52 protein-coding genes and 1 tRNA gene (2 of these 53 only partly in view) are annotated in these 57,671 nt (G+C 43.4%); 23 read left to right on the forward strand and 30 right to left on the reverse strand.

Annotated elements, in window-relative coordinates; genetic code table 11:
* Both FO440_RS05720 and FO440_RS05725 read right to left on the reverse strand, forming a co-directional pair.
* A protein-coding gene (locus FO440_RS05720; protein WP_144247252.1) for a YeiH family protein crosses the window boundary here: on the reverse strand, nt 1-735 show its 5' portion. Its footprint begins 243 nt before the window's first position; 735 of the gene's 978 nt are visible here — the first part of the coding sequence; it begins with the start codon at nt 733-735; its stop codon lies off the left edge, out of view.
* Between the two features lie 98 nt (nt 736-833).
* Nucleotides 834-1,724 (reverse strand): LysR family transcriptional regulator, encoded by an 891-nt coding sequence (locus FO440_RS05725; protein ID WP_144247253.1) that lies wholly within the window; start codon nt 1,722-1,724, stop codon nt 834-836.
* 190 nt (nt 1,725-1,914) lie between these two features.
* Between FO440_RS05725 and FO440_RS05730 the strand changes: the two genes are divergently transcribed.
* Nucleotides 1,915-2,580, forward strand: a complete 666-nt coding sequence (locus FO440_RS05730; RefSeq protein WP_144247254.1) for a FadR/GntR family transcriptional regulator — start codon at nt 1,915-1,917, stop codon at nt 2,578-2,580.
* 46 nt (nt 2,581-2,626) lie between these two features.
* Nucleotides 2,627-3,856 (forward strand): MFS transporter, encoded by a 1,230-nt coding sequence (locus FO440_RS05735; RefSeq protein WP_144247255.1) that lies wholly within the window; start codon nt 2,627-2,629, stop codon nt 3,854-3,856.
* A 55-nt stretch (nt 3,857-3,911) separates the two neighbouring features.
* Here FO440_RS05735 and FO440_RS05740 read toward each other — a convergent pair whose 3' ends face one another.
* The 4 genes from FO440_RS05740 to FO440_RS05755 form a co-directional block, all read right to left on the reverse strand.
* Nucleotides 3,912-4,727, reverse strand: coding sequence for a hypothetical protein (locus FO440_RS05740; RefSeq protein WP_144247256.1), 816 nt, complete (start codon nt 4,725-4,727; stop codon nt 3,912-3,914).
* 299 nt (nt 4,728-5,026) lie between these two features.
* Nucleotides 5,027-5,797, reverse strand: coding sequence for an SDR family NAD(P)-dependent oxidoreductase (locus tag FO440_RS05745; RefSeq protein WP_144247257.1), 771 nt, complete (start codon nt 5,795-5,797; stop codon nt 5,027-5,029).
* 44 nt (nt 5,798-5,841) lie between these two features.
* The gene (locus FO440_RS05750) at nt 5,842-7,080 is read right to left on the reverse strand and encodes a BamA/TamA family outer membrane protein (protein WP_246104178.1); all 1,239 of its coding nucleotides are present in this window, start codon (nt 7,078-7,080) and stop codon (nt 5,842-5,844) included.
* Nucleotides 7,081-7,284: 204 nt separating this feature from the next.
* Nucleotides 7,285-7,821 carry a lipocalin family protein gene (locus FO440_RS05755; RefSeq protein ID WP_144247259.1) on the reverse strand — a complete coding sequence of 179 codons (537 nt, stop codon included), beginning with the start codon at nt 7,819-7,821 and terminating at the stop codon, nt 7,285-7,287.
* 55 nt (nt 7,822-7,876) lie between these two features.
* On the opposite strand from FO440_RS05755, the gene FO440_RS05760 reads away from it, so the two are divergent.
* Nucleotides 7,877-8,524, forward strand: a complete 648-nt coding sequence (locus tag FO440_RS05760; protein ID WP_144247260.1) for an HAD family hydrolase — start codon at nt 7,877-7,879, stop codon at nt 8,522-8,524.
* A gap of 49 nt (nt 8,525-8,573) precedes the next feature.
* Here FO440_RS05760 and FO440_RS05765 read toward each other — a convergent pair whose 3' ends face one another.
* Complete coding sequence (locus FO440_RS05765; protein ID WP_144247261.1) at nt 8,574-9,815, reverse strand: PQQ-dependent sugar dehydrogenase; 1,242 nt, start codon at nt 9,813-9,815, stop codon at nt 8,574-8,576.
* A 100-nt stretch (nt 9,816-9,915) separates the two neighbouring features.
* Nucleotides 9,916-12,372 carry a family 16 glycoside hydrolase gene (locus FO440_RS05770; RefSeq protein ID WP_144247262.1) on the reverse strand — a complete coding sequence of 819 codons (2,457 nt, stop codon included), beginning with the start codon at nt 12,370-12,372 and terminating at the stop codon, nt 9,916-9,918.
* 270 nt (nt 12,373-12,642) lie between these two features.
* Between FO440_RS05770 and FO440_RS05775 the strand changes: the two genes are divergently transcribed.
* Both FO440_RS05775 and FO440_RS05780 read left to right on the forward strand, forming a co-directional pair.
* Nucleotides 12,643-14,700: a glycoside hydrolase family 127 protein gene (locus FO440_RS05775; protein WP_144247263.1), complete on the forward strand. Its 2,058-nt coding sequence runs from the start codon at nt 12,643-12,645 to the stop codon at nt 14,698-14,700.
* A gap of 118 nt (nt 14,701-14,818) precedes the next feature.
* Nucleotides 14,819-15,682, forward strand: a complete 864-nt coding sequence (locus FO440_RS05780) for an AraC family transcriptional regulator (RefSeq protein ID WP_144247264.1) — start codon at nt 14,819-14,821, stop codon at nt 15,680-15,682.
* A 4-nt stretch (nt 15,683-15,686) separates the two neighbouring features.
* Here FO440_RS05780 and FO440_RS05785 read toward each other — a convergent pair whose 3' ends face one another.
* Both FO440_RS05785 and FO440_RS05790 read right to left on the reverse strand, forming a co-directional pair.
* Nucleotides 15,687-16,370 carry an SGNH/GDSL hydrolase family protein gene (locus tag FO440_RS05785; protein WP_222103930.1) on the reverse strand — a complete coding sequence of 228 codons (684 nt, stop codon included), beginning with the start codon at nt 16,368-16,370 and terminating at the stop codon, nt 15,687-15,689.
* 48 nt (nt 16,371-16,418) lie between these two features.
* Nucleotides 16,419-17,747, reverse strand: coding sequence for an alpha-amylase domain-containing protein (locus FO440_RS05790; protein ID WP_144247266.1), 1,329 nt, complete (start codon nt 17,745-17,747; stop codon nt 16,419-16,421).
* Between the two features lie 115 nt (nt 17,748-17,862).
* Between FO440_RS05790 and FO440_RS05795 the strand changes: the two genes are divergently transcribed.
* From FO440_RS05795 to FO440_RS05805, 3 genes are all read left to right on the forward strand, one after another.
* Nucleotides 17,863-18,924 (forward strand): serine hydrolase domain-containing protein, encoded by a 1,062-nt coding sequence (locus FO440_RS05795; RefSeq protein ID WP_144247267.1) that lies wholly within the window; start codon nt 17,863-17,865, stop codon nt 18,922-18,924.
* Between the two features lie 64 nt (nt 18,925-18,988).
* Nucleotides 18,989-20,332, forward strand: a complete 1,344-nt coding sequence (locus FO440_RS05800; RefSeq protein ID WP_144247268.1) for a glucoamylase family protein — start codon at nt 18,989-18,991, stop codon at nt 20,330-20,332.
* Between the two features lie 151 nt (nt 20,333-20,483).
* Nucleotides 20,484-22,661 (forward strand): hypothetical protein, encoded by a 2,178-nt coding sequence (locus FO440_RS05805; RefSeq protein WP_144247269.1) that lies wholly within the window; start codon nt 20,484-20,486, stop codon nt 22,659-22,661.
* A 69-nt stretch (nt 22,662-22,730) separates the two neighbouring features.
* Here FO440_RS05805 and FO440_RS05810 read toward each other — a convergent pair whose 3' ends face one another.
* Nucleotides 22,731-23,405 carry a GNAT family N-acetyltransferase gene (locus FO440_RS05810; RefSeq protein ID WP_144247270.1) on the reverse strand — a complete coding sequence of 225 codons (675 nt, stop codon included), beginning with the start codon at nt 23,403-23,405 and terminating at the stop codon, nt 22,731-22,733.
* 89 nt (nt 23,406-23,494) lie between these two features.
* Here FO440_RS05810 and FO440_RS05815 point away from each other — a divergent pair, with 89 nt between their 5' ends.
* Nucleotides 23,495-23,983, forward strand: a complete 489-nt coding sequence (locus FO440_RS05815; RefSeq protein WP_144247271.1) for a hypothetical protein — start codon at nt 23,495-23,497, stop codon at nt 23,981-23,983.
* Here the strand turns inward: FO440_RS05815 and FO440_RS24970 are convergent.
* The 5 genes from FO440_RS24970 to FO440_RS05835 all read right to left on the reverse strand — a co-directional run bounded on the left by FO440_RS24970 (nt 23,980) and on the right by FO440_RS05835 (nt 28,298).
* Nucleotides 23,980-24,108: a hypothetical protein gene (locus FO440_RS24970; RefSeq protein WP_262711482.1), complete on the reverse strand. Its 129-nt coding sequence runs from the start codon at nt 24,106-24,108 to the stop codon at nt 23,980-23,982. The genes FO440_RS05815 and FO440_RS24970 overlap by 4 nt on opposite strands.
* Nucleotides 24,109-24,179: 71 nt before the next feature.
* Entirely contained in the window at nt 24,180-26,063 is a 1,884-nt protein-coding gene (locus tag FO440_RS25035; RefSeq protein ID WP_186292578.1) for a PKD domain-containing protein, read from the reverse strand.
* Between the two features lie 212 nt (nt 26,064-26,275).
* Nucleotides 26,276-27,421: a YncE family protein gene (locus FO440_RS05825; RefSeq protein ID WP_144247273.1), complete on the reverse strand. Its 1,146-nt coding sequence runs from the start codon at nt 27,419-27,421 to the stop codon at nt 26,276-26,278.
* 122 nt (nt 27,422-27,543) lie between these two features.
* The gene (locus FO440_RS05830; protein ID WP_144247274.1) at nt 27,544-27,909 is read right to left on the reverse strand and encodes a VOC family protein; all 366 of its coding nucleotides are present in this window, start codon (nt 27,907-27,909) and stop codon (nt 27,544-27,546) included.
* Between the two features lie 11 nt (nt 27,910-27,920).
* Nucleotides 27,921-28,298, reverse strand: coding sequence for a VOC family protein (locus FO440_RS05835; protein ID WP_144247275.1), 378 nt, complete (start codon nt 28,296-28,298; stop codon nt 27,921-27,923).
* A gap of 213 nt (nt 28,299-28,511) precedes the next feature.
* Between FO440_RS05835 and FO440_RS05840 the strand changes: the two genes are divergently transcribed.
* From FO440_RS05840 to FO440_RS24330, 7 genes are all read left to right on the forward strand, one after another.
* Nucleotides 28,512-29,066 carry a DNA-3-methyladenine glycosylase I gene (locus FO440_RS05840; protein ID WP_144247276.1) on the forward strand — a complete coding sequence of 185 codons (555 nt, stop codon included), beginning with the start codon at nt 28,512-28,514 and terminating at the stop codon, nt 29,064-29,066.
* A gap of 32 nt (nt 29,067-29,098) precedes the next feature.
* A complete protein-coding gene (locus FO440_RS05845; protein ID WP_144247277.1) occupies nt 29,099-29,935 on the forward strand; it encodes a helix-turn-helix domain-containing protein in 837 nt (278 codons plus the stop codon).
* Between the two features lie 76 nt (nt 29,936-30,011).
* Nucleotides 30,012-30,725, forward strand: coding sequence for an SIP domain-containing protein (locus tag FO440_RS05850; RefSeq protein ID WP_144247278.1), 714 nt, complete (start codon nt 30,012-30,014; stop codon nt 30,723-30,725).
* A 210-nt stretch (nt 30,726-30,935) separates the two neighbouring features.
* Entirely contained in the window at nt 30,936-33,752 is a 2,817-nt protein-coding gene (gene polA, locus FO440_RS05855) for a DNA polymerase I (RefSeq protein WP_144247279.1), read from the forward strand.
* A gap of 197 nt (nt 33,753-33,949) precedes the next feature.
* Nucleotides 33,950-35,377, forward strand: coding sequence for a glycogen synthase (locus FO440_RS05860; protein WP_144247280.1), 1,428 nt, complete (start codon nt 33,950-33,952; stop codon nt 35,375-35,377).
* On the forward strand, nt 35,374-36,636 hold the full coding sequence (locus tag FO440_RS05865; RefSeq protein ID WP_144247281.1) for a glucose-1-phosphate adenylyltransferase: 1,263 nt from the start codon (nt 35,374-35,376) through the stop codon (nt 36,634-36,636). Before FO440_RS05860 ends, FO440_RS05865 begins: the two co-directional genes overlap by 4 nt.
* A 69-nt stretch (nt 36,637-36,705) precedes the next feature.
* Nucleotides 36,706-36,867 carry a hypothetical protein gene (locus FO440_RS24330; RefSeq protein ID WP_186292579.1) on the forward strand — a complete coding sequence of 54 codons (162 nt, stop codon included), beginning with the start codon at nt 36,706-36,708 and terminating at the stop codon, nt 36,865-36,867.
* 67 nt (nt 36,868-36,934) lie between these two features.
* Here the strand turns inward: FO440_RS24330 and FO440_RS05870 are convergent, their stop codons facing one another.
* From FO440_RS05870 to FO440_RS05880, 3 genes are all read right to left on the reverse strand, one after another.
* Nucleotides 36,935-37,345: a hypothetical protein gene (locus tag FO440_RS05870; protein WP_144247282.1), complete on the reverse strand. Its 411-nt coding sequence runs from the start codon at nt 37,343-37,345 to the stop codon at nt 36,935-36,937.
* 84 nt (nt 37,346-37,429) lie between these two features.
* Nucleotides 37,430-40,081, reverse strand: a complete 2,652-nt coding sequence (locus FO440_RS05875) for a beta-galactosidase (RefSeq protein ID WP_144247283.1) — start codon at nt 40,079-40,081, stop codon at nt 37,430-37,432.
* Nucleotides 40,082-40,307: 226 nt separating this feature from the next.
* Nucleotides 40,308-41,366, reverse strand: coding sequence for an endo-1,4-beta-xylanase (locus tag FO440_RS05880; protein ID WP_144247284.1), 1,059 nt, complete (start codon nt 41,364-41,366; stop codon nt 40,308-40,310).
* A gap of 563 nt (nt 41,367-41,929) precedes the next feature.
* On the opposite strand from FO440_RS05880, the gene FO440_RS05885 reads away from it, so the two are divergent.
* Both FO440_RS05885 and FO440_RS05890 read left to right on the forward strand, forming a co-directional pair.
* Nucleotides 41,930-43,738 carry a TPR end-of-group domain-containing protein gene (locus FO440_RS05885; RefSeq protein WP_144247285.1) on the forward strand — a complete coding sequence of 603 codons (1,809 nt, stop codon included), beginning with the start codon at nt 41,930-41,932 and terminating at the stop codon, nt 43,736-43,738.
* A 129-nt stretch (nt 43,739-43,867) separates the two neighbouring features.
* Nucleotides 43,868-44,086: a hypothetical protein gene (locus tag FO440_RS05890; protein WP_144247286.1), complete on the forward strand. Its 219-nt coding sequence runs from the start codon at nt 43,868-43,870 to the stop codon at nt 44,084-44,086.
* Between the two features lies 1 nt (nt 44,087).
* On the opposite strand, the gene FO440_RS05895 is transcribed toward FO440_RS05890, so the two are convergent.
* Together FO440_RS05895 and FO440_RS05900 are read right to left on the reverse strand one after the other, a co-directional pair.
* The gene (locus FO440_RS05895) at nt 44,088-44,651 is read right to left on the reverse strand and encodes a hypothetical protein (protein WP_144247287.1); all 564 of its coding nucleotides are present in this window, start codon (nt 44,649-44,651) and stop codon (nt 44,088-44,090) included.
* 363 nt (nt 44,652-45,014) lie between these two features.
* On the reverse strand, nt 45,015-45,590 hold the full coding sequence (locus FO440_RS05900) for a DUF4142 domain-containing protein (RefSeq protein WP_144247288.1): 576 nt from the start codon (nt 45,588-45,590) through the stop codon (nt 45,015-45,017).
* Between the two features lie 140 nt (nt 45,591-45,730).
* Between FO440_RS05900 and gcvH the strand changes: the two genes are divergently transcribed.
* Together gcvH and FO440_RS05910 are read left to right on the forward strand one after the other, a co-directional pair.
* The gene (gene gcvH, locus FO440_RS05905) at nt 45,731-46,111 is read left to right on the forward strand and encodes a glycine cleavage system protein GcvH (RefSeq protein ID WP_144247289.1); all 381 of its coding nucleotides are present in this window, start codon (nt 45,731-45,733) and stop codon (nt 46,109-46,111) included.
* Between the two features lie 60 nt (nt 46,112-46,171).
* On the forward strand, nt 46,172-46,513 hold the full coding sequence (locus tag FO440_RS05910; protein ID WP_144247290.1) for a VanZ family protein: 342 nt from the start codon (nt 46,172-46,174) through the stop codon (nt 46,511-46,513).
* Between the two features lie 517 nt (nt 46,514-47,030).
* Here FO440_RS05910 and FO440_RS05915 read toward each other — a convergent pair.
* Genes FO440_RS05915 through FO440_RS05940 form a run of 6 tightly spaced genes read right to left on the reverse strand, consistent with a single transcriptional unit; the run spans nt 47,031 to nt 53,393 of the window.
* Nucleotides 47,031-48,020 carry an L-histidine N(alpha)-methyltransferase gene (locus FO440_RS05915; RefSeq protein ID WP_144247291.1) on the reverse strand — a complete coding sequence of 330 codons (990 nt, stop codon included), beginning with the start codon at nt 48,018-48,020 and terminating at the stop codon, nt 47,031-47,033.
* An 18-nt stretch (nt 48,021-48,038) separates the two neighbouring features.
* Nucleotides 48,039-49,187 carry an ergothioneine biosynthesis protein EgtB gene (gene egtB, locus FO440_RS05920; protein ID WP_144247292.1) on the reverse strand — a complete coding sequence of 383 codons (1,149 nt, stop codon included), beginning with the start codon at nt 49,185-49,187 and terminating at the stop codon, nt 48,039-48,041.
* A 3-nt stretch (nt 49,188-49,190) separates the two neighbouring features.
* Nucleotides 49,191-50,762: an ABC transporter permease/substrate-binding protein gene (locus FO440_RS05925; protein WP_144247293.1), complete on the reverse strand. Its 1,572-nt coding sequence runs from the start codon at nt 50,760-50,762 to the stop codon at nt 49,191-49,193.
* Nucleotides 50,755-51,711: an ABC transporter ATP-binding protein gene (locus tag FO440_RS05930; RefSeq protein WP_144247294.1), complete on the reverse strand. Its 957-nt coding sequence runs from the start codon at nt 51,709-51,711 to the stop codon at nt 50,755-50,757. The genes FO440_RS05925 and FO440_RS05930 overlap by 8 nt, the downstream gene beginning before the upstream one ends.
* A gap of 6 nt (nt 51,712-51,717) precedes the next feature.
* Nucleotides 51,718-53,109 (reverse strand): mercuric reductase, encoded by a 1,392-nt coding sequence (locus tag FO440_RS05935; protein WP_144247295.1) that lies wholly within the window; start codon nt 53,107-53,109, stop codon nt 51,718-51,720.
* Between the two features lie 2 nt (nt 53,110-53,111).
* Nucleotides 53,112-53,393: a DUF427 domain-containing protein gene (locus FO440_RS05940; protein ID WP_144247296.1), complete on the reverse strand. Its 282-nt coding sequence runs from the start codon at nt 53,391-53,393 to the stop codon at nt 53,112-53,114.
* Between the two features lie 207 nt (nt 53,394-53,600).
* On the opposite strand from FO440_RS05940, the gene FO440_RS05945 reads away from it, so the two are divergent.
* The 3 genes from FO440_RS05945 to FO440_RS05955 all read left to right on the forward strand — a co-directional run bounded on the left by FO440_RS05945 (nt 53,601) and on the right by FO440_RS05955 (nt 55,552).
* Nucleotides 53,601-53,672 (forward strand) — tRNA-Glu (locus FO440_RS05945).
* 227 nt (nt 53,673-53,899) lie between these two features.
* Nucleotides 53,900-54,715, forward strand: a complete 816-nt coding sequence (locus FO440_RS05950; RefSeq protein WP_144247297.1) for an oxidoreductase — start codon at nt 53,900-53,902, stop codon at nt 54,713-54,715.
* A gap of 33 nt (nt 54,716-54,748) precedes the next feature.
* Nucleotides 54,749-55,552 (forward strand): helix-turn-helix domain-containing protein, encoded by an 804-nt coding sequence (locus tag FO440_RS05955; protein WP_144247298.1) that lies wholly within the window; start codon nt 54,749-54,751, stop codon nt 55,550-55,552.
* 281 nt (nt 55,553-55,833) lie between these two features.
* Here FO440_RS05955 and FO440_RS05960 read toward each other — a convergent pair whose 3' ends face one another.
* The 3 genes in view from FO440_RS05960 to FO440_RS24675 are tightly spaced (at most 46 nt apart) and all read right to left on the reverse strand, a layout consistent with a single transcriptional unit that may run on beyond the window.
* Complete coding sequence (locus FO440_RS05960; RefSeq protein WP_144247299.1) at nt 55,834-56,034, reverse strand: nuclear transport factor 2-like protein; 201 nt, start codon at nt 56,032-56,034, stop codon at nt 55,834-55,836.
* Nucleotides 56,035-56,080: 46 nt separating this feature from the next.
* Nucleotides 56,081-57,505 (reverse strand): glycoside hydrolase family 27 protein, encoded by a 1,425-nt coding sequence (locus FO440_RS05965; RefSeq protein ID WP_144247300.1) that lies wholly within the window; start codon nt 57,503-57,505, stop codon nt 56,081-56,083.
* Between the two features lie 5 nt (nt 57,506-57,510).
* Nucleotides 57,511-57,671, reverse strand: partial view of a glycoside hydrolase family 97 protein gene (locus FO440_RS24675; RefSeq protein WP_222103931.1) — the final stretch only. It continues 1,798 nt past the right edge of the window; only the last 161 of its 1,959 coding nucleotides appear in the window; the start codon falls outside the window, past its right edge; the stop codon is at nt 57,511-57,513.

A 57,671-nucleotide genomic window follows, 5' to 3' on the forward strand; every position in this document is an offset into this window, starting at 1 on the left:
AGGAATACTGATATTTTTAGACTTGTTTTTAAAAATGAAGGTCGACATAAAAGCAACCGGAATGATCCAGAGCGCTCTTGCTAGTTTAACAGTTGTAGCTACCTCTAAAGCATGCGATCCATATTTACTGGCCGCGCCCACAACAGAGCTGGTATCATGTATCGCGATAGCGCACCATAAACCGAACTGGGTTTGCGACAAGTTTAAGTAATGACCTATTAACGGAAATATAAACAGGGCTATAGAATTTAGAATAAAGACACAGCCTAATGCTACCGAGATCTGTTTCTCTTCGGCTTTAATTACCGGGGATATTGCGGCAATGGCGCTGCCACCACAAATGGCCGTGCCTGATGAGATCAAAAAAGAAGTTTTCTTTTCGATGCTTAACCATTTGCCCATCAGTGTTCCGAATATTAAAGTGCCGGTTATGGATGCGATGGTAAATAATATGCCTTCTTTACCTGCCTGGAACGCGCTGTGCACATTCATGCCAAAACCTAAGCCTACCACGGATACCTGTAATAGCAAATGAGTGGCTTTATGATTTAAATGTATATACGGATGCCCGGTAAGTTGCGCAATGACAAGCCCCATTAATAACGCAATGGCTGGGCTGATAAAAGGAGTAAGACAAAGTACTATACCGATAATAAATACGGCTTTGCGTGTATGCTCATTAACATTTAATAACAAGCCGCTGTTTAATGTATTGGGGTTGATTTGGGTATGCATAACAATCTGTTTTGATACCCAAAATTGAGACTTATAAGCTTCGGATTTTTATCACAAAATCCAATTGTCAATAACTTAAAGTTATTGAAACAAAGGGTTTATTTTGATGTCCTTGCGAAACGCATAAATAACTCGGCTAATGATGAGGGCTGGCCGTGCTGCTTAATAAAATGAAAGGTGCGCTCTACTGTCAATCCCTTTATATCAATAATACGGCACTCGTTATGCTGTAATTCTTTCAAAATGGCGTGTATAGATAAAAAAGCCAGGCAATTACTGTGCAACAAATATGATTTGATGCTTTCGGTGCCACCTAATTGCATTTCAATTTGCAGGTCGGCCAATTTAATGTGGTGGGGTTTCAGTGCATGCGCAATTACATCCAGGGTGCCTGATCCCGGCTCACGTAACAGTAAAGGATAATTTTTCAATTCTTCGGGTTTAATAGTATCCTTTTTTACTGTGGTGTTATTACTCGCGCAAACTAATACCAGTTCGTCCTTTAAGTATTCTTCATATTTAATAAGCGGATTACGCGGAATCCCCTCAATAATTCCAAATTCAATATCTTTATTAAGCAAGGCCTGTTCAATATCTTCGGTATTACCGGTGATCAATAGTACCTTGATCTCTTTAAATTTCTTATGAAACTGTGCCAATACCGGCGGGATAATATATTGTGCAACAGTAGTACTGGCGCCAATGCGTAATACACCACTATGTTGCTTTAATAACAGGTTTATATCAAACTCAAGCTCTTTGTAAATACCTAACAGTTGCTCTGCATATTGTAACAGGATCGCGCCGGCCGGTGTAAGCAGGATCTTTTTATTACCGCTACGCTCGAATAAAGAGACTTTATATTCATTCTCCAACTCTTTAATATGTTTGGTAACCGCCGGCTGGCTGATATACAATTCCTCGGACGCTTTGGTGAAATTAAGCCGCTTAGCAACTGTATAAAAAACTTGCAGACGAAAATCAAGCATAAAAGATCTTGTGGTTTTAAACGTAAAGGTAAAAATTATTAGTAGCCATGGGCCAATTTAATCGGCGGCATAAGCTGGCTGACCATATTTGATACATGCGTATGTGACAAATGTGCGGATGTAATGACATCTTAAAAATTATTTTGAAAGTTTAAATTTTTGACCGACCTTTAATTCATCAGATGATAGGATGAATAACACAATTGTTAAAAGATCATTGGCAGACGAAGTTGCCACCCGGATAATGGAACAAATATCGCTGGGCCATTACAAGGTAAATGAAAAACTGCCTATTGAACCCGAGCTAATGAAAAGCTTTGGCGTAGGCCGATCAACCGTTCGCGAGGCGGTGAAGAGCCTGGTTAACTCGGGGATGTTGCGGGTACAGCAGGGCGTAGGCACTTTTGTTGAACCGCCAACTAATAACCGCGAACCAATGGACCAGCGCCTAAAACGTGCCAACGCGCAGGATCTTGACGAAATACGGCAGCTGCTTGAAATGAAAATTGCCGAAAAAGCGGCAACTAATCGAACCGAAAAAGATATCGCCAATATTAAGGCGCACCTGGCTGCCAGGAAACAGGCCGCAATTGACGGACTGATCAACGAGTGCATTGAAGCCGATGTAGCCTTTCACACAAGTATTGCCGAAGCATCAAAAAATGAGATCCTTGCAGATCTGTACAGGTCTGTAGCGGTACACCTTAAAGACTGGTTCGTTCATTTATACCCGGATACCGCGATCTTTAAAGAAACTTACAACCTGCATGAGCAACTGCTAAAAGACATTATAGCCGGTGATCCGAAAAAAGCCTGGACCACCGCTGCCAGGATCATTGGCCACGTATACAACTAAAAAATTTACTACAATTCATCAGATGATCTGATTTGAAAATTATATTATGAAAAACAACACATCACAAACCATTAGTAATGATGCCGCGCAAATTGCGCAGCAAACCGTATTTGCCATACTTTTTACAATCAGTTTATCACATTGTATTAACGATTTGCTACAAGCCGTTATACCTTCTATTTACCCGGTTTTAAAAACTAAGTTTAGTCTCTCCTTTTCGCAAATTGGTTTAATTACGTTTACTTACCAAATTACCGCTTCTATACTCCAACCTTTTGTAGGTTTTTATACAGACCGTAAGCCAAGGCCTTATTCGCTTATTGTTGGCATGAGTTTTACTTTGCTTGGTTTGCTTGCTGTGGCTTTTGCTGACAGCTTTAATCATTTGTTGTTATCGGTAGGCTTAATTGGTATTGGCTCTTCTATATTTCACCCGGAATCGTCGCGTGTTGCACATTTGGCATCTGGTGGAAAGAAAGGTTTGGCGCAATCTATTTTTCAGCTTGGCGGTAACGCGGGCAGCGCCATTGGCCCGTTGCTGGCGGCATTAATAGTTGTGCCTTATGGTCAGTTCAACGTAATATGGTTTTGCCTGATAGCTTTTGTTGGCATACTGGTATTATCGCGCGTCTCTGCCTGGTATCGCGAACGGTTAAACATCAACGCGCGCAATAAAACCGTAGTTAAACAAGAAATCCACCATGCGCTGTCTAAAAGAAGAGTGATCTTCTCTTTAGGTATATTACTGGTTCTTATCTTTTCAAAATATTTTTACCTGGCCAGCATTACCAGTTACTATACTTTCTTTTTGATAGATAAATTTCATATTTCAGTACAGCAATCGCAATTATACCTGTTCGCATTTTTGGGTTCGGTAGCTTTGGGTACCTTAATAGGCGGTCCGATAGGTGATAAATACGGCCGTAAATATGTTATCTGGATCTCGATCCTGGGCGTAGCGCCTTTTACATTATTATTGCCTTACGTAGGTTTGTTTTGGGTTGGCGTGTTATCCGTAATTATCGGGCTGATCCTGTCGTCGGCGTTTTCGGCCATATTGGTTTATGCTACCGAATTGGTGCCCGGTAAGGTAGGTTTAATAGCCGGCCTGTTTTTTGGATTAGCGTTTGGCATGGGTGGTTTAGGGTCGGCCGTGTTGGGCAAAATCGCCGATTTAACCAGCATAGCCTATGTGTTTAAGATCTGCGCGTTCTTACCGCTCATTGGTATATTGACAAGCTTCCTTCCAAATTTAGAACATAAAAAGACAGCTTGATATTATCAGACCGTATAAAACAAGAGCGGCTTTCAATTTGAAAGCCGCTCTTGTTTTATACCTCGGTTTTATGATTTATCTCTTTTACGATCTCGTCTAACTTTTGCGTCGTGACTATGATGTTGTTAACCACAATTACATTCTCTTTATCTTTAGGGTTTTCATGATTAAACAGTTGCCCTAAACCAAGCAGGGTAGCTACCTGCGCCCTGACTTTATGCGACTGGATCCAGGCGATATCCCGCAACCTGCCATTTTGTACCTTAACTTTTTCAACCTGGTTGTTGATCAGTAAGAACGACAATAACGTAATTACCGAAGCAGAAAGAATCAGCGTGATGATCCAGTAATGTAAACGTTCGAGAGATAATTGCGATGCTCTTACGTCATCAATGGATTGCCGTTGCAGGTTGGCTATCTCGGTATCAAAAAAACTTTGAATGGCTATAATATTTTTGATATGCTTGCCCCGCTCCGCGTAGGTTCTTGTATTGTTTGAGTCGGCCTTTATCAGCCAGTCTTCTTCGGCGTTAATTTGCTTTGCAAGGGTATCCAGCTTCTGTCCCTCAGAATTACTTACCAGCCTTTTAAGCCGGCGCATGTCAAAGCTGATCTCCCAAAGGCCCTTTCCGTAAGTTTCAACATAGGCTTGCGATGGACTGTTCTTGTAAGTGGAAATGTAAATTACCGCGTTTTTAAAATCGTTTGATACTTTTTGATGTTCGCTGATAAGCGTAGTGGTATTAATAACATCGTTATTAGATTTGATGAGCAGGGTATAGTTTCTTTGCGTAAGGTAGATTATTGCTACCAGCAAACCGATAATGACAGTTCCTAAAAATAGGTTAGTATTACCTTTATTTCTTTCCATCTCAAATAATTAGGTGTTTAAACGTTGTTATAAAAAATTGATCCTTGTTAAAATGTTCATAGATAATCCCTGCCGGATGAAACACAACAATAACAGAACTATTTTGGTTTCATAACGTCCTAATTTTAAATATCATATGCCAAATAACAAATCATTGAGCGATTTTTATGCAAGCTTGATAAATTTTTTACACAGACGTGTGAAAATATAACAGGCAGTTAATTTTGATGTCGCAACAATTAAAAAATAACATAAATGGCTTTTGAAAATTCCCGAACTTTTTTTAAAAATTCAGAACATTATTTAATTCCGTGGGGCAGGGTACTTACAGATGTCCATCCGCCATCAACAATTAAACTTTGCCCGGTAATATGTTTGGCCTTGTCAGACACCAAAAACAGCGCGGTATCTGCAATGTCGCTTACATAAGCAGGGCGGCCCATCGGGGTAATTTCAGACCATACCTGTTCATAATTCTCTTCTTCGGTAGTTCGCTCGGTTAACGTGGCACCGGGCGCTATGGTGTTTACATTTATTTTATAAGGCGATAGCTCAATGACCAGGTTTTTGGCCAGCATTTCAATAGCGGCTTTGGTCATAGCATAGGCGGCAAGGCTTTTAAGCGCCTGGTGCCCTACTACCGATGATGTGAAAAGTATAGTACCGCCGCTTTCCTGCAGCTTCATTTTATTGGATGCAGCCTGTGCCAGGAAAAACGACCCGCCGAGATTTACATGCAATACTTTAAAAAAGGCTTCGGGCGAATAGGTGGCAAAATCGCCAAACAGGGTAATACCGGCATTGGCAATTACGATATCCAGGTGCCCGTACAGATCGACAGCAGCGTCGACCATTTTATTGATAAATGAAATTTCACTGGCATCGCCCGGAAACGGGATACAGGCTTTGCCGTTATCAGCGTTGATCTTGGTTGCCGCTTCTTCGGCTAACCTACCATCTTGGTCGTTTAGCAATACGGTTGCGCCATTTGCTACCAGTAATCTGCATATCTCAAAACCAATGCCCTGGCCTGCACCGGTAACAATGGCTACCTTGTTTTTAAAATCCATGTGCTAATTTGCATAATTGATATGCAGTTTGCAAGCGCTAATTTTTAGAACGATTCATTTAAATTAAGAAAGAATCCTTTATTGCCAAATCTGCCGAAGGCATAATCTAATGCAAGGTTGGTACGGGTGGCTTTGTTAAACAATACACGTAAGCCTGCGCCGTAACCGGGCTGGAATACCTGGAAAAGCTTGGTGCCATGCTCGTCATTCGCGGTTTGTAAACTGCCGAAAGCAACACCGCTCAAAAATTTATTGGCTAATATTGGGAAGCGAAACTCCGCTTCGGTATCATTAAACTGCGTACCCTTAAAATATTGCGATGTATAACCGCGCCCGCTCCTGAAAGAACCATCCCTGGCGGTTCCCGGTAATTCAAGGTACGGGATCTCGCCGCTTACTAAATATGATCCCCAGTTCCAGAACGCCAATACGGTTTCAGGGGCAATATCAGACAAGCTAATGTATTTCCTCAGATCGGTAGTAAACTGAACTGAGTTTTTAGTACTGCCCACCCACGTCTGGTTTATCCTGATCCCTGCATCAAAATAAACGCCTTTGTAGGCTCGGTTGGGGTTATCGCGGGTAGTGTAAGCTACGTTAAAAAGAAAGCCGTCCGCAGCGTAATGATTCTGCGGGAAACCGTGTTCATTGTTATAAACGCTTGAAGGGGTGGCGTTATTAGTAGTATCCTTAACAGAAATACTGTTACGTATCTCGAATGACATACCTGCACCTACAAACAGGTTTTTAGCAACCTCTTTATAAACCTTTTCCCTGAAATTATAATACAACGAATGGATGGCATAAACCTTACGCGCCGGGTCGGCCAGTACTTTGGCTGCCGGGCTGCCATCGGTTATACTTCTGCCAATGCCCAGGCCATAATCAGGCGTTACAGTCTTTGCGGCTACTATGTTACCCTGAAAGTTCCACTTATTGCCGGGGGTAAAGATATTATGGTTCAAATAAAAGTAAATGATGCCCTTACTGGTAATAGATGCCGATGTGGCGGCAACTGATAGCAGCGTATTAGGGTCGGTCCCCAATTTTCTGCCGGCTACTGCTTTTATACCCAATTGCGCGCCTATAGTAGGGTTAGCTGCTACGTTAGGCACAATTGTAATGCCCGAACTTTTATGCAAGGTATCCGCTTCTTTTTTGGGATGTAAAATATTGCGGGTAAGGTCGCCAAAATCATATTGCTTGTTGATGTTTTCCTTAACAGGCGCGCTTTGTTTCTTTTTTATGCGTAATGAATCTGCCTTTAATGAGTCTGCAGGCATAGTTTGGGCATATGTTAACATTGGTACTGCCATAAAAAGCAGCAACAATGTTAACAGAAAATTATTTTTATGCAGGGTGGTAAAATGCATTCTTATACATAGTTAATATTGTTACCAGGCTAAATAGCTTGTACATCCTTAACCAATATTTCAGTTAAATGTTTAAACTTAAATTTATTGTAATGGGTAAATGACGGTTAATGTTTAAATATTCATCCATTGCAATCTGCGAATATCAAAGCCGAGCATCCGGGCCATAACAACAAATTGTGCCCTTATTTCATCCGGGATATTTGTCTCTTTAGACAATATGCGCAATTGATCAAGATTGCTACCGCATACGAGGGCATATTTGTATTCGGGGTCAATATCAATAACATTATATGATGAGTAAAATGGCGGGGAGTATGAAACCTTAAACATCCCGAGTTCTTCGCCATCAACAAACTTTAGCTTGCCAGATGTTTCTACCCATTTATCCTTTTTAATATCATATCCTTTGGTTATAACATTTACTGTACCGTCACTATTTAAAGCGTAATGTTCTGTTAGTTGCCCCATGTGCTTTACTGCATGATTGGGCAAACGTGCAATTTCATACCAAAGGCCCATGTAGTTTTCTATATCAAAACCCTGTACCGGGATAGCCCCATCAGGGATCTCATCTGAGAATAATTTATAAACTATAGCTGCCACACCAATACCGGCAGCCATGGCTATTACCAATTTTTCTTTTTTCATCCTTTATAAAGTTTTTGCCAGCATATATTGTTTGCAGATTTTCTAATTTAGCCACATGTCAAAATTTAAAACCATCATATTTGATCTTGACGGCACATTGGCTAATACCTTGCCCTTGTGTATTGCTGCCTTTAAAAAAAGCATTGAGCTGTTATTAAATAAAGAAATTAGCGACCAGGAAATTATAGCATCGTTTGGCCCGTCAGAAGAGGGTACTATCCGCAAACTTATACCGCAGCATGAGCAGGCTGGGGTTGAGGCTTACCTGTACCATTATCAACAATTACATTATACCTGCCCGGCACCCTTTGACGGGATCAAAGATTTGCTGCAGTTTTTAACTGATCGTAAAGTACAATTGGCTATGGTTACCGGTAAAGGCGTACATAGTACAAAGATCTCGTTAGAGCAATTTGGACTGGCCCAATACTTTGAAATAGCAGAAACCGGATCGCCGGAAGGGCCTAATAAGGTAAATGGTATCCGAAAGGTGCTAATCCGCCTGAACGCCGATGCTGCCGAAAGTTTATATGTAGGTGATGCGCCAAGCGATATCACTTATTGCAAACAAGTGGGTATCCCCATTGCAGCCGCCGCCTGGGCCGAAACTACTGATGCAAAAGAATTAATTCCCCTAAACCCGGATTGGCTATTCTACACTGTTGCCGAATTTAAAACCTGGCTTACGGACCATATCAATTAAAACACACAAACCCCGGATTAATGTCCGGGGTTTTGTGTGTTTTAAGGTTTTACTTTTTGTAAACGATCTTAAAGATAGCGCCCTTAAGATCATCAGCAACGTACAATGCGCCATCTGGTCCTTGTGCTAAACCCATAGGCCGATATTTGATAGGCCCGCTTGGGTGTTCAATATCTGTGCCTGCAAAGTTATCTGCAAAAACTTCCCAATCGCCGGATACCTTGCCGTTAACAAATGGTATAAATGCTACCAAATACCCTTTCTTTGGCGAAGCCGACTGACCGTGCAAGGCAACAAATATCCCGTTCTTATAACGTTTAGGGAACATGCTACCCGTATAAAACAGCAGATCATTTGGTGCCATGTGGCCCGGGAAAGCTACTGCCGGGTCAGCATATTTATCGGTGCTTGTTTTACCATCGCCGCCATACTCAGGTGCCAGCATTTTCTTTTTCTGGATCTGGTCATAATAAGCAAATGGCCAGCCCGCATCTAAACCCTCATGCAGTTCATAAACGGTTTCAGCAGGTAATTCGGCGCTTTGTTTTGGCGTGTAATATTGCGGAAATTTGTCGTCGAAGCTGCCACGCCCATGCTGGGTAGCGAACACTGCTTTGGTAACCGGGTTTATATCAATGCCTACAGCGTTTTTAATCCCTTTTGCATAATGGATACCATCACTGAAGGCTTGATTAAACTTATTGGCTTTAAACTTCCAGATCCCCGCGGCCGAATCCAGTATCGGACACCCCGGAATGCCCTGCCCGGAACCACGTTGCCGGCAAGCGTCAGACCATGAGCCTATGGTTAAAAACAAATTTCCCTGGTCATCCAAAACCATTGATTTTGAATTATCATGCGCGTGGTCTACCAGGCCCTGCACGATCACTTCAGGGTTTTCGGTATCGATCACTTCATCCTTACCATTCAGCTTATACCTGAATATCCCGGTGTTTGACGCCGAGTATAAATAATGATCCTTGATCTTTACTCCCGTGCCGGGATAATTGGCAAATGCCAGTTTCTTGTCCAATCGGCCATCATGATTGGTATCACTCAAAAAGTAAATGCCTTTACCTTTTCTTAAAGCATTCAGCTTTACATATACATCGCCACTACCGGTAACCGCTATGTGCCTTACCGGTCCAAGCGAATCGGCAACTATTGTTGCAGAAAAGCCGGCAGGCAGTCTCAGGTCTGCTTTTTTTACTAAATTTTTCCTGATGATAAAACCGCTAAGGCTTATTACTGCAGCAGCAAAGCCGGTTGCCAAAAGAATCTTTTTATTCATTTAATGGATAGATAATTGTGATATAGATTATGTGGAAAATACGCGCAGCAAGGTACACATAAACTGCAATCGCTCAATTATCTATCCGAATAGTTACTTTCTATTTCTTAAGCTTTAAAATAGTGTATGAATTAGCAGGGAAACTGTATTCGAATGTTTTCTCTGTGGCTGATAAAGTACTTTCTTTTGTTGCAATACGAGCCGGGGCTTGCGGTGTGTTTTCTGCTTTCGGATCGCCTGATAGAGTGGAGACCATTATTGGAGCTTTTGCTGTAAAGTTGTCTACATCAACCGATGTTTTAGTTGCTGTTGATTTTGTATTTACCACGTGTAATATCAACTCATCACCACTTTCGCTGCGGGTGGCGGTTACGTCAAGGTCGCCCTCTACACTGTCAAATACGCGTAATGGCGCATGGTTCTTAGCGGCCATTTGGGTTGCATAAAAAGGCGGCATCCCCCATACCTGCGATGGCGTAAAAAACACCTGTCCCTGGTCCCAGCCGTTATCATTCTGGCCCAGTGCCTGCAAGCCGTTTGCCGCGCATGAGGTCAGCACAAAATCGCCTTGACGGCGTACGGCATTCATGGTAGTGGCGTGGCCCAATGCGCGCTGCATGTTGTGTAACCCGCCGTTCTCCTCAAAAATGGTAACCTTTAGTTTGGTGTTAGGGTCCCACTTCAAAAACAGATCATGCATGTTCTGCAAATTCTTATCAACTATCTTACCCGCGTTTGCTTCATCGGCATCGGTATGCAGGTCCCAGTAATCGGCTTTGCCGTTAACAGCCTTAAATACCATCTCCATATTTTCTAAAGATTTAGGCCGCCACCATGCCGCGCAGATCACTTTAATGTCCGGGTTTTTAGCGTGTATGGCATCATATAACAGGTTAAAGCGCTCACTATAGTGTTTGTAATCATTTGTCAGGTCATCCCAGATCACTTCTTCATTGCCCAGCTCAATATAATGTAATTTATAAGGTGCAGGGTGCCCGTTTGCTGCCCGCTTCTTACCCCAGGTAGTAGTGGCGCTGCCGGTAAGATACTCAACCATATTGCTCACATCTTCGGGCGTTTCTTCAACGTTGATGGCGAAAGCCGGCTCAAAGCCCGCGGCGTTGCAGTAGGCAACAAACTCTTCAATACCAAAGCCATTGCTGGTGTATGGGTGCCAATGCCCTTCGTACGGCGGGCGTTTATCGGCCGGCCCGATCATGTTGTGCCATTTATAATCAGGAGCGTTCACCATGGTACCGCCGTAACGCACAAAGTTTAACCCTTCCTGCTGCATTTTGGTGGCTATGTCCGCACGGATAGGTAGGCCTTTAAACTGGTCTTTGCCGGTGCTCATCAGTACGGCCTGATCTATTTCTAATTTGCCCTTTTTATCAATAGATATAACAAAACGAGCCTTCGTATCTGTCGCATTAGCATTGAACGTAAAAGCAAATTTGGTCCAGTTTTCCAATTTGCTATTTGAAGTAAATTTGACGAACGCGTAAGTTTTTTTGCCGTCAGCATTTTGTAAAGCAACGGTAATCGGAAGATTGGCGTCAGCGGTTTTTAGAAAAACATATCCCTGAAATTTTTGTCCTTTCCTAACCGAAATACCCCAGCGGCCAAGCCCGCTATTGGCCACACCCAATTTACCCGCGCCGCCTGCATATTCTAATACTTGCGATTGTTTACCATTGTAGGCATCGCTATTGTTCAAAGCAAATTTGCCGTTAACGGTACCTGTTTTAATACCATCCCACATAGCACTTACGGCCGGCATTTGCTTGCCGATAAACTCGTTTTTAATGACGGCGTTGTTTTGTTTGATCACTACATCTTTAAATTTAACATCGGCATTAAAAGTACGTAAACCTATCTTTCCGGATAGCAGCGGACTGTTTTCATCTGTGAAATCAATTGCCGGTGAACTATTATTATTTAAATAAACCAAGATCCTTGCGCCTTTAACTTCAACTTTTAAATGCAACCAAGCATCTTTATCAAACGTCGCTTTAACTTCTTTAAGCAATTTGAAATTATGTACGTGTTTACCCAAAACCAATGCCTGGCGCTGCGGGGCTATACTTATTTCGTAACCATCAAAATCGTCCATGCCTTCCTGCTCATTGTTTACCCGTACAATAAAACCGGCAATTTGGTTTTCCTTGCCAAACTTCAAATCTGCTTCTACGCTGCCGTCTTTTATCACCGGGTTTTCACGAATTAATTTATACCCCGGCCCCGAGTTTACAGACACGGCCCCGTCAGCAACTTTCCAGTTGCCCTGCAGGGTTTTCCAGCCTGCTATTTTATCAGCCGGTGCAGGCTCTTCAAAACTTTCGCCATATAAACGCTGGTCGTACAATCCGCCGTAGATCTCGTGGTTCACATCTTCAATACATGAGCCATACATTTTATCGGGGATCTTGTTCAGCACCCGCGACGCGTCGACAACGATACGCGCGTTTTGAGCCAATACGGTTAACGAAGAAAAAGTTATTGAACAGGCAATGGCTAATTTCTTTACCGCCTGGTTTGAGTTATTGAATCTGATCATAAATTGGTTACCTGCAACAGGCTTAGTTTAATTTTGCAAAAATCAACCATTTTAACAATTGACAGTTGAACGCAATTGATATTTTTTAATTCAAAATTGACTAATGTACCATTAATTAGCTCTCTAAGTTATCAATCCCGTGCAAGAAACAGCCAAATTTGTTCAAAAACAGGTTATATTTAAATTGGATATTGCACGTTGATAATTTGTGTACAGATCACCTGTATCCATACATCAGCAGATTAAATTTTTAACTAACAGATACTATAAATGATATTTTTTAAAAGGCGATATATTGCGGTTTTATGCGGTCAATTAATTCTTTCAGCTTTTCAATCTTCGGCCCAGTCGCTTGCAGCACAGCACCCTATCCATCCGCTTGAATTACAGCATGTACGGGTTAACGATGCTTTCTGGAGTCCCAAGCTAAAAGTATGGAACACCGTTACCGTGTACGATGTATTTGACAAACTGGAAGGGAAATATGTACCCGACCGCCCGGATATCATCGCTGAAAAAGAAAAGTGGGGCAGAACACGTAATGCCTTTTTAAACTTCGACCTGGTGGCACAGGGTAAAAAGAATATCAACACGCACGACGGTCCGCCGTGGTACGATGGTTTAGTTTACGAAACCATAAGAGGAGCCGCCGATTTGCTGGCCGAATACCCCGACCCCAAACTGGAGAAAAAGATAGATGCCTATATTGACAGAATAGCTGCCGCACAAGCCGTCGACCCGGACGGATATATTAATACATACACTACGCTAACCAAACCTAAAGATCAACGCTGGGGCCTGAACGGTGCAGATGATAAATGGCAACACGACATCTATAACGCCGGGATGCTGATAGACGCGGCTGTTCATTACTATAAAGCTACGGGTAAAACCAAGCTGTTGGCGGTGGCCGTAAAATTCAGCAACTACATTTATACGGTTATGGGGCCTGCGCCTAAAAGCAATGTGATACCCGGCCACGGTGGCCCTGAAGAAGCCATGCTGCGCATGTACCAGCTGTTTAAAGATCATCCTGAGCTAAAAGCCAAAATAGGCGTGCCGGTGCGTACCGATGAATACTTCGCCCTGACGAAATACTGGATAGAGCAAAGGGGTAATTATGGCGAGAAAGACGGCAGCCACGCCCGCAAGAGCGATGACTCTTATAACCAGGACCACATGCCGGTATTGCAGCAGCAAACCATAGAGGGCCACGCCGTAAGGGCGACATTACTGGCGACAGGCGTAACCGCAGTTGGATTAGAAACCAACGACCCGCGCTACATTCAAACTGCCAATAACTATTGGAACAACATGGTAGGCAAGCGCATGTTCATCACCGGCGGCGAAGGCGCTATTGCAGATGGCGAGCGTTTTGGCGCGGATTATTTTTTACCCGAATCGGCTTATTTGGAGACCTGTGCTTCTATCGGTTCGGCGTTTTTTAGCGAGCAGATGAACGAGCTGGAAGCTGATGGTAAATATGTGGACGAGTTTGAAAGAGTAGCTTATAATAACTTACTATCGGGCGTATCGCTTAGCGGCGACCATTATTTTTACGAGAACCCGCTTATAGCTACCGACCATAAGCGCTGGGCATGGCATGATTGCCCCTGCTGCCCGCCAATGATCCTGAAGATGGTGGCCGCCCTGCCGCAATACATTTATGGGTATGACGACAAATCGTTATATGTAAACCTGTTTATTGGCAGCGAGGCCGATCTGAAATTGAACGGATCCGGTATCACATTGAAACAGACCACCGGCTACCCCTGGAAGGGCGATACAAGGATAGAAGTAGATCCTAAGAAACCGCAGACATTTGCCGTTAACATCCGCATACCGGGCTGGGCAGAGGGTAAGGAAAACCCGTTCGATCTGTATCGCTCAAAAACAACCGGAGCCGTGATACTAAAAGTGAACGGCAAAGTTGTACCTGTTGAACCTGTTAAAGGATACGCGTCTGTAAAACGCCAATGGAAAAAAGGCGACGTGATAGAGCTAAGTTTACCTATTGAACCGAGATTGGTAGCGGTTAATGACGCGGTGCAAACCATTAAAGGCAAACTGGCTATTGCTTCGGGGCCGATAGTTTACGGGTTTGAGGCCATTGATAACCCCGACCTGAAAAACTATAGCATTAGGAATAATGACACCATGACGCTTGATTATAAATCTGAGCTGTTAAACGGTGTAAACATAATTACAGGCCAGGCAACCAACAGCACGGGCGAAAGCGTGAAATTTACAGCTGTACCTTTTTACGCGTTGGGCAATCGTGTATCAGGTGCGCCATACCAGGTGTGGATGCCTGAAAAAGCCAACTGATATGGTTGATATAGCGATGGGTTTTAAACCCATTGCTACGATTGATTTAGACAGCTTGAATTTTCAAATTAATTAGTAGTTTTAATCCTCACAAACACGAGCTGTTAAGCACTGCGTTATGAGGATCTTTCGTGAGAATATTGTAAGCCCTGAAAACCTTTTTGTTGTTAAGGAAGAGCGTTTTAAGTATAACGACTTCCCTTTTCATGCCCATGCCGAGTACGAGATCATTTTGATCTTAGAAGGTACGGGTCAACGAATAGTTGGCGATAGTATTACCGAATTTTCGGCCGCGGACCTTTGCATGTTCGGCGCTAACCTGCCCCATACTTTTTACACCCGTGGCCTCAGCAAAAACGAGGCGATAAAGCAGGTGGTTATCCAGTTCAATGAGAACTTTTTAGGCGCCGGCTTTTTCGACCGGAAACCTTTCATGGCCATTAAAGACCTGTTGCAACGCTCATCGCAGGGAATTGTATTTAATGAAAAAACAAAAGCCGCTTTAACGCAAAAGATAACCGCGCTGGTAAATAAAAATGCTACCGAAACGGTTATCGAATTGCTTAATATCCTGCATCTGCTCTCGCAGTCGGCAGATTATACGCTATTGTCAAGCCCCGGATTTTTGCACGACCTTAACTTTGACGATTCATCAAGAATGAGCAAGGTTTATGATTATATCCTTGAGAATTTCAAAAGGGATCTTTCGTTGGATGAGGTGGCCTCGGTGGCCTATTTATCGCCATCGGCATTTTGCCGTTACTTTAAAAAGTTTACCCGCAAAACCCTGTCAGAATTTTTGATAGACCTACGGATAGGCTACGCCTGCAAGCTGTTGCAAAATAACAATATGGGTATCTCGCAGATCAGCCTTGATTCGGGCTTCAATAACGTATCTTACTTTAACCGCAAATTCAAAGCCGTAAAAGGCGAAACCCCGATGGAGTACCAAAAGCACTTCCTAATAAAAAGGGCAAACTAACCGGCTATTTATCTTCCAGCCTTTTTATCACGTACGGCGCAATGATCTGTTTTGAGGCCTCAACGCCGGGATGGATACCATCGGGCACGGCTTTGATATAGGCATCTATACCTTTATCAAGCAGTTCTTTCCAGTGCGGGTAATGATCTATCAATAGCAGTTTCCTGGCTTTTGCAACATCCCGGTACATTTGGTAATAAGCCAAAATATTGGGGCGTGTTTGCCCGTGCTCATTTAATGGGATATTCATGGTCTGCAATATCACCTCGCACTCCGGTTTATACAATTTGATCCGGTCGATCATGTAATTAAGGTTGAGCCTGGCTACCTCAACATTGGTCTTGTAATCGGCAAAAGCGTCATTCATCGCAAACTCGATCAGCACGGCATCAGGTGCTTTTTTGATGACGCTATCCTCCAGGTTCTGCACGCCCCAAGTGGACCACCTGCCGCCTTTGGCAGTATTAATAATGGTTAGTAAGCCATTATATTGTTTATTTAAAGCCTTATTGACGGAATCAACCCAGGCACGGCCACCCTCTGCCTGGGTAAGGCTGGTGCCATAGGTTACCAATGTTTGGTGCTTACCCGCGGCCAGGTTCCGGATCAATTTTGATTGGGCAAAAGAGGCACTGAAAGCAAACAAGGCACAGGCAACAAGCGCTATTTTAAAGATTTGATTTTTCACAGGCATAGAATTAAGGCTATTACAAATATTAAAAACCTTTTTATCAATTTAAACTGTTACAGGCACATAAACTGTATATCCGCGTGGTGGTGCCCAAAAATCGGCCCAGCCATAAACATTGGTTTGCTTGTTTTCGGGCATGGCGGTATCGGTATTACTCCACCATGCAACCGGGGAAAGCTTCTGGTTTTTCCATTGTGTTTTAACCCAGGTACCATTCCAGGTATGGGCCGTATTTAAAACATAAATAAGGCCCGGCTGTTCGCCCCATCCGCCGCGCTGAATAATGTATAAGTTATCATCAGCGTGCAAAATAGTAGTATTGCCGCCGGCGTATTTTTCATGGGTCTTTATCAGCGCGTCTATCCCGTTAGCTGTCCCTTCAAGCGCCAGGTTCCAGTTAAAATAATCCTGCCAGAAAACGCAGGGATAACCCTCATGGGTCAGGATATAAGAATAAGCCAGCATTTTATCATTGACTACCGCGTCTCCTCGTACCACGTCATGGTTCTCAACAAAAGTAACTGCCGTACCCGCAAAGCCATCTGTTAGTAAAGTGCCGCGTTCAGTCAAAGTTTTTAAACTGAAATTAGGATCCATGCAAAGATCTTTCAGCCTGTACCGCAGCGGGAAATCAAACGCGTTGATAGGGTTGTCGTTCCAGGTGTTTACTTCGGCGAGCCAGTCGTAGATATTACGGTCGCTGTCCCAGCATTCGCCCACCCCAAAAGGATTAAATTCGGCATTGCCCTTCAGGCTTCTCATCTCCTGTATAGCTCTTACCATCCAAGCACCATAGCCTTTTACAAAATCGTATCTAAAGCCATCCACATCAATATCTTCTAACAGCCAGCGCGAATATTCTAAAACAGCGGTATAAACATCGGGGTTACGATGGCAAAGGTCGGGCATGTCGCTAAATGAACTTTCGTCCATGGTTTCATACCTGCATGGATGAAAGCACTCCCAGTTCCGGGGGAATTTACCGCTTGCCGGGTTGAAGCTGGTTTTGCGCGAAACATTATCCATTTGGTTTATTTCAGGTTCGCCGCCGTCATTATGGTTAAGCACCATATCAACATAAACGTCAAGTTTATGTTGATGCGCGTTTGCTATCAAAGCTTTTAATTCCGCCTCATTACCGAACCATGTTTTTACACCGCCCTTCTGGTCAAAATCGCCCAGGTCATAATAATCAAAAGGGTTATATCCCATAGATCTTTGCTGGGCGGCTTTGCCAATAGGGGGGAGCCATAAGGCCGTAAAGCCGGCCTGGCTTAATTCCGGGGTTTTATCCTTTAAAAAGTTCCACCATTCAAATTCACGGTTCTCCTGTTCGGGACAATCCCAATAAAACGCCTGTAAAATAACACCCATACGGAAAAAAGATTTATGTGATAATTATAGATAAAATAACCCGTTTTGAAAACCCAGTAAAACAAACTTGTAACCAACAGGTATTTTTATAGGTCTTATGTTATAAAAGCCGGAGATGACACGCATTGCACATAAAGTATTAAGGCTGACATTTGTTTGTTTACTTTTAGTAAAAGGCAACTTTTTGTTAGCGCAGGTAACTAATTCACCGCTGCCATCAAACAGCCTCGACAGTATCCCTGCCCTCATGAAACGTTATAAGGTGCCCATTGTTGCGGCGAGCCTAATCGAGAGTGGTAAGATAAAGCAAATGAAAGTATTTGACCGTTTTGATAATGGCAGATCTGCCCCAATAAATACGTTATTTAATGTTGCCTCTTTAACCAAACCGGTTACTGCACTAACTGCTTTAAAACTGATGGATGAAGGAAAACTTGATCTGGACGAACCGCTTTATAAATACTGGGTAGACCCTGACCTGAAAGATGACCCCAGGTATAAAAAATTAACAACCCGCATTATATTAAGCCATCAAACCGGTTTCCCTAACTGGCGTTCGCAAAACCCGGATAAAAAGCTGGCCTTTATGTTTGATCCCGGCACCAAATACGGTTATTCGGGCGAGGGGTTTGAATACCTGCGTCATGCCCTGGAAAACAAGTTCCACCGCACTTTACAACAATTGGCCGATGCTGCCTTGTTTACCCCTTTGGGGATGAAAAGCACCCGCTATGGATGGAGTAACCAGTTAGATTCTACCCGCTTTGCCGACCCTCATGGCGATAAAGGCGACAGGATAAAAATGGTTAAGATCACCCAAACTATTGCTGCCGACTGGCTGGTGACTACCATAGGCGATTACACTAAATTAGCAATTGCTGTTTTAAATGGCACCGCCATATCTCATAAAACATTCGCAGAAATGGCAACCCCGCAGGTAAAAATGAAAGAAGGCACTGTTGAAAATATGGGGCTTGGCTGGGAGGTAATGATGCCGTTAGAAAGCGGCGGATACTTGCTGATGCATACCGGGTCAGACGATGGTGTGAAAACTTTGATCATCTTATTGCCGCAGTCTAAAAACGGTATCATTTTATTTACCAACAGTAATAATGGCTTTAACCTGATCAAAGCTGTCATAAAAAGCACGCTGCACCTTAAAGAACTTACACCTTAATAAATTGGTTTATATTTATCATTGCTAAATTGCATAGACCATTATAAACCTGTATATGTTGCCAATGCCGAAAAACAGTTTGCTGCTTTTATGTTATGCGCTTTTGATTTTATGTAGCGCGAATAGTTACGCGCAAACGCAAATAGCCGCCGATCTGACTATCAGGAAGAACTTGTCAAACGACCAACTGCTCACACTGGTGCAGAAACAAACCTTCCGCTACTTTTGGGATTTTGCCCATCCCGTAAGCGGCATGGCGCGTGAGCGTAACACCACAAGCAGAAGCTTTGGCGATAACGTTGTAACAACCGGCGGCACAGGTTTTGGTATTATGGCAACTATTGTAGCGGCCGAACGTAAATTTATTCCACGAAAAGAAGCCGCCGCGCATACCTTGAAGATCATCGACTTTCTGTTAAAAGCCGACCGCTTTCATGGCGCTTATCCGCACTGGTTAAATGGCGAAACAAGAAAAGTGATCCCCTTTAGTAAGAAAGACGATGGCGCCGATATTGTAGAAACATCATACCTGTTTCAGGGCTTGTTAACCGCACAGCAATATTATACCGCCAATAACGCTGTTGAAAAAGACATCCGCGTAAAAATTAAACAATTATGGGATAATGTGGAATGGAATTGGTTCACCCAAAACAAAAACGTGCTGTATTGGCACTGGAGCCCTGATTACAACTGGGACATGAATATGCCCATAAAGGGATGGAACGAATGCTTGATCACCTATGTAATGGCTGCTTCTTCGCCAACGCATGCTATCAGTAAAACCGTTTATACCGAAGGCTGGCCGGGCAGTAATACTTTCATCAACGGTAAAACCTATTACAATAAATATACTTTGCCTTTGGGGCCTGATTATGGCGGACCGCTATTCTGGACCCAGTATTCTTTTTTAGGATTAGATCCGCATGGGTTGAAAGATCAATATGCCGACTACTGGCAGCAGGCTGTAAACCATACCCTGATAAACCGGGAGTACTGTATCGAAAATCCGTTAAAGTATAAAGGCTACGGTATTAATTGCTGGGGCCTGACAGCAAGCGATAGCTGGCAGGGCTATTCGGGGCACTCGCCCACAAATGATCTTGGTGTAATTACACCAACGGCGGCCTTATCTGCGTTTCCTTACGCGCCGCAATATGTCATGCAGGCCTTACGGCATTTTTATGAGGACCTGGGCGATAAGATCTGGGGCGAATATGGTTTTATCGACGCCTTTAACCAACAGCATGACTGGTATGCAAAAACCTATTTGGCCATAGACCAGGGGCCGATAATAGTAATGATAGAAAATTACCGCACCGGCCTATTATGGAAGCTTTTTATGAGCAACCCGGATGTTAAAAACGGGTTGAATAAGCTGGGCTTTAACGCGCCTGCGTTGCATCATTAACTTGCTCTGTAAAAAACCTGTCGCAAATAATCAGCAGATAAAAAAGTTTTTAACTTGCAGGCTGCTTTTAACCACAATAAACCACCTGATTATTTTATAGATAGACGTTTGCTATGCTGAATGACAAACATTTATCGGCAATTTAAACTATATGAAGAAAACGCTCCTCCTTTTAAGTTTTGCGGCATCATCACTTGCGGCATCGGCGCAGGTAAAGCCGGCAGAACTTCCGCAAAAAACCGCTTTCCAGACAGGCAGCCCCTGGATCCCGCAAATTGATGTACGATCTGATATGGCCATTGTTTACGGTACCAATGATCATCCGAATATGACCTTCGAGCAGCGAGTACAGTCATGGCGGGATCATGGTTACCAAACCGCTTTTATGACCGGTATTGCCTGGGGCAGTTATGACGATTTCTTTTTGGGTAAATGGGATGGCGTAAACCACCTCGACCTGGCACAGGTTGAAAAAAACGGCAAGCCCATTATGCACGGCCATAATATCCCTTATGTGGTACCTACCGATGTGTTTATTAAATACATGCAAACCGCGGTAATGAAACGTGTTATTGACGTAGGTATTAAAGAGATATTTTTAGAAGAGCCCGAATTTTGGGCACGCGGCGGCTATAGCGAACCTTTTAAAGCCGAATGGCAAAAGTATTACGGCTTCCCCTGGAAACCACAGGACGAAAGCCCGGAGAACACTTATCTTTCAAGCAAGTTAAAATATCACCTGTATTATAACGCTATTAAACAGGTGTCAGACTATGCTAAGGCTTACGCCAAAAGCAAAGGCATCAGCATAAATATATATATCGCTACGCACTCGCTGGTAAATTATTCATCGTGGCAGATAGTAAGCCCTGAAGCCAGCCTGGCATCGTTGCCCGGTATTGATGGTTATATAGCCCAGGTTTGGACAGGCACCTCGCGCGAGGCGACCTATTTTAACGGAGACCGCAAAGAGCGGGTTTTCGAGAACGCTTTTCTTGAATATGGGTCGATGGTATCTATGACCGCGCCTACCAAACGTAAACTTTTCTTTTTAACAGACCCGATTGAAGATGCCCACCGCGATTGGGCAGACTACAAGCGTAATTATCAGGCGACATTTTCTGCCAAGCTATTGTATCCTGTGGTTGCCAATTACGAGGTTATGCCGTGGCCCGAGCGTATTTACACCGGCAAATACCGCTTAGCCAACAGCGACTCGAGTGTGTACATCCCTAAATATTATTCTACCCAAATGCAGATCATGGTGAACTCTTTAAACAGCATCCCGGTATCTGCCAATAAAGTAACGGGGGTTAACGGTATTGGGGTATTGATGAGTAATTCGCTGATGTTCCAGCGTTTCCCTACGCACAATGGATTTGAAGACCCGCAATTTTCAATTTTCTACGGACAGACCATGCCTTTGGTAAAACACGGCATCCCGGTACAAACCGTACATATGGAAAACCTGGCTTACCCGGCTACCTTAAAAGATATCAAGGTGTTGGTGATGAGCTACGCCAATATGAAGCCTATCAGTGCTGCCATACATGAGCAACTAGCGGCCTGGGTAAAAAAAGGCGGTGTGCTGATCTATGTAGGTAAAGATGATGATCCTTACCAATCTGTAATGGAATGGTGGGACACCAAGGGCAATAATTTCACCGCGCCGTCACAGCATTTGTTTAAACTACTGGGTATTGACCCTGCAAGCGGCAAACAAAAATTTAAAGTTGGCTTAGGAACTGTGTACGTGATGAGGGAAAACCCTAAAGACTTTGTAATGCAGCCTAATAATGATGCCAGTTACCTCAACACGGTTAAACAAGCTTATGAAACCGATAGCAAAGCCGGTAAACTGGAATTTAAAAACAACATGTATTTAGAGCGTGGCCCGTATGACATTGTAGCGGTACTGAATGAAAACGAGGATACCAAGCCTTACACGGTTAAAGGCCCGGTGATAGACCTGTTCGACCCGCAATTGCCGGTGCTTGCAGAGAAAGTAGTTAACCCCGGCGAACAGGCTTATTTATATGATGTAAAACGTGTAGTAAACAAAGCTAAGCCACAGGTACTGGCATCGGCATCAAGGGTGTATGACGAAAAGGTTCAAGCCCGTGAATATAGTTTTGTAGCCAAAAGCCCTGTAAATACAGTAAATGCTACGCGCGTGCTACTGCCGGCAAAAGCTAAACAAATTACACTTACCGACAGTAAAGGTCAAACCATCACCAATGTGCAAAGCTCTTGGGATGCATCATCAAATACCCTTTTCCTGGGTTATGATAACAGCCCCGACGGGATCCATGTAAGTTTAAGCTGGTAATCATAAAATGACCAAAAACAAGGGGTAGAATCGATCAATTCTACCCCTTGTGCGTTTAAGCCGGTAGTTCTATTTGGCCAAGATATAAAAATTCACTTCGCCGAATATTTTAAAGCCCAGGTCTTGGTATACTTTAATAGCGCGGGTGTTGTCATCACGTACGTGCAGGAATGGGATCTCGCCTGCTTGCTTGATGCGGTTAACGTGAAATTGCATCAACTGCCGGGCATAGCCTTTACCATTATGATTGGGGTGGGTACAAACAGCGCTGATCTCGGCATAGGGTAACGGGTTTAGCCGCTGACCGGCCATTGCAACCAGTTTATCTCCCTCAAAAATACCGTAATAATGTCCAAAATCTATGGTATGCAATCCAAAAGGCCCCGGGTTGGTGAGTTTGGTAAGTTCAATCATCTGTGGTACATGGTCGTCAGTTAGCGCAACAAGATTAGTGGTGTCCACATCAAACGCATCACCGGTATATACCATCTGCCAGCCGGGAATTTGTTGTAATACCGTCCACCTGCTTTGGGTGATCGTCCTGTCCCGTGAAACAAATATCAGCGGGTTCTGGCGCGAGATCATATCATAAGCCGCGTCAAAATTTTCCTGCGAATCTTCGCTGAACCCTATAAATGGTGCAACGTCTTTATCAAAATATTTAACAGGGCCGCTGCCTTTGGCAAGCGTTTGATTCCCCGAAGCCAGAGCATTAAAGATCGGATTGTCCAGTACGTGTTTCATCACCGGCAAACCTATAAAAAAAGAACCTGAATACCGGCCGCTAAAAAGCCAGCACCAAACTTTTACGCTTTTATTACTGTTGTAGTATCATGAAATATTTGATATTAGGTTGCGCGTTAGGCTTGTTGATGGCATCATGCTCGTCGCCAAAAACCAAAATAGATGCTACAGATAGTTTAACTAAAATGGATACACCGGCAAAAGACACCGCGGTAAATAACAGCAAAGCAGATGTATCCTCATTATGTTTCCTGAATACAGAAGGCAAAGACAGCACCAGCATTGAACTGGTTATACACGGTGATAAAGTAAGCGGGCAAATGAACTGGCTGCCCTACCAAAAAGACAGCCGCAAAGGCACCTTAGCGGGCACTGTAAAAGGAGATACCATCCACGCCGTTTGGAGCTTTATGCAGGAAGGGATGAAAGATACTTTAAACTTAGATCTTCAATTAAAAGACGGAATATTATCGCAAAAATCGCTTAAGTTAAATACCAGGACAGGTCGCCAGCAAACGGATGGATCTGCAGGTTACAGTATCATATATCATTCGGCAGATAAGCTGCATAGCCATTAAAACCGGTTGGTTTTGCGTTCGTAGGTTTCTCTTAGTGCAAGGCCCAGTATCACGCCAAATGCAGCACCCAGGCCAAGGTGGTGTAAAACTATCCCCCAACCCATGCCGATAATAAAACCAATCATAAACACGGCGTCTTTTTTCCTTTTGCTTTGCACCCGGTAAAAATAATAAAGATCAGGCTACTATCCGGCATTTACCTGACGATAGTGACACTGCCGCTCATCAGCTTACGGCCGCTTTTGGTATTGATAATGTAATAATACACGCCAAAAGGCAGGTCGGCACCGTGCCATTTGCCGTCCCAGGGTTTTGGATAACCGATGGACGAAAAGACCTTTGCGCCGTACCGGTTAAATACATCAACGGTAGCACCCGGATAGGTGTTTAAATACTGGATCTCCCAGGTATCGTTTATGCCATCATTATTAGGCGTAAAAGTATTGGGCACGATAATGTTTTTTAAAACCGATATGGTAACCTGTGCCGTCGCCGAACAACCCGAGCCCGACGACGTTACCGTAAGGGTATAAGTTGTATTTTCTGCCGGCATAAAAACAGGATTTGCAATCGTCGCATCGCTGATACCTGTTGTTGGCGACCATGAATAAGTTAAGTTATTGCCGGTAATTGTTGGGTTCAATTTTAACTGGCCGCCCTCAAATACGCCGGCTGTCGCCTCCATGCTAATGGTTGGCATGGCGGTTACCGAAACTTTAAAACTGGTGGTATAGGTGCAGCCTGTATTATCCACAAATGAATAATTAATGGTGAAAGACCCCGCCCCGGAAACTTTAGGATCAAACACCCCTGCGGATGTTATGCCCGTACCTGAAAAAGTTGATGTGCCGTTGGTGCTGGGCGTAGCTATAATATTTACAGGCGCGTCGTTTTGGCAGAGTACGATTGAGTCGGCAATGGCGCTGCCGTTGTAAGTAAGTGTAGCTGTCGGGATAGGATTAATGGTTACCGTTTGCGGTAATGCATCGCTGTAACATAATTGCCCGGTGTAGGCCCGTAACACCACATGGTAAACCTGTGGTGATGTGGTGGCGTTTAAAGGATACATGAAATGATAGATCTTATCGCTCCGCAATTCGGCTTTATCAAAAGCTATTGTAGTTGCCGGGTGATTATCATTATCCAGGATCCATTCAAGCCGGGTAATATTGCCAATGGCGGGTTGTGAATTATCCTGAAAAGAAACACTGTCGCCGTTGCAAACTTCGGGGCTAAGCACGGTAAAAGTCGTGCCCGGGTTTTGGCTGTTAACTGTAAATAGTTTTGAAGCATGGCCCTGCTGGCAGGCACCCGGCGAATTGACGATGAGTTTAACAGGATAACTGGCGGCTTTGGTATAACGGTGTACAGGGTTTTGTTCTGTTGATGTGCTGCCATCCCCAAAGTCCCATTGGTAGGTTAAACCTGTGGTTGTACCATCAGGCGCTAGAGACAGGTTTGTAAACTGTGCGCCATCCAGTTCGCAGGCATCGGGTAATGTAAAATCAGCTGTGGGGCCGGTCAGTACGGTAATACTTTTCGTATAAACATCGCTCACACAATTTGCTGCCGAAAATACCTGCAAGGATATTTGGTGAACGCCCGGGGTAGTGAACGTATGCGTAAACGGCGCATTTGTGGTCATATCAACCTCGGGGGTATTGTCGTCAAAGGTCCATTGCCATTTGGCTATGGTGCCGTTAGTTATGGTAGAATGATCTGTAATTTTAACGGGGACATCGGGGCAAGTTGTAGCCGGCGCGTCAAAAGAGGTAGCCAATTTTGGAATAACCGTTATATCCTGGCTTTTACTTGAAGAACATCCGCCGTTGTTGGTAACAACCAGTTTTACAGTATATGTTCCGCCTTTAAAAGTGTGCAGCGGGTTTTGTGCTGCAGATGTGCTGCCATCTCCAAAATCCCAATACCAGGACGTTACGATTGAACCGGTAGATGTATCTGTGAACTGAACATCATTTAATAAGCAACTGGTATTGGTTCCGGCCTGTGCAAAATTGGCGATAGGACATGATTGTGCATAGCCGGTATGATCAAAGCCGGCGATAAGCGTAAAAAGCAAAATGAAAAATAACTTATTCCGGTTTATAAAAGCTGCTGCCCCCCTTATACACATGTTTGAAAAATCTAACAAGCTTTAAATATACGTCGCCTTTAATCCGGATATTTAATTGATTAAAAAAATTGGAAGCAGATAGTAATACATTGTTTTATTGGCGAACCGGAATTTATATATGTTAACGGATTTTTACCCTTAAAATTGTTTGATAATTTCTACCGCATTACCCTGCCTACACCAAACTGATCGCCTGCCTTAACGGGTTTGCCGTCTTTAAAATCTATTTCTAAAAGCTTTTCGCTTTCAACAGAATTATAATTTTCGTCTTTTAAAATGGTGAGCACTTTACGGGTTTTTACATCTATCACTTCGCCGCTTGACGGATAGGCGTATTTCCCATCTATGGTAAAAGTTATCCAACCCGGCATATCCTGCAGTGGTATGGTGGTTAATTGCTGATAAGGTTCGACCGCGCTAAACACATGCATGCGCATATTTGCCCCATCACTTAACCATATTTCTTTTTCGTCGGGCGTAAGGCCAATGCCGTGGCTCGGACAGCCATGCCGCCTAACCGAGCCTTTGTCCCAGCCCTCAACAACAACCTGTTTGATCTTTTTGCCGGTGGTCAGGTCGCCAACCTCAAAACCCAGCAGGTCATTACAGTTAACAAAAATGCGGGTTTCGCTACCGTTAATAGTAAAGGGGCGCACAAAGTTGATAAAAGGGCCTACTTCGGCGGTAACAGTATTGGTTTTAGGGTCGGCTATTTTTACCATCGTGTTTTTCAGATCGGCCAGGTAAACATGCTTGCCTGACAGCGCGTAAATGGTATTATGCGACGCGTTAAAACCATCCAGCCGTTTTATGATATTGCCGGTTTCGCAATCCACAACATTCCAGTAATGGCTCTCCAGCGATGGCAGGTACATGGTCTTGCCATCAGGTGCTACGGATAAGCGGTCGCAGCCATCCGGAATTTGCTTTTCCCAGATCAGTTTACCGGTTACCAAGTCTATCCGCTGCAAACCCTCCAATGTAGTAACATATACACTATGCAACGGAATACTTACCCCTATGCCTTTAATATTTGACGGCTGCCCATTAGGGTGCAGGCCCTTAAATGGGATCCGTTTAACAAATTGATGCCCATGATCAATATCAAAAACCAGTAAACCATGACCACCGTAGCCTAAATAATCGCGCACACCCGGTACGGCAGCAAACAAATAACGTCCGTTTAATGGCGTGGCGGCAACATTAACAGCACTTTTTGTTTTGGGGGATGGTTTCCATGATATGATAAAGGCAATAACAGCAACAGATAACAGCGCTGCAAAAATGCGGATCCCGTTTTTCATAACTTATTTATTTTGAGGTAAATATTGGTAATGTTAAGATAATGGGCAATTTTAGTAATTGCAAATACTGATATGGTATTTTTACATAACCGCTGGTTTATTGCGGCGTCAATAAATCATTCCTACCGGTGATATTCAAGCAATTCCATCCGGTTACCAAACGGATCAAGAAAGGTAAAGCGGTCGCGCCCTTCAATAATTGGTTCTTCGTCTATGGTAATACCGTTTGCTTCCAGGTGTTTACGTGCAAAATCCAGGTTAGTAATTTCAAAAGCGGTATGCCTGAACGTGCGCCCGACGGGTTGTTCAACACCTATGTGCAATTGAATATCGGCCATGTTAAACCAGTAACCGGGCTTGTCAAAAATATGGTCGGGCCGTTGGGTAGGTTCAAGCCCGAATACCGTGGTATAAAATTGCCTTGCGGCTTCCAGTTGCTCGGGGGCAACACAAATGTTAATATGGTCGGTACGCTTAAAGTTGATCATTATAATGAATATTACTCGTGCTCGGCAAAGGTAAGCACATAGCCGTTGTTGTCTTTTATAGAAAATTCGGTAGCGCCGTAAAAGGTGGTTTCAAGTCCTTTTAAAACGATTACTTTGTCTTTTACCTGCTCAAAAAAGCTACGGATATCTTTTAAATTGATGTATAACAAAAGCGATCCGCCATCCTGTCTTGATATCTCCGGCAGATCATCTGCCAGGCTTTCGTAGGTTTGAAACATCATGGTCACGCCGCCGTTTACCATCATGGCCCACACCAGGTCATCACCCATTTCGGGTACCGACATGGTGATCTTAAAACCAAGCGACTGATAAAAAGTGATGGTCGCTTTCATATCATTAGTGAAAATATTGGGCGATAAAGTTTCCATTTTTTAAGATTTGTCACTTGTAAAGGTAACGGATTTCTTAATTTTATCCCATTAGGAAAAATCAAATTCAACGGATTTAATGTCGGAGTAGAGACGCAATACGTTGCGTCTAAAATTGCCATAACCAAATTAAAAGAATAATTTGCGCAGTGGGAGATCAGTACAGTGGGAGACACAATGTATTGTGTCTCTACAAAATTCAAAAACTAAAAAATGCAAACTGAAATTAAACGGTGCAGTTGGTGCGGAACAGACGAACTATACGTTAAATACCACGACGAAGAATGGGGCAGGGAAACCCATGACGATAAAATACTGTTCGAGTTTTTAATTTTAGAAGCGGCACAGGCCGGATTAAGCTGGATCACTATTTTGCGCCGGCGCGAAAATTACCGCAAAGCCTTTGCCGATTTTGACGTGCATAAAGTCGCCGCCTTTGATAACGAAGATGTAGAGCGATTGATGCAGGATGCAGGTATTATCCGTAACCGGTTGAAAATACTGGCAGCCATAAAATGCGCTCAGTTATTTATCGAAATGCAAAAAGAGTTCGGCTCGTTTGATAAATACCTGTACGGTTTTATGCCTGATGGTAAAACCATTAATAATTTATCGGGCATTACACCTGTTACCACAGAGATATCTGATGCCATAAGCAAAGACATGAAGAAGCGCGGCTTTAAGTTTTTTGGCAGTGTTATCTGCTATGCTTTTATGCAGGCTACAGGTATGGTTAATGACCATATACCGCAATGTTCATTTAAATAAACCGGTAAATTTTGGCAGCGAAGCACATCCCCATGCATCAACTTAAACACAGGGCCGACAACGGCCTTGAGATGCGGTATTTTAGCCTGGGTGATGAGCCAAAAGAAATTGAACCGATAGGCGCACACCGCGACGACCATTACTTGTTTTTTCTGCTGGACAGCGGCTCTGCTTCGCTGATGATAGATTTTCATGAGCTGCATTTTAGCGGATATCGCATTTATTACATCTTGCCGGGGCAGGTACACCACCGTATCAGCAATAAAGTTGCCCAGGGATGGTACCTTGCGGTTGATACTGCTTTAGTACCAACCGAATATCGTGACGTATTTGAAGGGCGGCTGCTGTTGCAGCAACCGATAAGCCTGGATAAACAACAATATGAGCAGGCCAATCAGCTAATGCATTTGCTCAATGAAAAATTCAGGGAAAGCAATGAAGACCCCTTTCAGTTACAAATAGCTTATTCACTTATGCAGGCCTATGCAGGTTTAATTGCAGGATATTATTGTAAGGAAAATGATGATGCCGCAAAAGCTTCACGTTCGGCAGAGCTGGCCCGTCAGTTTAAAACCCTGCTTGCAGATAATCTGATCACCCATAAAAGCCCGTCGTTTTACGCGGGACTGATGAATGTAACAGAAGGCTATTTAAACGAGGTGCTGAAAAAGATCACCGGTTTCTCAGTAAGCAATTTGATCATGAACGAAGTGATGCTTGAAGCCAAGCGACTTTTATTTTACAGCACGCAAAACGTCAAGGAAATTGCACATACACTGGGCTACCAGGACCATACCTATTTTTCGCGACTCTTTAAAAATTCGCAGGGTGTAACTCCGCTTGAGTTTCGGAACAAATACCTTAAATAGTCCAATCATTGTCGCAATACTGCTAATTTATTTTGTATTTAAACCCTGTTTCTTTGTATTATAAAAATATACAAGTATGGAAACATCAACTATACAAAAATTAAAAAGACGGGCGGGCAGTTTATTCGAATCGAAAATATTAGGCACCGGCCGCGTATTGGATGTCCGTTTCTGGCAGCCCGGCACATTAATAGAGATCGACCTGCATTTACCCAATATAGATATGACCGCGTGGACCGAGGTGCCCTACATTAAATTTAAGGTAGACGCCTTAACCTATCGCGATTACACCCCCTCATGCTGGGATGCCGAAATATGCACCTGCACCATATTTGTAGATGCGGCGCACAACGGCCCCGGCAGTAACTGGGCACGCTCGCTTAGCAAAGGCAATGAGGTAAGCTATCTGAAAACAGGTACCAGCCACCAGCAGCCCGACGCGCTGAAAACCGTTATCGCGCTTGGCGACGAAAGCAGCCTGGGCCATCTGCTGGCTTTACAGCAAATGACAGTGCCCGTAACACGTTTTGCCGGTGCGGTAGCCATGAATAACGAGGGCCACAGCAAACAGTTTAGCGAGTATTTCCGGTCGCCGCTGCAAACCATTTTACGTAAGGATAAATATGGTCATAACAGCTTAATGGAATGGGTTATCGGTCAGCCGTACACCCTGCATGATGTGGCCTTTTATATTACCGGTAATGATACCATGGTGGCACAATTGCGTAAAATGCTGAAACAGCAGGGTTATACCTCATCGCAAATTAATGTGAAAGGTTTTTGGTCATAGTTTTTTGATTTCACAGATTATTCTAAGATTTCACAGATTGGGTTATTTTGATTTTGCAGATTTTATGATTTAAAAAAATGGTTTCATGAATTGATTTAGTGGATAACTAAATTGTATTTTTGAAACGCACCGTATTTTGCCGATGTGATACGCATCGGTAGAATCATAAATAATCGGTGTAATCTTAGAATAATCTGTGAAATCACACTCATGAAAAAGCTTTTCCTTTTAGATGGTATGGCCCTGATATACCGGGCGCATTTTGCTTTAAGTAAAACACCGCGTTTTACGTCGGGTGGTTTAAACACATCGGCAGTAATGGGCTTTACCAATACCTTGCTTGACGTATTAAAAAAGGAAAAGCCTACCCACATGGCGGTTGTTTTTGATACCGACGCCCCTACCGAACGCCATACAGATTTTGCCGCCTACAAAGCGCACCGCGAAACCATGCCCGAAGATCTTTCGGCAGCGCTGCCGTATATTGTAAAAGTAATATTGGGCTTTAATATCCCGGTAATAACCGCCGATGGTTATGAGGCTGATGATATTATTGGCACCCTCGCCAAAAAAGCCGAACAAAAAGGTTACCAGGTTTACTGCATGACGCCTGATAAGGACTTTGCACAGCTGGTGTCCGACAATATTTTTATTTACAAGCCTGCCCGCATGGGTAATGAAATGGAGATTTTGGGCGTACCCGAGGTATTGGCCAAATGGGAGATTGAGCGCCCTGAACAAGTAATTGATATCCTGGGTCTATGGGGCGATGCGGTTGACGGCATCCCCGGCATTCCCGGCGTTGGCGAGAAAACAGCAAAAACGTTGATCAAGCAGTACGGCAGTGTTGAAGAGATCATTGCACATAGCCACGAGCTTAAAGGCAAGCTTAAAGAAAACGTAGAAACCTTTGCCGAACAGGGGCTGATGTCTAAAAAACTGGCTACCATCAACCTGAATTCGCCTGTCGAACTGGATGAGGCAGGCTTAGAAATGTGTGCGCCAAGCAAAGAGTTGTTAGAACCCCTTTTTGCTGAACTGGAGTTTAGAACCCTTGGCCGCCGTGTTTTTGGCGATGACTTTAGTATTACCGAGATAAAAGCGGTATCAGCAGGTACGCAAATAGATATGTTTGGGGCACCGGTTGCCGAAGGCCGCACAACAATGACGGTGGATATTCAGGACATCAAAGAGCCTGCGTTTGAAACTGCCGCAAAAAACATCAATAATGTTGAGCATCAATATCACCTGGCCGATACCAAAGAAAAACGTGCGGAACTGATAGCCATACTTAAACAGCAAAAAAGCTTTTGTTTTGATACCGAAACCACCGGCACCGACGCTAACAACTGCGAACTGGTAGGCCTGTCGTTCTCGGTAAAAGCTACCGAGGGCTGGTACGTGCCCGTGCCTGTCGATCAGAAAGAGGTACAGGCCATTGTCGACGAATTTAAGGAAGTAATGGAAAACCCGGCTATTGGCAAGATCGGGCAGAACCTGAAGTTTGATATCCTGATGCTGAAATGGTACGGCGTGCAAATTTGCGGCGACTTGTTCGATACCATGATGGCGCATTACATCATCGACCCTGATACCCGCCATGGTATGGATGTGCTGAGCGAAAACTATCTGGGCTATAAACCGGTATCCATTACCGAACTGATAGGCCCTAAAGGCAAGAACCAGGGCAATATGCGCGATGTAGAGATAGAGAAAATAAAAGAATACGCCGCGGAAGATGCCGACATTACCCTGCAACTAAAAGAAGTATTTGAACCCAAGATAAAATCGGTAGGTGCAGATGACCTGCTGCATAAAATTGAGAACCCCCTGATCTATGTACTGGCAGATATTGAGCATGAAGGCGTAAAGATTGATCATAATACCTTAAAAGAGTTTTCTAAAGAACTGGAAACCGACGTAGCGGCGTTAGAGAAAACGGTTTATGAAAAAGCTGGCGTTCGTTTTAATATCGCGTCGCCAAAGCAATTGGGCGAGGTGTTATTTGAGAAACTAATGCTCGATCCTAAAGCCAAGAAAACCAAAACCGGCCAGTACCAAACTGGCGAAGATGTTTTGTTGTCTTTAGCTGCCAAGAGCGACATTGTACGTGATATTTTAGATTACCGCCAGTTGCAAAAACTAAAATCAACCTATGTTGATGCCTTGCCGTTGATGGTAAACCAAAAAACCGGTCGTGTGCATACCAGCTACAACCAGGCGGTTGCTGCAACGGGTCGTTTAAGTTCAACCAACCCTAACCTGCAAAATATCCCTATCCGTACAGAGCGCGGGCGCGAGGTGCGTAAGGCTTTTATTCCGCGGGATAGTGATCACAGTATTGTCTCTGCCGATTATTCGCAGATAGAGCTTCGCATCATCGCCGAGATCAGCAAGGACGCTAACATGATGGATGCCTTTGTCAAGGGCATAGATATCCACACCGCAACCGCGGCCAATGTTTATGGCGTGGCTGTAGACCAGGTGGACAGCACCCAGCGCCGCAATGCCAAGGCGGTGAACTTCGGGATCATTTACGGGCAGTCGGCATTTGGTTTGTCGCAAAATTTGGGTATCCCGCGTAAAGAGGCTGCCGAAATTATCGAGAACTATTTCGCGCAATTCCCCGGCATTAAACAATACATGAGCGATACCATGAACTTTGCCCGCGAGAATGGTTACGTTACTACGCTGATGGGGCGCAGACGTTACCTGCGCGATATCAATTCGGCCAACCAAACGGTACGCGGTTTCGCAGAACGAAATGCCATCAACGCGCCTATCCAGGGTTCTGCGGCGGATATGATCAAAATTGCCATGATCAATATCCATCGCGAACTGAAAGAACAAAAACTGGATAGCCGTATGACCATGCAGGTGCATGACGAGTTAGTGTTTGATGTGCCTAATAACGAGATCGAAATTGTTAAGCCTATCATCATTGACAATATGCGGAACGCTATAAAAACTACCGTACCTATTGTTGTTGAAATAGGCACAGGCTTGAATTGGCTGGAGGCGCATTAATAAAAATACTTCATAATTATATAATAGGTAATTACAAAAATCGAAATTTTAAATATTCCTAAAGATTAAAAATTGCCAAAATCATAATCTTATTAACGCTTAGGTTAAATATTTATACTGTTAAAAACACATTTTTCCAAATATGTGTTTGTTTATTTAGGGGAATGTTTAGTACCTTAATCGCAGTATAGAAACCGATGAGAATTTTTCACCTGAGTGCCGAGTGTTACCCCGTTGCCAAAGTAGGCGGCCTTGCTGATGTTGTTGGCGCATTGCCAAAGTATCAAACCCTTGCCGGGCATAATGCCGCAGTAGTAATGCCTTTTTACGACCGCAAGTTTACCCGCGAAAATGAATTTGATACTGTTTTCCAGGGCGCTACGCTATTAGGTACACGCCGGTTATATTTCGAAATCCTAAAAGAAAAAACCAATAAGCTGGGGTTTGAGCTTTACCTGGTAAAGATCCCCGGACTGATAGACCGCGAGAATATCTACAGCTACCCTGATGAGACCGAGCAATTCATTGCTTTCCAGATCTCGTTTTTAGACTGGATCAGCTATTCGCAGCAATCGCCGGATATTATTCATTGCCATGACCATCATTCGGGCTTGGTTCCGTTTTTACTGCAATATTCAAAACTATATACAAGGCTGGCTAAAACGCCGACCGTTTTCACCATTCATAATGGTCAATATCATGGAGCGTTCGGGTGGGATAAGGTAGGTTACCTGCCGGAGATAGACCTTACTAAAGCCGGCTTATTAGACTGGAGCGGTGGCATTAACCCGCTGGCATCTGCTGTGCGTTGTGCTTCAAAATACACCACTGTATCGCCAAGTTACCTTGAAGAATTAACGGTTAACTCAAACGGATTGGAGTTTCTGTTCTTTATTGAGCGGGCAAAAGGTGTAGGGATCATCAACGGTATTGATACCGAGGTATGGAACCCGGCTACCGATCCAATGATCATTGAGAAATTTAACGCGGCAAAGGTCGCCGCAGGCAAACAGAAAAATAAAGAGGCGCTTTGCGCACGTTTTAACCTTGACCCGGCAAAACCTTTAATAACATTTATTGGGCGTTTGGTGGTTGAGAAAGGCGCCGACCTGCTGGCCGAAGCATTAGAAACCAGTCTTGCCGATTTTGCCGGTAAAGTGAACTTTTTAATATTAGGCGCCGGCGAACCGCAAATGGAAATGGACCTGCAGGAACTAAAAGAAAAATTTCCTGCTGACACGAATGTCTATATCGGCTATAATGAAGAGCTGGCGCACCTGTTTTATGCGGGATCCGACTTTTTGCTCATGCCATCGCGGGTTGAACCTTGCGGGCTAAACCAGTTATACTCGCTCAGGTATGGCACCATGCCTATGGTGAGGAGTACCGGCGGATTAAAAGATACAGTAATTGATTTTGGCGATGCCAACGGTTATGGCATCCGTTATAATAATACCAGCGTTGAGGATATTTGCTACGCTATTAGCAGGGCAATAGTGCTTTTTGATGACGACAAACAACTGCAAACACTACGTAAGCGGATGATGGCCCTTGATTTTTCATGGGATGTGTCTGCCAAACAATATATGGAACTTTACCACAGCTTAAACACAACAACAGTATGACATCAAAAGTAATTTGCATTGTTCTTGGCGGGGGCCAGGGCAGCCGATTGTATCCCCTCACTGCAACCCGATCTAAACCGGCTGTGCCTATTGCTGGCAAATACCGTTTGGTTGATATCCCGATCTCAAATTGTCTGCATTCGGGCATTACGCGTATTTATGTGTTGACGCAGTTTAACTCGGCATCATTAAATAAGCACATTAAAAACACTTACCACTTTAGCAGTTTCAGCGAAGCCTTTGTTGATATTTTAGCTGCCGAACAAACACCTACCAGCGGTGGCTGGTTCCAGGGCACTGCCGATGCCGTGCGCCAAAGCCTGCACCACTTAGCGGTGCATGAGTTTGATTATGTGCTGATCCTGTCGGGCGATCAATTGTACCAGATGGATTTTGAAGACATGATCGACCAGCACATTAAAAACGAGGCTGATATATCTATTGCAACCATACCTGTGCATGTTAATGATGTACCGGGTTTTGGCATCCTGCAAACAGACCATGAAAGCATGGTTACTGCCTTTGTTGAAAAACCAAAAAGCGGGTTTGATAAGCTGGTATCAGAAGTAAGCCCCGAAATGGAAGCCCAGGGACGCATTTATTTAGCTTCAATGGGTATCTATATATTTAACCGTAAATTGCTGTATGAACTATTGCAGGGCAATGAAAGCACCGATTTTGGTAAAGAAATCATCCCGCAATCTATAGATGAGCATAAGGTATTAAGCTACCAGTACGAAGGTTACTGGACAGACATCGGTACCATATCTTCATTCTTTGATGCCAACCTGGAACTTACAGATGATATCCCGCAGTTTAACCTGTTTGATAAGAACTACATCTTTACCCGTGCACGCATGTTGCCGCCGTCAAAGGTGTCAGGCACGCACATGGAAAAAGCTATTATAGCTGATGGATGTATCATTAACGCAAGCCATGTTATCCGCTCGGTTGTAGGTATCCGTACCCGTATCGGTTTTGATACCACTATTGAGAACTGCTATATTATGGGTAGTGATAATTACCAGACGCTTGAACAGATCCAGGAATGCCAGGATAAAGACCAGCCTATAATGGGTATTGGCGACAGGTGTAATATTAAGAATGCTATTATTGACAAGAACACGTATATAGGTAATGATGTAAGCATCAACGTAGATGGTACATTACCTGACGGCGATTATCCGACCCATACCGTAAAAGACGGTATCGTGGTAGTTAAAAAACGTGCAGTTATACCTAACGGAACAGTTATTTAATTTTAGGGAAAACAATATTAACTGCAGATAGTTGTTTTAGTAGTGTAACGAAAACTAAAACATGAAGCTATGAAAAAGTTAATAAGCATGGTCGCCATAGCGGCAATCTCATTCGGAAGCGTTTACGCGATACCGGTGCAGCAAAAAGACACCACTAAAACTGATACTTCTAAAAAAATGAAGAAGTGGAAAAAGAAAAAAATGAAGAAAGATACTACTATGAAAATGTAGTTTCATTCAAAAAAGAAAGCCCCGCAATTTGCGGGGCTTTCTTTTTTATATCAAGTATATCCTAATGTTATTTAGCAACAGCAGGTTGTTTTAAAGTCAATTTGATGTTTTGTGTACCAAAAGTGGTCGTTAATACTAATTTACCGTCAGCAATAGTGCCTTTGTAAACAACAGGCTTGCCGTTAAAAGTAGTAGTAAATTGTAAGTTGTCACCATCAACTTTACCGTCCGTAATGGTGTTTTTGCCCATTTGTGCAGCTACATATGGTGTATAGCCGGCTTCATCAGGGTTTTCTGATTTTGGGTTGTTATCAACTAAAGCAAATACGCCGGTTAACTTACCGCCGTCGTTTTTCAAAGTAAGTGATAAGTTATACTGTCCCTCAACAAGGCCTTTCCACACGCCGTCAACGCTGGCCGCTAAACATACTGTAACTACGGTAAGCACTAAAGCGATTGATAATAATATCTTTTTCATTTTTTTAATTTAGTTTTTATTTTATGTTCTACTCTCGATTACAAAAATATTAAAATATCGGAAACTTACTGTAACAGTTTCGTTTTAAAACTGTAACGTTTCTGTATCCCTGCTTGCGGCGGCCTCTGCCTCAACGGCTACTTTATCCGGCGATACACCCTCTTCATCAAAGATCACCAGGGAGTTTTTACCTGGTTTTAGCCAGCACTCAGGTATGTACATTCCGTTTATTTTTATCTTTTCAGGATACCTGCCCAAATTATGCCCGTTAACCCAAACCGAACCACGGCTTAAACTGGTAGTATTAACGCGCCATATTGAATTTGATTGTTTTGATGCCGGAAAGTTTAATGTACTGCGGTAAAATGCCGGACCATGAAAGGTTGCGACAGATAATGGCTGCCATTCGTAACCGCCCTCCAACTCCCCTCTTGAGAGGGCGCGCGCCGCCTTGTGCGGTTGCAGGTGTGTGTTAGTAGCCATGCTGATAGCACAACCATCTCCTATAGACGAGCCGCATGGCCCGCCCTGCATTCGCCAGTTAGTAATAGTTACAGCGACACTTTTGCCGCCTTCTTGTTGTAGTTTCACTTCGCCCCATATCCCTTTACGGTCAAGGGTGTCAATCCGACCGGTTTTAAAGATCAGCTTGTTGCGGCCAATGTGCGAGGTAAAAAGCGCCAGCGTATGCGTCATGCCGCCGGTTAATGTAATATGCGTAGTATCCTGGAATATGGTCGCGGTATCCATCCGCTTACCATCTACAAACAGAGCGCCGTTTTCGGGGGCATGCTTTAATATCAAAGCGTATTTGCCACTATGGGCTACTTTTATTTTGGTGCGATACCAGGCATAAGCGGTTATATCGCCATCTGCCCCCATTTGTTGTGGTTCTTTACTTTTAAGCCATTTTGAATCGTCATATCCCGGCATAGCAGGTTGATCTGCCCGTGCAAACTGCCATGGGTCGGGATTGACCGTAACCAGGCGCTTAACCATCCTTACCGGCTGGGCAGGCTTCATAACTGATCCGGTTGGTTTGAAGATCCAGGTTGGGTTATTGGTATGAGCGATCCAGGGGCGCTCGATAGTCAGGCTCATTTGATTGCTTTTGCCCGACAGATCAGCGGCATAATCAGGGCCAATGACGACGTGGGTTTGGCCATCAAGCTCTGCGAACCACGACCGCGATGCCAACTGGTTATTTACAACAATAAGCTTGATCTCTTTTCCATCCGCAGTAAAGCTGTATGCATCTGGCGAGGCAGTCACAGCAGCGCTAAACTCCAGTAAACCGCCATTCGTTTTGAAATTAGCTGTACCCGAAGTCACCTTCATGTCTCCACCAGTTTTGAAATATAATTGAGCTAATGAACCGGTATCGCCATATAATAATAGAGTGGTTGTATTGCCTTGCGCTACAATGCCATAAATACGCGTGGGCGCCCAAACCAATTTAACCGCTGGCGTAAGCTGATAGTTCTGCACTACCGGCATGATCTCGCCGGCTTGCAGGTTGACTGCTACAACGGCTTTTACCGGGATACTTGCAGGGGCGTGCAGATCAAACTTTACCGCTACCGAATCCGGGTTATCTAAAAAGCTGATCGTTCCGGCAGGGCTTTTTCTTGAGGTGATTTTTATGATGGTGTCAGATACCGCAGGTTTATCGGCTTGATCATCAAGACTGTTTGCCAATACGGTTTGAAAGCTTTGTGCAAACCAGTTGGCACGTTTAAACGCGTAATAGATAGGCCGCAGGTCACCAGTTTGGCCTATGGCCGCGCCGTAATCGTATGAGGCTGCGTTTTCTTTATCGTTATTATAAGCAAAGTTACTGCCGCCGTGGGCCATATAAACGTTATAGCCATTACCGCCATGTGCCAGTATCTTCCAGGTGCGCCTGTCGTACAGTGTCGAGTCAAGCTCCTGCGGGCCGTAGTTTAAGAACCATACACCCCAATACTCCGGGCAAAACCAAGGGTTTGGCCGGGCAGGATCATCCAGGCTTGCAAAATCCCCGGCAGGGTCATTGCCCGAATGCAGCCCGCTAAAAAAGTAAGGCACCTGCAAACCCAGCGATACCGTTTTATCTTTTAAATGCTTAAAGTAATTGTTAGGCGTAACGGTTCCCCAGCCGGCGCGGTGTTCGTTTTCAAGCTGCACCATAATGACCGCGCCGCCATGGTTTACCTGGTTTTTAGAGACGATTGGCATCAACTTATCAAAGTATTTGTCGACCGCTGCCAGGAACTGCGGGTTATCCTCGCGTACGCGCAAGCCGGGTTTAAAGCGCAGCCAGATAAGGTAACCACCCATGTCCCACTCGCCGCAATAGTAGGGGCCAACACGCACTATGGCATACATGCCCATGCTTTTGATCAGTTGTAAGAACGCGTTCAGATCGTGGTCGCCGGTAAAGTTGAATTGGCCTTCTTTGGGTTCATGGAAGTTCCAAAAGGTGTACATCTCTATGGCGTTAAAGCCTGCCCGTTTTAGGCGCAGCAAGCGATCATGCCATAAGGCCCGCGGCACGCGCGCATACTCCATCCCTGCTGAAGCAATGAACGTACGTTTGCCGTTTACCAGGAACCCGCGTGCGTCATAATCTATAAATGGCTTTGCCGAGGTTGCCGATGGGAACATATGATCGTTACGGGTTGGTGTACCCGTGCCGGGCTGGGCGTTTACCTTGCTGATAAAGGCAAATAAAAGTATAAACAGAATAGTACGCATAGTATCTCAAATAGCCTTGAGGGTATAAAGGTCGGTAGAAAAACAGTCATTCTGAAATACGGGACTAGTCCAGACAAACAGCGCAGGTGTACCAAACTGAATGTGTCCCGGCGATACACTTTGATACACCTGTTTTTGTAATTAACTGTAAAACAATTTGTTAACTTTCTGATATTGATCTCATGATACAGTTTGGTACACTTTCAGTCAAAAAATTCCGACGCTATTAAAAATTAACTACGCTCCAATAGGCTTTTTTGGGTTGCAGATTCCGGTCAAATAAAAGCGGGTAATTCTTTCGGCCGCGCACCGGGAAATTATTAAGCCAGCTATGTTTGTCACTTAAATTCCAAAAGGTAACGCCGGTAATAACCGATCTGTTAGCCCTGAAAATGTTAAACATCTGCCCGTAGCGTTGTGTCTGCTGGCTTTCGCGTTGCGGCGTGTAGCCAGTACTGTCTGCTTTATCTTCGTTTGCGTAAACAGACATATCCAGTTCGGTTATCTGTACTTTAAGGCCCAGCGAAGAATAAAGCTTTATCGAGGTTTTGATCTCATCGTCAGCAGGGTTGGTTAACGACCAATGGGACTGTAACCCAATAGCGTTAACAGGCACGCCGGCCGCTATCATTTTCTTGAGCAGTTGATAAACCCGGTCGCGTTTTTTGGGGCTTTCTGTACCGTACTCATTGTAAAAAAGCACCGCGTTGGGGTCGGCCTCATGCGCGTATTGAAATGCCTTGAAAATATAATCCTCGCCGCAGATCTGGTACCATGGCGAGTTTCGTAAAGGCTGGTCACCACCATCCGCTACAGCCTCATTTATAACATCCCAGGCATATATTTTACCCTTGTAACGGCCAACGACTGCGTATATATGTGCCTTAAGCCTGCTTAATAAAATCTCTTTGGTAGCCAGGTTACCTGCCTTATCATAAAACATCCAGGCCGGTACCTGCTGGTGCCAGCACAGGTTATGCCCACGCACCCTTAAATGATGCAGCTGCGCGAAATCGACAATAGCATCCGCGTCCTGCCAGTTATAGCGATCTTCCTGAGGGTGTATAGCCGCCATCTTCATGGCATTTTCCGGCGTTAGGCTGTTAAACTGTCGTAATATCAGGGCTTGCTGCGCCGGATCCCGCAGTTGGGCCGGAGTTACCGCTACACCAATGGGAAAGTAGTCCTTGTAAACGTCTTTTAAACCTTTGTTGTCTCCCAATTGACCATAAACGGTCAGGGCCTTAAAAGCGAACATCAGCAGCAGTAACCTTTTGTTTAACATAAGCTTCAACATTTTTTGCATCAGGATACTAAGTTATTAAAAATACCGTGGCAATGCTTATTTTACAACACGGCCTTGCGCGGTTCCCCTCTTGAGAGGGGTGTAGGGGTGTGTCATTTCGCGTGTGTAAACACACCCCTACAGCAGTACAAGCCAACCCGCCCCCCTCTCAAGAGGGGAACTTTTTATGATGTGCTTGTTTCACGCGGGTGTGGGCCAGTTGGGACAAGTGAACCGAGGCTTGGATTAACTATTTGTAAATAAGCGATTTAATTGAAAATAGGTAAGTCAAAACGAGCCACACCTATAAGTCGGTAAAAGACAGGTTTAAATTTTAATTACTTATTGATAGTCAGTCTTTTAAAAGTTTGTTTTTGCGTTAATTCGAAGAGACTGATTAGTAACGAGTACTCATCGCTTTTTGTCTTCGTTCCATACTCGCGTCATTAGAGGGATTAAATTTCTAATGACCTATGTAAGTGGCATACTAAGGTAGGGGTTGTAATCTTAATTAATATATTTACATTTATTTTTTATTGATACCTTAACACCTAAACCGATTGATGAAGATTGAAACTATTGATCACCTTGCTTATATTATAAAAGAAGCTGAAAAGCGAGGTAGGCCAAAACCAATTGTATTTTTAGGAGCGGGAGCCTCAAGGTCTGCAGGTATTCCTGATGCTAAAACCATTGCTAAAACTATAATAACAGATTACCCGTCTAATCCTAAAATAAAAAAATTAAAGGAAGAAGAGCGTACCTATTCGCGGTTAATGGACACATTACAACCAAGTGAAAGAAATGAGCTTTTAAAAAGTCTAATTGATAAAGCAAAAATAAACGTAACACATGTTTATTTGGCACAAATGATGAAACTTGGATTTATCGATTATTTCCTAACGGTTAACTTTGATAATTTAATGCAAAGGGCTTTGGCACTATATAATATTTTCCCCCCAACTTACGATATTTCAATACTTAAGGATATAACAACTACATCTTTTCATCCCAAATCTATAACTTATTTACATGGTCAGCATAACGGACTTTGGTTGTTAAACACTAAAGACGAAATGGAAAAAGTTAAAGAGATCGTACCTCCAATATTAAATAAAATATCTAATGGAAGGATATGGATAATTATAGGATATAGTGGTGGCGACCCTATTTTTGATCATATTGTTAATTTGGGCCGTTTTGATGATGGTTTATATTGGGTAGGATATAAAGAAAATGATCCCGCCGATAACGTTATTAAAGATTTGTTAGATAAATCAAACACTAATTCTTTCTTAATAAAAGATTATGACGCTGATTCGTTTTGTTTAAAATTAAATACAGAATTAGGCAATCCTGAACCATCGATATTTGACCAACCATTTAGCTTTTTAAAAAGCTCTTTAGATAATATTGTTGATATTGAAAACACGGAAACTTACAAAAGTGTACGAGAACGACTTGACGATTCAAAAAAAATGGTCGAAGATGCAATTCAAAAGTATGAAGGTAAAAATCAGTCAATTAAGGAAATGACTGACAGGGATATAAGAAAAAGTAAATTAAAAAAATCTCTTATTAATGCATTAATTAAAAATGACTACGAAAATAATGATGACTTATTTACAGAGGGCATCACACTTAATGACGCAGAAATAAATGAACTTTTGAGTCGATTATACAATGATTGGGGTGCAAGGTTACATTCAAAAGCGAGAAACTCACAGGGGCTTGATCAAAAAAAATATTTTGAGATGGCAGTCAAAAAATTTGAAAAAGCCATCGATTTAAATAAAGATGATTTTTTTATTTTAAACAACTGGGGTTCAGCACTAGGCGATTTTGCAAGTATACTAACAGGTACTAAACAAATCAACTTTTATAAATCAAGCTTTGAAAAATTTGAAAAAGCGACTGCACTTGATGATCTATATGAAGAAGCGTATCTTAATTGGGGTTCAACACTAACTGAGTATGCCAAAAAATTATCAGGATCAGAAGAAGAACTATATTATAACTTAAGTTTTGAAAAATTTGCAAAAGTAGAATCGATTAACAATGAAAATCAAAACTTATACAGCAACTGGTCATATGCTTTGATATGTTATTCATATTCTTTAAAAAACGAAAAACGGATTTTATATTTAAATGAGGCGTTAGAAAAGGCGAAAAGGGCTGTGGAGTTGGGAGATAATGAGTATAATGTAGCGTGTGCATACGCTTTACTTGGCGAAAAAAATAACGCATTAAGATTTCTTGAATTAACATTAAAGAATCGTAGCACTTCAACAAAAGAAGTGCTAGCAGATCGGGATTGGTCAAAATTTGCAGAAGACGATGACCTTATCCGATTATTAAGTAAATATAATTAAATGAAGTTTTCGGTCAATACAAGAATATAAGCGAGCTAGCCAATCGCAAGCTACTTGTGCCTTTACTTCACCACCAACTATTTGTTTTTCAAATTAAGTTCCCTAAATTTAATCTAAACAAGTTAAGTCATGGCACCAGACGAAGAAACCCCTGTTAATGAAGAGAAGGAAGATGATTTTCCGGAGATCACGACCAATGACCATGGGCAGGCAACTACCATATCGCCGGGAGATTATCCTGAACTGGATACCAACGACGTAGGTCAGAAATATCTCATTGAAGAATTGCCGCCGGAGAGTTTCCCCGAAATTGATACGAACGACCGGGGCGACGAAAGCGAGGAATAACTTATAAAAAGTACCTGCGGCTTATTAAATAAACCACAATTAAAACGATGGGCGAATAGAACAGCAGGTTTAAAGACTGTTTGTAGATCTTCCATCGTTTATCATTTTTAGCCCGGTTTTCGGTAATGCCCGCCTGTAGGTTTGTGATCCTGGTGATGTACAGCAATTTCAGCCGGTTATCTTTCGGCAGGTCGAACACCGTGTCATTGATCACCTTTTTTGGTTGGGTGCCCGGCAGCACGTATTCCATCGGCCTGATATTGGGGTAGATAAAAAATATCCCCAGCAAAAAATAATAGGTAATACCCGCTATGGCGGTGACTAAAATAGCGTCAAAACTGGCTGTCTTTTCCCAATCGCCAATGGCATAAGCCACCAGGCCTACCAGTACGCCGGCTACTAGTTGTAAAAGCGAGGTGGTGCGTTCAAGGATCCTGACACTTGTTTCAATAGAATCATTAAAAGCGGTTTCGGCACCTTCTATAATTAATTTAGCCTCTTCCGTTTCAAGCTTTTGCTTGTACTTTACATCAAATTGCCAGTCAGGTTTATCAGTTGTTTCCATAAACATTCGTTTACGTAAATATATATTTTTATTGGTAAAGTACTGTAAGTCATAGTGGTGCGGTGATAATGCCGCCACAAGCTAAAAAGTATCGCATCCATTCCTTATTTATACATACCCCTTTGCCAATGGTTAGCTTCTCTACAAACCCAAACACCGTAGGTGTTAAAGGTCGGTAGAAAAAAGTCCAACAAAGATTCGTGCCGTCAGGTACGATACTTGCGAAGTTGCGTACCTATGGCACGCTATTGATTGCATATTATATTTTCTACCGACGTTTTGCACCTACGGCGCAATTTTGAAAAACTTAATTTTAGAATATTCATCAAAGTCCTCTCTTTTGGAGAGGATTTAGGAGAGGTACTATTTCATACTCCCATCAATAGCATCTATCAGATCCAGATGCCTTTGTATGGTGAGGATGTTATGGGTGGCAAATGCCTTTATCTGCGGATCATAAGCGGTTTTTGATGTGGTGGTAAACAGGTCGAGCGCCCGTTTGTAATCTTCGCGGGTTTTATCAAGGTACGCGGCGTCAAAATCTTTCCCGTCTTTTTTATCAAGATCGGCTATTGATTGCTGTGCTTCCATACTGATAGAATCAGGCAGGGTGATCTTCTTTGCTTTCGCCAATGCTATCAACCGGCCCTTACCCTTGGTCAGGTCCTTTACCATCATGGCACCAAAGTTCTTTATCCGCTTGTCCTTACCTTTTTGCTTAGCCATGGTGCCTATCTTTATTTCTGCAAGACAGGCCTGGGCAATGGTGGTAACAAATTTAGCGTCGTCCTTGCCTACAATAATGGTAGCGTTGTTAGCGGTATCAACCACATCTGTAGTAGTATCATCATCTGTATCGGCATTATCACTATGGCCATGGCATGCCTGCAATACACAAACAGCAAACAGGGTAAGCAATAACAGCGTTACTTTTTTCATTATCAGGATGGTTTACTAATCGGTTACAAAATCTGTTCCATATATAGAACGCAGATATTTATTAAAATTACAGTTTCTTAAGGTTAAATTTATCTGGTTGCCTAAAGTTTTCTTATTTTTGGGTAAATTAAAATTAACATATGAACTTTCCTGCTGAATTAAAATACACCAAGGACCATGAATGGGTTAAATTAGAAGGTAGTGTTGCTACCATAGGTATAACAGAATTTGCCCAGGGCGAACTGGGTGATATTGTTTATGTAGATATCAATTCGGTAGGTAAAGAAGTAAGTAAAGAGGGCGTTTTTGGCACTGTTGAAGCTGTTAAAACCGTATCTGACCTGTTTATGCCGGTAACCGGTACCGTTACAGAAGTTAACAAAGCGCTTGACACGCAGCCTGAACTGGTAAACTCTGACCCCTATGGCGAAGGCTGGATGGTAAAGATTACCGTAGCCGATGCTGCCGATGTAGCGGGTTTATTATCAGCCGATGATTATAAAGGCCTGGTTGGTGCGTAATTAATAATGAAATCTTTCTTAAGATACCAAAGGCTCACAATTTTGTGGGCCTTGTTTGTAATGATACTCTGCAATATAAAGCTTGGGCCTATAAGCGAGTCGCCTATGTTTTTTCCGGGATTTGATAAACTGGTGCATTGCGGGTTCTTTTTTATGGTGGTTGTCCTTAGTGCAAACGGCTATTTATGGCAAAAGGGCACAGATACTTTAAAGTTTATGCCGGCGTTTGTTATTACAGCAATATCAATTATTTACGGCGGTGTTATTGAGTTGCTGCAGCTATACGTATTTACCTGGCGCGATGGTAACTGGCCCGACCTGTTTGCAGATGCCGTGGGTGCATGTATGGCTATATTTTGTATATTAGTAATTATTGGATCTGTTAAACATGTTAAAAAGTAAATTAATAATAGCCGCAGTGGCGCTGGTAATGGGTTTAAGTTCTTGCGGTATTTTTCATAAAAGCTGCAATTGCCCGCATTTTAGTAAGGCAACTACCCCTGCTAAAGCCGGACAAGCACCTGTTATTTACGCTACGCGATAGGGCAATTAGTCGTCGGGGATTTCCGACCTACCTCTTAGTATAAACGACAAAATTTGCTTATATTTGTATGTACCCTGAAGGATACTCAGACATACTTCCCCGCCAATATTTTACAAAAGTTCTTTAATAAATAAAAAGCTGATTTTTACCGGGATATTTTACAATTGATTGATTATCAACAATTAATCAATCAACCATGCTACCGGCATTGACCCTGATACCCGATAAATGGCCTTTTTTACTACCGGTATCGGGCACAATACCCGAAAAACAGTGTTTTTTACTACGGGCATAAAGGCTGATACCTGAATAATGGCAATTTTTACTACCGGTAAAGTTACGGATACCCGTGGAAATGATTTTACTCTTACTGGTTTACTCTGCCATCCAAACCGTATCAACAAACCATTTTTTGTTGTCAAGGAAACGGCTTACAGGTTTAAAACCCGTGTTGCTTGCCATCTGGTCGGTTTGCATGAGGGTAAACTTTTGCGAGATCTCCATGTAGATATATTCGTCCTTAACAAAACGGATGGTTTCTTTACCAATGGTCACCAATTGGTCTGCAAGGCTGATGAGATAGCTTTTACAGGCACCTGTTTCAGGATCGTACATGGCATAATGGTCAAATTTGTCAAGATCAAAATTACCACCTAATTCGCGGTTTATGCGGGTAAGCAAATTAAGGTTAAAGCGTTTAGTGATCCCCTCAGAATCATTATAAGCAGCCAGTATCACCTTGGGTGATTTCTTCAGATCGAAGCCTATCAGCGCCATATCGCCCGGGGCCAAATGGTTGCGCAGCTCTTTGCAAAACGCGGTCGCTTCCGTCACTGGCATATTACCAATATTCGATCCCATAAAAAGTACAACCTTGCGGCGGTTTGACAGCGCGGCGGCTTTTTTAAGCATATCAAAATACTCGCCGTTCAACCCTTTTATTTTGATACCGGGCAAAGTAAGCGGCAGCTTAATAGTAAGGTAATTGATAGTGCTGATGGATATATCTATAGGCAGGTAATTAAAATCAATCTGCTCGTCCAGCAAATATTTAAGCAGGTAAGATGATTTGGTGGCATCGCCCGCGCCAAGCTCAATCAGGTCGAACGCGTCGCCATCGCCAATAATAGCTTTTGCCAGTTGTGCCGTTTTTTCCGAGAAGATCTCCAGTTCGCAGTTTGTTGGATAATATTCAGGACAATCCATTAACTCCTGGAAGATCTTATCGCCCGCGGCGTCATAAAAATACATGGAGTTAAGCCGCTTAGGTGTCGACTGTAAGCCCTTGATAACATCTTTATAAAACGCTTCCGCGCTATTTTTTGATGCGTTTAATACTTCCGGTTGTGTAGCTGATTGGTTCATAGTATCCATTTGGTGCAATTACTTAGCAAGCCTTATGCCAGTAAATTGCCATCGTAAATGCGTTTGAAAAAAGTTGCGGTAAGTGATACGGCTATGCCCCGGCGATGTAACTTCCGATGCGCCCCTCAATACTTTTTGGTTCACCATAAATTTACCGTTATACTCGCCAATGGCGCCGGCAGCCTTTGTAAAACCGGGATATGGCAGATACGAGCTTTCGGTCCATTCCCAGCTTTTACCCCATGCAAATTGCGGCGCGGTAGCTTCCCACTCAAACTCGGTTGGCAGGCGCATACCTTTCCAGGTGGCATAAGCGTAGGCTTCAAAATAACTGATATGGCAAACAGGATCATGCAGTTTCAATGGCTCTAAACCATGGAAACTGTAGTTATGCCACTCGCCATCGATCATATGCCAGTAAAGCGGTGATTCGATATGATGGGTTTTTACCCAATCCCAGCCCTCGGCATGCCAGTGGCGGAAATCATGATAGCCATCGGCATTTATAAATTCTAAATACTCGGCATTAGTAACCAGGTTAGGGCTTATGTCAAAAGCGTTTAAATATACCTTATGGCGGTTATGCTCATTATCGAAACTAAAGCCCTTGCCTGCAAAGCCTATCTCATAAACGCCTTCATCCAGCTTAATAAACCCGGAATCGCTGCGCGCAACCTTTGGCGACACATAGTCTTTGTTATAAGCCGGGAACAATGGATTATGCCCTAAAATATATTTGATATCGGTATATAGCAATTCCTGGTGCTGCTCTTCATGGTTAAGGCCCAAAACCAGTAATTCACGCACCTCTGCCGAGGGTTCTTCGAGTAAGAATTTGGTCATGGCATCATCTACGTATTCGCGGTAGCGATAGATCTCGATAACGGTTGGCCGGCTTAAATTGCCCCGGTCTGTACGGATAACGCGGTTACCCACAGCTTCATAATAACTGTTGAACACGTAGTTATATTCCGCATTATATTCCTGGTAGCCGGTAGCGTAGGGCTTTAAAATAAAGGTCTCGAAAAACCAGGTGGTATGGCCAATATGCCACTTGGGCGGGCTCACGTCAACCACCGGCTGCACCACGTAGTCTTCGGTCTGCAGGTGGCTGCAGATAGCTTCAGTATGTTTTCTAACTTTAAAGTAACAGTCTAATAGATCCATTGATTATTTTCTTTCCAAATACTGTTTAAGGTCTGATATGGTTTTAACACCCAGATCGGCAGCTTGTTTTTTACGCATCATTAAAGCATAGGCATTGTTAAATCCAATAGGTTGCAGCCACTTAATTTGATACCGATTTTCAAATTCGTTTTTAACATAGTTATAGGTTTTATCCCTGTCGCCCTCCAAAGCATCAATAGCTTTTTGCTGTGGCTGCAATATGGCAAGCAGGCCTGTCCCCGTGTATTCGGGGTATAGGTCTATCTGGTTATTGGTCAGCGCATCAAAACAAATTTTAGTGCCGCCCAGCCCCGTTTTGGTGGCCACATCATAATCTGTATATCCCTTTATCAGCATGGTGTACATACTGGCTAAAATATATTGTTCTCCAAATATTTTAGAGCCTATGCGCACTATCCCTGCATTACCGCCACGCTCCGGCTGGTATAAATTATGCGCCGTTAAAAAGTCCTTAGCCACACGTTCCGGGCTTTGGTGAAGGTAGTCAGTCCGGTAATTTAAATCGGTCATAACGCTATCATTTATTTTGCCCGACAGCATGTTTAATGTCTTTTCCAGGTCAGGAAATTTCTTCAAGGCATCGTCCCTTACTATCGGCGCGGCATAATATGGCGGGAAGATCTTTTTATTATCATCTAAAACCACCAGGTCGTAAGCTTTGAGCCGCCCGTCGGTCGAGTAGCCGCTGATCACATCCAGCTCTTTCTCAAAACAGGCTTTATACATCACCGCATCGCTGATGACTATGGTATGGATCTTCAGCCCATACTTACTGCGCAGGCCCAGGTTACCATCCTGCCGGCCCATAAATTCGGGCGTAAAACCGGCGGTAAGTTTACTGCCATAGGCTGATGGGATAAAGTAAAAACAAGCCATCACGATGATCAATACCGGTAATACTTTAGCCGCGACCTTCAATTTCTTCAGATTAAGATGCTGCAGCATGGATAGTAAAGAGTCAAACAAAATAGCCAGCAAAGCCGCCGGGATGGCCCCCGCCAGGATCATGTTGGTATTATTAAGCGAGATACCACCGAAAATAAACTCGCCTAAGCCACCCGCCGCTATGTATGAGGCCAATGTAGCCACGCCAACATTTATTACCGTAGCGGTACGGATACCGGCCAATATCACCGGCATAGCCAGGGGCAGCTCAACCTTAAACAGCACCTGCCTTTTACTCATGCCCATGGCTACCGCTGCTTCTTTAACAGCGCCGTCAACCCCGGTAATGCCTGTGTAGGTGTTACGAATGATTGGCAACAGCGCATACAGCAATAAAGCAACAATGGCGGGCTTTGCACCAATGCCCAGCAGGGGGATCATAAAACCCAAAAGCGCTATACTGGGGATGGTCTGCAAAACACCGGCAACGCCTAAAATCGACCCTGATAATTTTCTTTTCCGAGCGATAAGAATGCCCAACGGCAAGCCGACTAATACCGCTATGATGAGCGAAATAAAAGTTAGCCCGATATGCTGCAGCGTTTGCGTAAGCAGCTTATCGCTTTGCTGGGCCATGAACTGCCAGAGGGTTTGCTGTTGCTCATTCATGCGGCTGGTGCTTTTTGTATTGATAAAATGCCGACATCAACTCCTCAAAACCCAACGTTCCAACTTTTTTACGCTCATGATCGAGTATGGCTATATTTTCATTTTTTGTAAACTGTAACCGCTCTAACATAAACCACAAACTTGCATCAGCCGGAAAAGCAACGCCCTGCAATTCAAAAGTTCCCCCTTCAGAGGGCGGAGGGGGCTTGATCGCCTTAAACTCCAATTGCAATCGTTGCTCTTTTAAAAAATCTTTAATAAAAGCGTTGGCTGGTTTAAACAGCAATTCAGCAGGTGTGCCGTTCTGTATGATCCTGCCTTTGTCCATCAGGCAGATCCTGTCGCCCAGCTCAAAAGCTTCTTGCACATCGTGCGTCACCATGATGATGGTTTTTCGCTTTAGCTCATCCAACTCCTTAAACTCGGCATGGATCTTTGAGCGCGTTACATTGTCAAGCGCGGCAAAGGGCTCATCCATCAATAACACAGGAGGATCTGCAACCAGGGCACGGGCCAAACCAACGCGTTGCTGCTGGCCGCCGCTTAATTCATTAGGGTAAACGTTTAAATATTTTTTATCGAGGTGCAGTTTCTCCAATAACTCGCTAACGCGATGTTTGATCTGCTTGTCGTCCCATTTTAGCAATTGCGGAACGATGGCGATATTCTCGGCCACGGTATAGTGTGGGAACAGGCCATTGTTCTGCAATACGTAACCGATACCGCGGCGCAATGCCTCGGGCGATTGTTCCATGATATCTCGCCCGTTAATAAAGATCTTACCGGCGGTTGGTTCAATTAACCGGTTGATCATTTTAAGCGTGGTGGTTTTACCGCAACCGCTGGTACCCAGCAAGATCAGGTTCTCGCCCTCGTTAACCTCGAACGAAATATGATCAACAGCCTTAGTTTTCCCGAATGATTTACTTAAATGGTCAACCTTTATCATCGGCAATTAATCTTCAATACGCATGAACAGGTTATTCAATGACTCTGAATACAGCGGGTGCGCGAATACACAATAGCGGATCCTATCATAAGTAATACCACCCTCCATAGCCATTTGCAGTACCGACATGATCTCGCCACCCTCCTGGCCTAAAATAGCGGCACCCAATATCTTCTTTGTTTTACGGTCGACCACGGCTTTCATAAATCCGCGGGTATCGCCTGTTTCAACAGCACGCGCTACATGCGCCATGGGTAGCTTGGCTATGATCACATCAAGCCCCTGGTCTTTTGCTTCCTGCTCGCTTATACCGATGCGACCCAATTGCGGGTCGGTGAACATGCAGTAAGGTACAGGCCTGTCCTTGGTATTCAGGTTGGCTTTTTCAATAATGTTACGGTAGACGATGGTATAATCGTTATAGGAAATATGGGTAAACGCCGGGCCGCCATTTACATCGCCTAAAGCATAAATACCTTTCACGTTGGTTTCCAGCTTATCATTTACCTTGATAAAGCCTTTTTCATTAACCTTAACACCTGTTTTGTCTAACCCCAAGTTATCTGTATTGGGCGAGCGGCCCACAGCCACCAGCACATGGCTAAATTTCTCTTTCTTCTCGTGCCCCGCGTTTTTTATGGTGGCGATGATCTTGCCTTTTTTGCTTTGTTTAAACTTAACCACCTGCGACCCCGTCTGCACATTGATATCTTCCAGCTCAAACAGCTTACGCATTTCAAGAGAGAGATCTTCATCCTCGTGCGAGATCAACCGTGCTGACCGCTCTATTATTGTGACCTTGCTGCCAAACCTGCGGAACATTTGTCCAAACTCTAAACCGATATAATTACCGCCGATCACTAATAAATTACCAGGCACTTTATCCAACTCTAAAATAGATGTCGAGGTTAAATAATTAATGTCTTTCAAACCTTCAATATCAGGAATAACAGTTTTAGCGCCATTATTTAAAAACACCAGGTCGGCTTTATAAACTTGCGTGCCGCCGTCATTCAGTTTTACCGATATGGTTTTAACGTCAATAAAAACAGCTTCGCCAAATACCAGGTCAAGGTTGGGCGTTTCATCTGCGTTTTTTGTACTGCCGTTACGGGCGTGCATCACAATATCATCTTTGCGTTTTTTTATCAGCGCCATGTCCACCTTGTAACCCTTTATTTTGATCCCCAGCGGGCCGCTGTTGGTAGCCATGTAGGCGGCCTTTGCAGATGCTACCCAGGTTTTTGTAGGTGTACAGCCATCATTCACACAGGTGCCGCCTACCCAGCGTTTTTCAATCAGCACCACTTTTTTGCCTGCTTTGGCCAATCTTTTGGCAAGCGGTAGGCCTGCCTGCCCGGCGCCTATAACAATAGCATCATATTCTTTCGGCTTCATGATCAGTTGGTTATTTGTACACCTTTCCAAAAGGCTATATAATTTTTAATATGCGCCGCGGCTTCTTTCGGATCAGAGTAATACCAGGCCGCGTCCCTATTCTCTTTACCATCAACCACCAGGCTATGGTATGATGCCAGGCCTTTCCACGGGCAAACGGTATTGGTGCTTGAACTGCAAAGGTATTCGGGCTTAACGCTTTCAACCGGGAAATAATGATTATTCTCAACCACAACGGTATTGTCGCTCTCGGCAATTACCTGGTTATTCCATATTGCTTTCATATTGGTACTATTGCTTGGTTTTGTTTAATAAAGATAAGTTTATCCTTTGATAGATTGATAAGGCAAAAAAGATGTTTTTGTTTGATTATCAACGGGTGATTATGTCATATAAAAACCATAGATAATTTTTTTTAAAAGATTATTTTTAATTTACCATTAAACGTATATCTTTGCAATCCCAAAATAAGGGAAATCATTTTAAAAAATGGCCCGTTCGTCTAGGGGTTAGGACGTTAGATTTTCATTCTAGAAACAGGGGTTCGATTCCCCTACGGGCTACAAAAGGAAACACCAGATAATGGTTGTTTCCTTTTTTTATGTCCAAAAACAAGTGGCACATAGACAATTACTATCGAGCCAAGAAGGGTTTTATCAAAGGCCTGCCTTGACATCTGTAAATGACTAAATAAATTTTGAGCCTTCCAGTCAAGTAATTTGAGCTTCCCGGCAAACCCGTACTGTTTTTTTAGCCTGACCTTTGTTTTGCAATTAAAGCAAACAGAAAAATGAAAAATGTAATATTAATAACAGGTGCCTCTGCCGGGATGGGTAAAGATTTCGCTAAGGGATTAGTAAAAGATGGCCACGTAGTTTATGGCGCTGCACGCAGGGTAGACAAAATGGATGATATCAAAGCGCTTGGCGTAAAGATATTAGAGATGGATGTAACCGATGATGCCTCAATGGTTACGGGAATTGACACCATAATTAAAGTTGAAGGCAGGTTAGATGTATTGATCAACAATGCGGGCTTTGGCTCATATGGTGCGATTGAAGACGTGCCGATGGCTGACGCGCGGTACCAGCTGGAAGTAAACGTAATTGGGGCAGCGCGTTTAATGCAATTGGTTTTACCTTCTATGCGTAAACACAAATTTGGGCGCATTATTAATGTAACTTCAATAGGTGGTAAATTAGCTATGGCTTTTGGTGGCTGGTACCATGCCAGCAAGTTTGCGCTGGAAGCATTGAGTGATAGCCTGCGTAACGAAGTAGAGCAGTTTGGCATTGATGTGATAGTTATAGAGCCGGGCGGTATAAAAACAGAGTGGAGCGGCATTGCAGGTGATAATCTAAAGAAAATTTCAGGGCATACTGCTTATAAGCAAAAGGCCAATCAGGTTGCAGAATTGTTTGACACGATTGAAAATAAAGTACCCGGACCGGAGGTAATTACGACTTTGGTAAGGAAAGCCATTGAAGCTAAAAAGCCCAAAACGAGATATTCCGATGGTTATATGGCAGGGGTTGCCTTATTTATGCGTAAAATATTATCCGACAGGCTGTTTGACAAGATAATGATGAGTCAATTTAAAAAGTAATAAGATTATAGAATCAGTATATTTGAACTTCACATGAACGACACTTCGCATATTGAACTGGACAACCTGCTTTATTCGTGCATTAATGAAAAGGCGCGCGGAAATGAACAATATGTTTGTGAACATGCCTTAGGATATATTATATCCGGCGAAACGCATATTCAAACCCCTGAAGGTACAAAAGTTTTTGGTGCGGGGCAGATAGGATTAGTGCGCAGGAACCTATTGGTGAAATCCATAAAAGTACCGCCGCCGTCAGGAGAATTTAAGTCGATAAATATCTTTTTGGATCAGGATTTTCTACGAAAATACTGGGCCGAAAATAAATTGTCGGCGGTAGCCAGATACACCGGTTCGCCAATGCTTATCTTACCTCCGGATCCTTATATAAAAGGTTATTTTGATTCTCTGATGCCTTATTTTGAAAATAATGCACAGCCTAAACCTGTATTGGCCGATATCAAAACCAAGGAGGCTGTTGAATTGCTGTTGCGATCAAACCCTGACCTCAAAAACTTCTTGTTTGATTTTAGCGACCCTTACAAAATTGATCTGGAAAATTATATGAACAGGCACTACATGTACAATGTGCCTGCTGTACAGTTTGCCAGATTAACGGGCCGTAGTTTAGCAAGCTTTAAGCGCGACTTTGAAAAGATATTTCAAACTTCACCCGGGCAATGGCTATTGCAAAAACGACTTGAAGAAGCTCATTATTTGATCAGCGAAAAAGGCCGTAAGCCGTCGGATGTATATTTAGATGTAGGGTTCGAAAACCTATCGCATTTTTCCCGTTCATTCAAACAAGCTTTTGGTGTTGCACCGTCAAGGGTGTAAAGTTAGGCCCCTTAAATCACCCATGAATAGTTTCGAGAATATTTGTCTATTCACTACAAACTGGTTCTTGTATATTGGAAAAATGGCAGAGAAATAATACTTAGTTCAGACAAACCGTTTTTAATGTCTATGCTGAGGCAATTGCTGTTTTGGACAACAACGTTATATAGCAGGCGACGAAAATACCAGGCACGGCCAGATTGCCAAATACTGGAAAAATGGCAAGGCTACATATCCTGGAAACGGTAAGCACAACTCTGCAGCTTACACAATTGTAGTGGCTAAATTTTAAGCGCCTTGTTTATGGGGCTTTCTATCTTCTTCGCAAAGTGTTTACCGATTGCGGGGAGGCCTTCAATACGTTTGTTTTCAACAGCAAAAGGTGTTTCATAAGCGCCATTTTCAGTAAACAAATCAACAAACGGCTTATAGTCGCGGGTTTGAAAAGATTTTCTGATGGTTTCAACGATGCCCTGTATCAATATTTAGTACAATCCTCTTTCCTCCTGGCAAACAACCAAGATCAAATCACATTGCTGTTAGCCTGAATAATGCAGCACCATGTTTATTGATCCGTTGTTGATAGGTATTGGTGAATGTCCCTATATTTTGCTTTTTCCAAAGATCCCTTACCATGACACTACCATTAAGCTTAAGTTCATTAAATGGCAGTGTTACATTATCGGCATCTTCGCCTAAATTAAACATGGCTACATACAGATCTTTACTGCCCTGAACGTGCGAGTACCAAATCATTTTGCCGTTTTTATTATAAAGCTCGCGCGGGTTTTCGCCATACCGGTTTACAGCAAGTACTTCGCTGTTATTAAATAAACTTAATTCGAAGGGACGATTTTCGGGCAAATTACCCCCAAGCATTAACGGCGAGCGATAAATGCTCCAAAAAGTCATATGTGTATATTCTTCATCCCGGGTAAACCTGCTATATCGTTCTTCGCCAACGGGGCCGCGTTTAGAGAGCTTGCCTATCTGGATCATATCGCAATCGAGCCATGTACCCGCGGCAGTCTTACCTTCCCATAGTTTTGCCTGGCGCATCATCGCGGTAATTTCATTCCAGTTATCCCAAAAATCATCTGCCAGTCGCCACATATTCGCGTTTTTAGCCGCATGCTCTGCTTCGGCTATTGGCGTACTACCCGGCGATAGGCTCAAAACAATTGGCCTGCCACAATTGATAATAGCCTTATGGTAGCCTTCAACTTCAGGCTCGCTATACGGCCGTGACAGGTCGTCAACTTTAATAAAATCAACACCCCATGAAGCATATAACTCCAATATAGAATTCAGGTACTCCTGGGCACCTGGCTTTTTCATATCTAAACCGTACATATGGTTCATCCATGTACATTTTGAATTGGTATCTGCCACCATATCCGCCGTTATACCACTGGTACCTTTTATAGGCGATTTTGCCCAATATGCCTGTCGCGGAATACCTCGCATTACGTGAATACCAAATTTTAACCCTTTTGAATGAATATAATTGGCAAGTGGCTTAAAACCCAAGCCGCCCCAGGCAGACGGAAATTTATTTGGCTGCGGCAGTAAGCGTCCCCATTTATCCATGGTAAGCCATGGTACAAGCGAGCCATCGGGCATTTTCATTTGATAAGGGTTGCCTATTTTGCTTCCCGGCGGGTTATCGTACGACCATAAAAAATCCACTACAATATATTCCCAGCCAAACTTTTTAAGGTTTTTGGCCATATAGTCTGCATTTGCCTTTACCTCATCTTCATGTACTGCAGAACCAAAACAATTATAACTGTTCCAGCCCATAGGCGGCGTAGCGGCCAATATTCCAGACTTTGCAGCCACAGCGATCTTTTTATGCGATGGGACAGCACTTTGCTTTACCGGTTTTGTTTGAGCAAATACCGCTTGTGTACAAAAAGCAAATACTGAAAGCAGCAAACCTTGTAGTTTCATATTTTTTATTTATTAGAATCTACAGGCGTGATCTGTGCTACAAAACCACCACCCGAAACCATTTTTACCTGCAGTGCTTGTTGTGAATTTATAACGCGGGTAGTTTTTACTAATTTCTTAGGATCGGCATCCGCGGCAGACGCGTCTGCCCAGGTAGTAATGCTGT

Source organism: Mucilaginibacter corticis (genome assembly GCF_007558865.1).
Taxonomy (GTDB): domain Bacteria; phylum Bacteroidota; class Bacteroidia; order Sphingobacteriales; family Sphingobacteriaceae; genus Mucilaginibacter; species Mucilaginibacter corticis.

Coding starts and splice junctions, on each gene's coding strand:
- FO440_RS05725 (WP_144247253.1), bottom strand. CDS start 1,724: ATGCTTGATTTTCGTCTGCAAGTTTTTTATACAGTTGCTAAGCGGCTT.
- FO440_RS05730 (WP_144247254.1), top strand. CDS start 1,915: ATGAATAACACAATTGTTAAAAGATCATTGGCAGACGAAGTTGCCACC.
- FO440_RS05735 (WP_144247255.1), top strand. CDS start 2,627: ATGAAAAACAACACATCACAAACCATTAGTAATGATGCCGCGCAAATT.
- FO440_RS05740 (WP_144247256.1), bottom strand. CDS start 4,727: ATGGAAAGAAATAAAGGTAATACTAACCTATTTTTAGGAACTGTCATT.
- FO440_RS05745 (WP_144247257.1), bottom strand. CDS start 5,797: ATGGATTTTAAAAACAAGGTAGCCATTGTTACCGGTGCAGGCCAGGGC.
- FO440_RS05750 (WP_246104178.1), bottom strand. CDS start 7,080: ATGCCTGCAGACTCATTAAAGGCAGATTCATTACGCATAAAAAAGAAA.
- FO440_RS05755 (WP_144247259.1), bottom strand. CDS start 7,821: ATGAAAAAAGAAAAATTGGTAATAGCCATGGCTGCCGGTATTGGTGTG.
- FO440_RS05760 (WP_144247260.1), top strand. CDS start 7,877: ATGTCAAAATTTAAAACCATCATATTTGATCTTGACGGCACATTGGCT.
- FO440_RS05765 (WP_144247261.1), bottom strand. CDS start 9,815: ATGAATAAAAAGATTCTTTTGGCAACCGGCTTTGCTGCTGCAGTAATA.
- FO440_RS05770 (WP_144247262.1), bottom strand. CDS start 12,372: ATGATCAGATTCAATAACTCAAACCAGGCGGTAAAGAAATTAGCCATT.
- FO440_RS05775 (WP_144247263.1), top strand. CDS start 12,643: ATGATATTTTTTAAAAGGCGATATATTGCGGTTTTATGCGGTCAATTA.
- FO440_RS05780 (WP_144247264.1), top strand. CDS start 14,819: ATGAGGATCTTTCGTGAGAATATTGTAAGCCCTGAAAACCTTTTTGTT.
- FO440_RS05790 (WP_144247266.1), bottom strand. CDS start 17,747: ATGGGTGTTATTTTACAGGCGTTTTATTGGGATTGTCCCGAACAGGAG.
- FO440_RS05795 (WP_144247267.1), top strand. CDS start 17,863: ATGACACGCATTGCACATAAAGTATTAAGGCTGACATTTGTTTGTTTA.
- FO440_RS05800 (WP_144247268.1), top strand. CDS start 18,989: ATGCCGAAAAACAGTTTGCTGCTTTTATGTTATGCGCTTTTGATTTTA.
- FO440_RS05805 (WP_144247269.1), top strand. CDS start 20,484: ATGAAGAAAACGCTCCTCCTTTTAAGTTTTGCGGCATCATCACTTGCG.
- FO440_RS05810 (WP_144247270.1), bottom strand. CDS start 23,405: ATGAAACACGTACTGGACAATCCGATCTTTAATGCTCTGGCTTCGGGG.
- FO440_RS05815 (WP_144247271.1), top strand. CDS start 23,495: ATGAAATATTTGATATTAGGTTGCGCGTTAGGCTTGTTGATGGCATCA.
- FO440_RS24970 (WP_262711482.1), bottom strand. CDS start 24,108: ATGATTGGTTTTATTATCGGCATGGGTTGGGGGATAGTTTTACACCAC.
- FO440_RS05825 (WP_144247273.1), bottom strand. CDS start 27,421: ATGAAAAACGGGATCCGCATTTTTGCAGCGCTGTTATCTGTTGCTGTT.
- FO440_RS05830 (WP_144247274.1), bottom strand. CDS start 27,909: ATGATCAACTTTAAGCGTACCGACCATATTAACATTTGTGTTGCCCCC.
- FO440_RS05835 (WP_144247275.1), bottom strand. CDS start 28,298: ATGGAAACTTTATCGCCCAATATTTTCACTAATGATATGAAAGCGACC.
- FO440_RS05840 (WP_144247276.1), top strand. CDS start 28,512: ATGCAAACTGAAATTAAACGGTGCAGTTGGTGCGGAACAGACGAACTA.
- FO440_RS05845 (WP_144247277.1), top strand. CDS start 29,099: ATGCATCAACTTAAACACAGGGCCGACAACGGCCTTGAGATGCGGTAT.
- FO440_RS05850 (WP_144247278.1), top strand. CDS start 30,012: ATGGAAACATCAACTATACAAAAATTAAAAAGACGGGCGGGCAGTTTA.
- polA (WP_144247279.1), top strand. CDS start 30,936: ATGAAAAAGCTTTTCCTTTTAGATGGTATGGCCCTGATATACCGGGCG.
- FO440_RS05860 (WP_144247280.1), top strand. CDS start 33,950: ATGAGAATTTTTCACCTGAGTGCCGAGTGTTACCCCGTTGCCAAAGTA.
- FO440_RS05865 (WP_144247281.1), top strand. CDS start 35,374: ATGACATCAAAAGTAATTTGCATTGTTCTTGGCGGGGGCCAGGGCAGC.
- FO440_RS24330 (WP_186292579.1), top strand. CDS start 36,706: ATGAAAAAGTTAATAAGCATGGTCGCCATAGCGGCAATCTCATTCGGA.
- FO440_RS05870 (WP_144247282.1), bottom strand. CDS start 37,345: ATGAAAAAGATATTATTATCAATCGCTTTAGTGCTTACCGTAGTTACA.
- FO440_RS05875 (WP_144247283.1), bottom strand. CDS start 40,081: ATGCGTACTATTCTGTTTATACTTTTATTTGCCTTTATCAGCAAGGTA.
- FO440_RS05880 (WP_144247284.1), bottom strand. CDS start 41,366: ATGTTAAACAAAAGGTTACTGCTGCTGATGTTCGCTTTTAAGGCCCTG.
- FO440_RS05885 (WP_144247285.1), top strand. CDS start 41,930: ATGAAGATTGAAACTATTGATCACCTTGCTTATATTATAAAAGAAGCT.
- FO440_RS05890 (WP_144247286.1), top strand. CDS start 43,868: ATGGCACCAGACGAAGAAACCCCTGTTAATGAAGAGAAGGAAGATGAT.
- FO440_RS05895 (WP_144247287.1), bottom strand. CDS start 44,651: ATGGAAACAACTGATAAACCTGACTGGCAATTTGATGTAAAGTACAAG.
- FO440_RS05900 (WP_144247288.1), bottom strand. CDS start 45,590: ATGAAAAAAGTAACGCTGTTATTGCTTACCCTGTTTGCTGTTTGTGTA.
- gcvH (WP_144247289.1), top strand. CDS start 45,731: ATGAACTTTCCTGCTGAATTAAAATACACCAAGGACCATGAATGGGTT.
- FO440_RS05910 (WP_144247290.1), top strand. CDS start 46,172: ATGATACTCTGCAATATAAAGCTTGGGCCTATAAGCGAGTCGCCTATG.
- FO440_RS05915 (WP_144247291.1), bottom strand. CDS start 48,020: ATGAACCAATCAGCTACACAACCGGAAGTATTAAACGCATCAAAAAAT.
- egtB (WP_144247292.1), bottom strand. CDS start 49,187: ATGGATCTATTAGACTGTTACTTTAAAGTTAGAAAACATACTGAAGCT.
- FO440_RS05925 (WP_144247293.1), bottom strand. CDS start 50,762: ATGAATGAGCAACAGCAAACCCTCTGGCAGTTCATGGCCCAGCAAAGC.
- FO440_RS05930 (WP_144247294.1), bottom strand. CDS start 51,711: ATGATAAAGGTTGACCATTTAAGTAAATCATTCGGGAAAACTAAGGCT.
- FO440_RS05935 (WP_144247295.1), bottom strand. CDS start 53,109: ATGAAGCCGAAAGAATATGATGCTATTGTTATAGGCGCCGGGCAGGCA.
- FO440_RS05940 (WP_144247296.1), bottom strand. CDS start 53,393: ATGAAAGCAATATGGAATAACCAGGTAATTGCCGAGAGCGACAATACC.
- FO440_RS05950 (WP_144247297.1), top strand. CDS start 53,900: ATGAAAAATGTAATATTAATAACAGGTGCCTCTGCCGGGATGGGTAAA.
- FO440_RS05955 (WP_144247298.1), top strand. CDS start 54,749: ATGAACGACACTTCGCATATTGAACTGGACAACCTGCTTTATTCGTGC.
- FO440_RS05965 (WP_144247300.1), bottom strand. CDS start 57,505: ATGAAACTACAAGGTTTGCTGCTTTCAGTATTTGCTTTTTGTACACAA.